Genomic DNA, 57295 nt, shown 5'->3' with positions numbered 1-57295 from the left:
AGCTGCCCTCATAGACGCTCCAGGCCCGGGCCGCCGGCATGTGGATGGCGGGATCCGGGTTCATCAGCCGCTTGTGGTAATTGCCGAGGAGGTCGTGCCGCTCGTTCTCGGGCAGGAAGCCGGCAAAGGCGCGCCAGGCCTCCGGCGCCAGCTCCTGCATGCCATAGAGGAACCACTGGATCTCGGACTGGCGGCAGAGGAAGATGCCGCGCAGTGCCAGGCCGCGCACCCGCTCGGGATGGAACTCGGCATAGGCCAGCGCCAGGGTCGAGCCCCAGGAGCCGCCGAAGACGAACCATTTCTCGATGCCGAGATGGCGCCGGAGGCGCTCGATATCCTCGATCAGCAGCGGGGTGGTGTTGCTGCGGATCTCGCCCAGGGGCGTCGAGCGGCCGGATCCGCGCTGGTCGAAGATGACGATGCGGTAATGGCGCGGATCGAAAAAGCGGCGGTGGCTGGCATTGGCACCGGCGCCCGGGCCGCCATGCAGGAAGACGACCGGCACGCCGACCGGATTGCCGCTCTCCTCGAAATACATCGTGTGGATGTCGTCGAGGGGCAGTTCTCCCACCCGGAAGGGCTCGATCTCGGGAAACAGGTCCTTGGCAGCCATGATGGCGGGCGAACTTTCTCGAAAGTGGCTTCTCGACGCTGGCGGAGAGCGGTTATAGCACGCGGAACCGTCCCGGATTCAACGGGTTCCGGGAGGATCACGCCAAGGCGGGAAAGTGGCCGGCGCCGGCCTTCACGCCTGCGTGAGGGTGAAAAAACTGGCCGCCGGCGCGTCCGTCCAAGGTAATATCGGCAGCAATTCGAGACCCAACGATTCCGGAGTGCCCGGCATGCGCGCCAAGCGACTTCTCCCAGCCCTCGCCCTCGCCACCATCGCCGCCCTGGTCACGGGCTGCATGCAGGCGCGCAGCCCCGCCACCGGGCGCACCTTCATGACGCCGGTCTCGGAATCGCAGGAAGCCGATATCGGCGCCAAGGAACACCCGAAGATCATCGCCGAGTTCGGCGGCGTCTATGACGAGCTGCCGGCCCTCAACCGCTATGTCGATTCGGTCGGCCAGTTCGTGGCGGCGACGTCCGAGCGGCCCGAGGTCAAATACACCTTCACCCTGCTGAACTCCCACGAGATCAACGCCTTCGCCCTGCCCGGCGGCTATATCTACATCACCCGCGGCCTGCTGGCGCTGGCTGTCAACGAGGCCGAGATGGCCGGCGTCCTCGGCCATGAAGTGGGCCACGTCACCGGGCGCCACACCGCCGAGCGCATCGGCGCGGCGCAGCAGGCGCAGGCCGGGCTGATGATCGGCACGCTGCTGGGGGCCATCCTGGGTGGCGAGCAGGGCGCGCAGATGGCGGGGTCGCTCGGCAGCGAGCTGGCCGGCGGCTATCTCGGCCAGTACAGCCAGTCCCAGGAATTCGAGGCGGATTCGCTGGGTGTGCGCTATCTGAAGCGCGCCACCTACGACCCCCAGGCGATGGCGAGCTTCCTCGCCGCGCTCAATGCCCATACCCGCCTGCAGGCGCGCCTTGCCGGCAACGAGGCGGCGGCCGATGCCTATAACTGGAAGCAGAGCCACCCGCGCACACCCGAGCGCGTGCAACAGGCGATCGCCCAGGCCGGGCCGGCCGACCCCAATGCCATGCTGGCGCGTAACGAATATCTGAGGCAGATCGACGGCATGCTCTATGGCGACGATCCGAAGCAGGGCATCGTCCGCGGCCGCGACTTCCTGCATCCTGACCTCCGTTTCGCCTTCACCGTGCCGCAGGGCTGGCGCATCAAGAACCAGCCCGATGCCGTCATCGCCCAGGGCCAGAACGGCGCCATGATCTTCGACCTGGCGCCGGGCAATGTCGGCGACCTCGCCACCTATGTGCAGAGCCAGTGGAATGCCAAGGCCAAGGTGGAGAACGTACAGCGCATCAATGTGAACGGCATGGAGGGGGCGACCGGCACGACCCGGGGCAGCATCAACAACCAGCGGGCGATCTTCCGCCTGCTGGCGGTGCGCTTCGTCGACAACAAGGTCTATCGCTTCCTGTTTGCGGCACCCGAGAGCGCCTTCAATGCGCAGGAGGGCAATTTCTCGGCGACGGCCAATTCCTTCCGCCAGATCTCGGCCGGCGAGACGGCCGGCATTCGGCCGCTGCGCATCCGCCTCGTCACGGTGAAGGCGGGCGATACGGTCGAGGGGCTTGCCAGCCGCATGGCGGTCGAGGAGGCGAAGGTCGAGTGGTTCCGGGTGCTCAATCGGCTTGACGACGGCCAGCCCCTGCAGGCCGGCCAGATCGTCAAGATCGTCGGCTACTGATCCGGCCCCGTCCCGATCGCGTCATGGCCCCTTTCATCCGCCTGCCCATCTGGCTGGTCCTGGCGCTGACCTTCGGCGGTCTCGCCACCCTGGCGATCGCCGCCGTCACCTGGGGCATCAGCGTGATCGCCGCCGACAATACCGAGGAACTGCTCAACGCCATCGCCGGCCGCGAGTTGCGCACGCTGGAGCAGTCGTTGCAGGCGGAGCTTGACCCGGCCCTGCAGCAGGTCGCCTTCCTCGCCAGCTATGTCGCCGAGGGAAAGGTCTCTGCCCTCGACGACCAGCGCCTGACTGATTTGCTCATGGGTTCGCTCTCCGCCTCGCCGCAGATCAACGGCGTCAGCTTCATCCGCCCGGACCTGCAGACCCTGGTGGCCGGCCGGCAGGTCAATGACGAGCCCTTCTTCAGCCGCCTGATCGACGGCCGTGGCGATGCCGAGATCGAGCGTGCCCTGGCCGATGGCCAGCGGGCGCGCAAGCCGGAATGGGGCCGGCCCACCTTCATCACGGCCCTGCGCGAGCCGCTGATGACGGCGCGGGCGCCGGTCCATATCGACGGCGCGTTCGTCGGCGTCTTCACCGCCGTCGTCTCGCTGCCGACCATATCGCGCCGTCTGGTGGACGCGGCGGTCAACCCCACCGCCATACCCTTCGTGCTGATCGATGACGGCATCGTCTTCGCACATCCCAATCTTTTTCTGGGCGATCTCGTCTTTACCGCCGAGCAGCCGCTGCCGCGCTTCGATCAGGTGGGCGATGCGGTGCTGTCCCACTTCGATGCGCGCCAGGCGCGCGTGACCGAGGTCGCCGCCGGCCGGACCGCACCCGTGCAGGAGCAGAGTGTCGGGGTCGGCGAGGGCCAGCACCTCATCATCTTCAAATACGCGCCGGCACTCCTCGGCATGCCAATGATCATCGGCGTGCATCTGCCCTATGCCGAGGTGGCGGAGGTCTTTGCCGCACTGGAGACGGCGCTGTTCGGCGCGCTGGTCGTGATCCTGATCGCAATCGTGCTGGCTCTGGTGCTGGGTCTCCTGATCGGACGGCCGATGCGGGCGCTGGCGGAGGCCACCAGCCACCTGGCGGCCCTATCCTTCAACGAGGCGCCGACGCTGCGCCACAGCCGCTTTGCCGAGATCGACGTGGCGGCGGACGCCTATAACCGCATGCGCTCCGGCCTCGGCTGGTTCTCGACCTATGTGCCGCACTCGCTGGTGCCCCTCCTGATGCAGCCCGACAGCGAGGAGAAGCTGGCCTCGCGCGAGGTCGAGGTGACAGTGCTCTTTACCGATATCGTCGGCTTTTCCGGGATCGCGCAGCGCCTGAGCGCACAGCGCCTTGCCGCCTTCCTCAACCGGCATTTCTCGCTGCTCGGGCGCCATATCGAGGCGCAGGGCGGCAGCATCGACAAATATATCGGCGATTCCATCATGGCCTTCTGGGGCGCGCCGGAGGCACAGCCGGACCATGCGACGCGCGCGGCGCGCGCGGCGCTTGCCATCGCCCAGCATCTTGCTGCCGACAATGCGCGGCGGGCGCGCAAGGGTCTGACCCCGGTGCGCGTGCGCATCGGGATTCATACCGGCCGGGCCATCGCCGGCAATATCGGTGCGCCGGGTCGGATCAACTACACCCTGGTCGGCGACACGGTGAACATCGCGCAGCGCCTCGAACAATTCGGCAAGCAGGTCGACGACGGCCTGCGCTCGGCGGTCATCTCGCTTTCGGCCGATACCGTGCATCGGTTGCCGCCCGATCTGCCGGTCACCTCGCTGGGGCGCGAGGTGCTGCCCGGCCGTGCCGAGGCGACGGAGATCTACCGCCTCGGCAACGGCGCCTAGCCAGGCGGCCGCTGCGGGTCGGAGATCGGCGCAGACCACCAGGGTGACCGGCGACGCTCGGAATAGATGTCGCTGAGATCCTCAAGATAGAAGTAGTGGTAATCCGGGCTGGTGGCCTGGAAAGGAAACACGCCAAAGGCGATGAACAGCCGGGTGCCTGATGGCGTCGGCCAGGTGTACTCGCCCATTTCCGGCTGGCCGCTTTGCGCGATCCGCCGATAGAGCGTATCGAAGAAGCGCGCGGCGGGCTCGGTCTCGCCCTGGAAGAATTCGTCGAGATAGCGGCCGGTCAGGTTCGACCCGGCGAGGGAATCCGATCGCGTGCCGACCAGGCGATAACGCAGCCGGTTCGTCTCCGCCTCCATCTCCACGATGTGCAGGCTGGGGACCAGCTTTGGCACCGCGGTCGGATCGAACTGGTCGCGGTGCGGTATGGCGCCGTCGGCGAGGGCGCGCCAGTACAGATAGAATTCCCACACCAGTGGGCTATCCACTTGTCGGTCGTTGCCAGTCAATTCCTTAACCCGATCGACAAAGAAGTGGCCCGTCGGTCTATGCTTCCACCAGGTCGAGGACCTCGCCGCGTGGATCGAGCAGGGCTGCCAGGGCCTTGCCACCGTAGCCGCAACCGCCGTCCAAGGTCAAAGTGAAGGTGCCCGCCGCCGGCCCGCCATGCTGCCGGTCGAAGCCGCGCACCACCTTCAGGAAATCGCCATAGGGATGGTTTGAGAGGCTGCCAAAACCGGCGCTGCCCCACCACAGTGAATCGCCCTGCGCGGAAAGCGGGCGGTCCGGATCGAGCCCGGCATGGACGAAGAGCAAGCCCATATCGGCGGTATAGGCGGCGCGGCGGATGCTGGTCATCAGCGCGGCATGGCCGGGCCTTGCCTGTTGCGCCGCGCGCAGCGAATTGGTCCAGCGGGTGATGGCGACGGCGCCTTCGCGGCAATGGATGATGCCCTCGGCCGGGTCGCCGCCATAGGCGCCGATCGTCGGGCCGACGCCCTGCTGCAGCATCCAGGGCAGGACCTCGCGTGGATTGGGGGCGAATTGCAGTTGCAGCAGCTTCGACCACATCTCCTCCTGCTGGCCGCGCAGATAGGCGATGTCCTCGGGGAACATGCAGGGGCGAGCCAGGATGTCGCGGCGAAACCGGATGATCTCGTCCAGAGTTCCGGCAACGTCGGGACCGTGGCCCATGAAACCGCCCAGGTAGACAAGCCGGTCGGTCGCCGGCTCGAACTGATCGCCGATATAGTGATGCAGGGCGGCCAGCCGGGCGCTTTCGCCATGGACCGGCGAAATCGTCCAGATGCGGCCGGCCTTCTTCAGAATGGCGAATTTTTCTCTTTCGGGCATGCAGCAGCCGTGCCTGGCGAATCGGGCGATAGCGCACAGCATAGCATGCCCGCGCACCCGATAAGATCGGTGCGCCTCGCCAAGCTGGTGAAGGAGGAGATACTCCCCGCGAGGGGCGAAGGGACGCGCGCGCAAACGGGCGGGCAGCGATCAGGTGGCTGGAAAAATCCCCCGACGGATGGGCCGGAAGGGGATCCGGTGTCCATCCGTCGTCAGCGGTCGCGCCGCTCGGGGAGCCTCTCTGAGGAGAGAGCCGGTAAATTGCGTCCGGTCGGCGTCCGTCAGGCCGCCTTCATGACCTGATGCAGGCGTTCAGTCGCCGCTTCCTCGTCCATGCCTTCGATGGCTGCGAGTTCACGGACCAAGCGGTCAAGCGCCGCCTGATAGATCTGCCGTTCGCTGTAGGACTGGTCCGGTTGGTCGGCATTGCGATGCAGGTCGCGCACGACCTCGGCAATCGACACCGGATCGCCGGAATTGATCTTGGCCTCGTATTCCTGGGCGCGGCGCGACCACATGGCGCGCTTCACGCGGGAACGGCCCTTGAGGGTCTGCAGAGCGGTCTCCATGACCTTCTTGCTGCTGAGCTTGCGCAGGCCGGAATTCTTGGCTTTCGCCACGGGGACGCGCAGGGTCATGCGGTCCTTGTCGAACAGGATGATGATGACCTGAAGCGCGTGGCCAGAGATTTCCTGGCTTTCGATGCCCATCACCTTGCCAACGCCATGGGTCGGGTAGACGACAAAATCGCCCTTGCGGAAACCGCTATCCTTGTCCTTGGCCGCGCTGGCCTTTTCCTTGACCGCGCCGGCTGCCTTCTTCGCTACTTTCTCGACCACGTCTGGCTCCATCTCATCCGATCACAGAACACCCAGCCTCAAATGCCGGCACCCGCAGTCCGGGCATCAAGGCGATCAATTCCGGTCCACAGCCTTTTCGGGCCAATATTGGGTCCGGTCTCTACCAGCGGCCTCAACCTTGCCGCCGTCCGCCGGCTGCCGACCCTGGAACATATAGGGTCCGCGCCGGTTCCTTGAACGGTTGCCCCCGCAGCCCAGCGGCGCCTAGGACGCATGGCTGCCGGTCCCGTCCGGGACGGCATTGCTTGTTGCCGCGATCCGTCACTGGCTTGGGCCACGGCAAAAAGAACCGTTCTCGGTTTCACCCTGGATTCCGAGTCTGGCTCTCACTCACTTGTAGGCTTGGACGGCGCGAAAAGATTAATCTTTCCAACAGATTCCGCCCCAACGACCTAGGTGTATTTTATAGCAAAAACCGGCCCCGAATTCAAGGAAAGGCAGGCATGCGCCGCGCGCAGTAGGCAGTCCTACCGGCGATAGCGTGAGCGGGCTGTGCGCCACCCAAATCTGGATTCACTATGGCTTAATTGCCGCGGCAAAGCGGCGCATTGGGACGGAAATCTTAGGCTTGCCCGCCGGCTGCGACAGACGGGCCCTCCGGGCCTACGCCTTGCCGGGATTGGGGTCGAAGAATTTCTCGAACTTGCCGGCGACACCCTTCCACTCGTCGGCATCGGCGGGGGATTCGCCCTTGCGGGTGATGTTCGGCCATGTCTGGGCATATTGCCGGTTCAAATCCAGCCATTTGGCCGCCTCCGGCTCCGAATCGGGCAGGATGGCATCAGCCGGGCATTCCGGTTCGCAGACGCCGCAATCGATGCATTCGTCGGGATGGATCACCAGGGTATTGGCGCCGACATAAAAGCAATCGACCGGGCAGACTTCGACGCAATCCATGTACTTGCACTTGATGCAAGCCTCGGTCACCACATAGGCCATGAACGCCACTCCTGAAATCCGGCCGACCCGCACCGGCTCGGTCCTGCCGACGGGTACGGACCGGGTTGCTCTGGTGCTGGACGGGTTCTTTGGCGCTAGCTAGCACAGGGTCCGGGACCATGCAACCACACCGCCAGTGGCGATATGTGCATTGCGACGATTTGCCAAGGCGGCGCTGTTGAATCTGCAGATCACTCCTCTCCAGGTCGGTCGCGATCCAGCAGGTGATCGAGGGCGCGGCGCTCGCGTTTGGTCGGGCGGCCACTGCCTGGATCGCGGCGCGGCGGCTGGCCTGTCATATCTGTTTTCTCATGACGCACGATCCGTTCCGGCGGCGGCTCCAGATCGTCGTAGAGCTGGCGCGCCTCTGGCGCCGGCCCGCGGCGTGTCCCCGGCGCCAGCACCTTGATGACGCGGATATGCGGTCCCAGAGGAAAGGTCAGCACGTCCCCTGCCTTCACCGCGTAATGTGCCTTGGCCATGGGCTGGCCGTTGACGCGCAGGCGACCGCTGCCGACCAGCGCCGTCGCCAGGCTGCGCGATTTGAGGAAGCGCGCGAACCACAGCCATTTGTCGATGCGGACCGGTTCGCTCATTTGCCGTCCGGGTCCCGCATCGGTGAAGCATCCAGCGGCTGCGGGCGCTTGCGCCGGCGCCTGCGGCGCGCGGGTGCCGGCCGGACCGGCACGGGTGGCGCCTCGAAGCGATCGCGCAATACGGCGAGGGCGGCAAAGGGCGAATTGGGGTCGATCCTGGCAGCCCGCGGCGCTTCCGGCCGCGGCTGATCCGGTCGCACGGAATCCGATCGGCGCCGCTGCAGCGCGGCCTTCTTGCGGGCCGCACGCGACGGCGCGCGTACGCCGCCCGGCAGGGTGGCGCGGAGGCCAAGGGCCCGCATCACCTGGCCCAGCATCTCCGGCGTCATGGAGAGTTTCGCCGCATTGGCCTCGTCCGCCGACAATGTCTTCGCCGCGGCCGCATCGCGCAGGCTCTGGGCGAGGCGTTCCAACTCGCCGAAGGCGAAGGCGCGGCCGGCGATGACGCGCTGGCCGCTTGCCATCTGCCAGGCTTCGAGTGCTGCGGCATCCAGCGTCGCCGGGTCGGGCTTGCCCGCCGCGTCGAGGGCGAGGCGGTGCCACAAGGCCGCCAGCAGGCGCAGCAGGCGGCGCTGACGCTTGTCGTCCAGCCGCGCCAGCCAGATGGTGACGGCACCCAATCGGACACCCAGCATGGCCAGCGCCTTGCGGTCCTCGGCCGTCAGGCTGGCCAGCTGCGCCCGCACGGTATCGCGCCTGAGGGCGCCCAATCCCTCGCCCAGTTGATAGACCAGGCCGCGCGCGCCGGCTTCCAGCTTCGCCGCCTGCGTCGCGAAAAGCGGCTGCAGGCGATGTTTCAGCAGTCGCTCCAGCCAATGCCTGAGGCGCTGCTGCATGGCCTGGCGCTGACGCCCGTCGACGAGGTCGATGGCGCGCGCTTCGATGCCGGGCCGCCAGGGCTGGTCGCCGCGCACCAGACGTGCCACGGCATGGCCGCGCCAGGTCACGCTGCCATCGGCGCCCAGGCGGAAATCGGCATCCGGGCTCGCCACCATCTCGGTCACCTGGATGCGGATGGCGGGTCCCAGCACGCGCCTGGCAGCGGCCAGCAGCGGCCGGGCTTCCTCGGTGCCGGCATCGACCTCGGGATGGAAGTCGAAGCCCTTGAACTGGCCCACCTCATGTCCCGCGACGATGACACGGCCATCGCCCTCGACGCGCCCGTCCAGCGTCCCGCCTTCGCTCAGATGACGATGCAGGGCGGCATGGCGCCGGTCGACGAAACGCTGGGTCAGCGCGTCATGCAGCGCGTCGGACAGGCGATCCTCGATCGCCTGCGCGCGGCCCTGCCAATGCGGGGAATCCCGGATCCAGTCGCCGCGATGGGCGATATAGGACCAGGTGCGGATATGGGCGATGCGCTGGGTCAGATGCTCGATATCGCCGTCGATGCGGTCGAGGCGCTGCATCTGGTCGGCGATCCAGTCGGTCGGCAGCCTGCCGATGGCGAGGCCGCCATTGCCGACCAGATGGCGGAAGATCTGGCCGAGCAGGCGAAGATGCGCATCGGTCATCAGCTTGCGGAAATCCGGCACCTGGCACACGTCCCAGAGCAGTGCCACACGCACCCTGGAATTGGCGAGCGCCTGGATCTCCGGATCGCGCCCCAGCGCCGCGAGGCATTGGTGGTCGAGTGCCTCCTGCTGGCGAACGAGATTGGGAAAGGGTGGGCGGGCATCGAGGCTTCTGAGCAGCGTTTCGATCGAGCGGAAATCGAGCTCGGCATTGCGCCACATCAGGTGCCGGATGGGCTCGACGCGGTGCTGTTCCACCGCCTCGATCAGTTCCGGGTCCATCGGCCCCACCTCGGCGGTGGTGCCAAAGGTGCCGTCGCTCATGTGACGTCCGGCGCGGCCGGCGATCTGGCTCACCTCGGCGCGGGTGAGGGGGCGCGGCTGGCGACCGTCGAATTTGCGCAAACTCGCAAAGCAGACGTGATTCACATTCATGTTGAGGCCCATGCCGATGGCGTCCGTCGCCACCAGGTAATCGACCTCGCCGGCCTGATAGAGCTCGACCTGGGCATTGCGCGTGCGGGGACTGAGCGCCCCCATCACGATGGCGGTGCCGCCGCGCTGGCGACGGATAAGATCGGCAATCTCGTAGACGTCGCTGGCCGAGAAGGCGACGATGGCCGAGCGCGGGGGCAGGCGCGTGATCTTCCGGGCGCCGGCGTAGCTGAGCGTGGAAAAGCGCGGCCGGTTGATGATTTCGATTCCGGGGACAAGCAGCTTGACCCAGGGTGTCGCCGCATCCGAACCCATGAACATGGTCTCGTCCAGTCCGCGCGCGCGCATCAGCCGGTCGGTGAAGATATGGCCGCGTTCGCTATCCGCCGCCAGCTGGATCTCGTCCACCGCAACAAAGGCGACCGGTCGGTCCAGCGGCATGGATTCGACGGTGCAGAAAAAATAGCGGGCCCCGCGCGGGATGATCTTTTCTTCCCCGGTCACCAGGGCGCAGGCCTCGCCCCCCACCGCCTTCACCGCGCGGTCATAATTCTCGCGTGCCAGCAGGCGCAGCGGAAAGCCGATCATGCCGGAACGGTGGCCCAGCAGCCTTTCCATGGCCATATAGGTCTTGCCGGTATTGGTCGGTCCCAGGACCGCCGTCAGGCGTGGCGCCAGCGCGTTCATGATGACCCCAGAATTGGCCCCGGCGCGGGCCAATTGCAAGGGCGCTGCCGCGCAGTCTCCCCCACAAGGGTCGAGGGGGGGGCAGCAGCAGGCGGATTTGACCCTAGCTGCGTTCCACACTAGAACGCCCCACATGACCCAGCGTTATTCGACCCAGCGCGACATGACCGGCCGGCCCATTCCGCTCCATGATGCCGAAGGGTTCGCCGGCATGCGCAAGGCCGGCCATCTTGCCGCCCTCACCCTCGATTTCATCGGCGATCACGTGCGGCCGGGCATCAGCACGGGCGAACTTGACCGGCTTTGCGACAGCTTCATGCGCGATCACGGCGCCATCGCCGCCACCATCGGCTACAAGGGCTACAACCACGCCTCCTGCATTTCGGTCAATCATGTCGTGACGCACGGCATCCCGTCCGATGCCAAGGTGCTGCGCGATGGCGACATCCTCAATATTGATGTGACGCCTCTGGTCGATGGCTGGCATGGCGATTCCTCGCGCATGTTCATCGCGGGCGCGCCCGGCGTGAAGGCGCGGCGCCTTTGCGACGTCACCTACCAGGCGCTGATGGCGGGTATTGCCCAGGTGAAGCCCGGCAACACGCTGGGCGATGTCGGCCATGCGATTGAGACATTGGCGCACAAGAACCGCTTCTCGGTGGTCGAGGATTTCTGCGGCCATGGCGTCGGGCGCGTCTTCCACGACGCGCCGCAGGTGCTGCATTACGGCAAGCCCGGCACCGGCGTGGTTCTGGAACCCGGCATGATCTTTACCATCGAGCCGATGCTGAATGCCGGCAAGGCGGATGTGAAGATCCTGGGCGACGGCTGGACCACAGTGACACGCGATCAATCCCTCTCCGCGCAGTTCGAGCATTCGGTCGGCGTCACCGAGACCGGCGTCGAGATATTCACGCTGTCACCCAAGGACATCTATTGGAAGCTGGCAGCCTGAACCCGCCATCATCGACGGTTTTATTCAACAGTGTCCGTCCTGACGAAGGAAGGTGATCGTGCTTCTTGCCTTCTTCTCTGCTTCCGCCAATTGCCACGGGCCTAACGCAGCCTTCATCCGCGCCAACAACTGCTGCCCGCGCGCAATCTCTTCAGGATCGGATAGGTGCTCGAGCGCAACTCGCGCCCAGACATACGCGTCATAAGGGGCGCTCGGATCGCCGTGGCCGAGTTCGGCCAGTTCCGCGTAGCGCAATTGTGCGCTTGCTATGCCTTCGTCCGCCGCCAGGAAGTAGTACCCAGCCGCCTCGACAAGGTTCTGAGGGACGTAGCGTCCCTTGTCGTAAAGGTCACCGAGAAAAAAGTAAGCAGACGGGTATTGGTATTCACCACCTGCAAGTTCATAGAGTTCAATCGCCTGCTCGATATCCTGTGGCTCGACTTTTCCCTCGAGCAGGAAATAGGCCATGCGGCAGGTTGCTTCGGCATGATGCCATTTCATGGCACGGCGATGCATTGACGCAGCTGTCCCGAAATCACCTTGTTCTTCATAGGTCAGGCCAAGGTAATAGAGCCCGTCGGGATCCTCACTATCAGCTGATCTGCGGAACCATGCCCTGGCGGCCTCGAAATCTGGTGGACCGAATGTTCCGCGCCAATAAGCGCTGCCAAGTGCATTCATCGCTTCGCCATAGCCGAGTTCAGCTGACTTCAGCAGAAGCGCATGGCCCTTGTCCTTGTCTTCAAGAACGCCGTGGCCGCGCACATACATCAAGCCAAGCTCGTAAAGGGCGCGAGGGTGATTTTGTGCCGCAGCCTGCCTGAGCCATCGCGCCGCCTCCTCGAAATCCGGCGATGCCATCACGCCGTGATAGAAGCACATGCCCAGATGATATTGGGCGTCGGCGTCGCCGCGTTCGGCGTTAGCCAGAGTATCATCTCGCATGGCGCATCAGAATATTTTTATTAAACTCAAAAGTAGCATATCATAAAGTAGTTCTATCGAAAAGCGTGAAACACTGCTGACTTCAAATTCGCCGATAGATGAAGTAATGCGGCTTGCGCCCCTGTTTGATGGCCTTCTGCTCGTAGCGCGAGGCGGGCCAGTCGGCGGGGCGATTGAGCCAGTCGCCCGACCGCTCGGCGGTCCAAGCGAAATCCTTCCGCCGGCTCATATGCATCATCACCCAGCCGACATAGGTGGGGTCGTCGCTGCCGATGCGGAACTCGGCGCCGGGCTTCAAGAGTTCGGCGACGCGGTCGAGGTTCTTCTGGTTGACGAAGCGCCGCCCGGCATGGCGTGCCTTCGGCCAGGGGTCGGGGAACAGCAGGAAGAGCCGGTCGAGCGAGGCGGGCGCCAGCACATCCAGCAGGTCGCGCACGTCCTCAGGATAGATGCGCAGATTGGCAAGTTTCCCGGCATCGACATGCGCCAGCGCCGAGGCGATGCCATTGAGGAAGATCTCGCAGCCGAGGTAACCGATTTCCGGATGCGCGGCCGCCTGGGCGGCCATGTGCTCGCCGCCGCCGAAGCCGATCTCCATCCAGACGCCGGTCTTGCCGGGAAACAGCGTCGCCGGATCGAGTGCCACGCCGTCGAGTCTGACCGCGAGACGCGGCAGCAATTCCTCCACCAGCCGCTTGCGGTTTTCGCGCAAGGGGCGCCCCTGGCGGCGGCCATAAAAATTTCGCCGCGGCGCCGTGTTCTCCGGCGCCGCGGCGTGGTCGTTCTTCATCACGGCGCCGTTTAGCCGAGGGCCGCCTGCAGCCCGGCAACGAGGTCGAGCTTCTCCCAGGAAAAGCCGCCATCGGCTTCCGGCTCGCGACCGAAATGGCCATAGGAGGAAGTGCGGGCGTAAATCGGCTTGTTGAGGCCGAGATGCTTGCGGATGCCGCGGGGGCTGAGATCCATCAGCTCGCCCAGCGCCTTCACGATCCGCTCCTCGTCCACCGTGCCGGTGCCCTGCGTGTTGACATAGAGCGAGAGCGGCTTGGAGACGCCGATCGCATAGGCAACCTGGATCACGCATTTCTCGGCAAAGCCGGCGGCGACCACGTTCTTCGCCAGATAGCGCGCGGCATAGGCAGCCGAGCGGTCGACCTTGGTGGGGTCCTTGCCGGAAAAGGCGCCGCCGCCATGGGGCGCTGCACCGCCATAGGTGTCGACAATGATCTTGCGACCGGTGAGGCCGGCATCGCCGTCCGGGCCACCGATCACGAACTTGCCGGTCGGGTTGACGTAGAACTCGTCCTCGCTCGGGAACCAGCCCTTGGGCAGGACCTTTTCGACATAGGGGCGGACCAGTTCGCGGACCTGTTTCTGCTCGAGACCGGCATCATGCTGGGTCGAGACGACGACCGAGGTTGCCTTCACCGGCTTGCCGTTCTCGTAGAGCAGCGTCACCTGGCTCTTGGCGTCGGGGCCGAAACCCTTGACCTTGCCGCTGTGGCGGTCTTCGGCCATCAGCTTCAGGATCTGGTGAGAATACTGCAGCGGCGCCGGCATCAGGCTCGGCGTCTCCTTGCAGGCATAGCCGAACATGATGCCCTGGTCGCCCGCACCTTCGTCCTTGTTGCCGGCGGCATCGACGCCCTGGGCAATGTCGGCCGATTGGGAATGCACGTAGCAATCGATGCTGGCGGTCTTCCAGTGGAAGCCTTCCTGCTCGTAGCCGATTTCCTTGATGGCGCGGCGCGCCGTCTCGACCAGCTTCTCATGGGTGATCGAGGCGGGGCCGCGCACCTCGCCGGCCAGGACAACCTTGTTGGTGGTGGCCAGCGTCTCGCAGGCGACGCGCGCCTCGGGTTCGGCGGCCAGATAGAGGTCGACGATCGAATCCGAGATCCGGTCGCAGACCTTGTCCGGATGACCTTCGGACACGCTTTCGCTGGTGAAAAGATAGGAGGATTTGGACACGAGGCAGGTTCCCGCAATAAAGGTTCGACAAGTTCACGCGGCCTAGCAAGGCAGGCCTGAGTGGGTTGGCTCAAGCGGGGCTATGGCTTGCCGGGATAGCGGTCCTGTTAGGGCTCTCCCCGGCGCCGAATCCATGAAAAATCCCGGCCGCAGCGCGGCCGGGATCATGGTTGAGCGGGAATCCGCGGTCAAGCGCGTTTTGGGCGCGGGCAGGCTGCCCAGAATCCCCTGATGAATCCCCGAAAAACGGGCCTCAATCCTCGTCGCCGCCGCTGCTCTTGGCGAGGGTCTTGGTAAGCTCGAATATGCGCTTGCGGACCGAGGCCTGGGGAATCTTGTAATAGGCGCGCACCAGTTCCAGGGTCTCGCGCTTGGCCATGGGGTCGGGCTCGTAATCCACGGCCGGCGGCGTCGAGACACCCATCAGCTTGGACGGGCTCTTCTCCTGCACGCTGTTGGGCATGTCCTCGAAGAAATAGGAAATCGGCACGTCGAGCACGCGGCCGAGGTCGAACAGACGGCTCGACCCGACGCGATTGGCGCCACGTTCGTATTTCTGCACCTGCTGGAAGGTGAGGCCGATCGCCTCGCCGAGCTTTTCCTGGCTCATGCCCAGCAATGTGCGGCGCAACCGGATGCGCTGGCCGACATGCACGTCGATCGGGTTGGGGAATCCCTTGCTCGCCATGCGGCCGGAAGACTTGCGCCCCTTGCCGGCGCCCTGCTTGGTACCCTTTGCCATTTTGTTTCTTGTCTCCTCGCGGTCCAACCTGAAACAGGTCGACAGATTTTTTTTCTGCTAATGCGCCCGGCGCCAATTCTGGCTTTCGCACGGCGTCGAGCCGCTCCTGCAATCCCAGCCCCTCCGACTGCAGGTTATCCCTTGACGACTTGGTCTTGTCACAAGGCAGATGGGCGGTCAATCGCTTCGTCGGCGGCTGCATGGCAGGGCTGCTGCGGCCGCCCAAGATGGCAACAACCTAACCGCGAGAAAGTTCCAGACGCTACCTTGGCAGCCGCTGGAGCAGCAGGGGAATGATACCAATAGTTACAAGCAAGATCACGGGCCAAAGGCCCCAGCGCGCGAAAACCGTCGCCGGCAGGGCCACCGGCAAGGCGCCGTCAAGAACGGCTTCGGTTCCCAGTTCGCTGATCGCTTCGATCCGGCCATAGGAATCTATTATGCCTGAAATGCCGGTATTCGCGGCGCGGACCATTGGCAGGCCTTCCTCGACCGAACGGAAGCGCGCCGCGACAAAATGCTGATAAGGGCCCGGGCTGATGCCGAACCAGCCATCATTAGTAATGTTCACCAGCCATTGCGGCCGCACCGGATTTGTCACGGCACCCGGGAAAATCACCTCGTAGCAGATCAGCGGGCCGGCATCGGGTGCGCCTGGCACGGCAATGGTCTGCGGCCCGGCTGCGGCCGAGAAATCCATCGAGCCCGGCGTCAACTTGTTGATGAAAGGAAACAAGTCCCGCAAGGGGACGTATTCGCCAAGCGGCACCAGATGCGCCTTGTCGGCTGTCGCCAGCAGATTGCCGCTGCCGTCGAGCACCGTCAGCGAGTTCCAGATTTCGGAAATCTTGCCGGTCTCGGGCCAACCGCGAATTGTACCGGTCAGCAGCGTACCGCCCGGCGGTACAGCCGTTGCGATAAACTGTCGCAGATCCGGCTTGCGCTCGAGAAAGAAGTCGGCGCCGGATTCGGGCCAGACCACGACATTGGACTCGCCGAAGCCGGGCGTCATGCGGGTGAGGGCGACATGCTTCTCGAGGTGCCGCAAACCGGGATCGGTCAGCATGCGCTCGGCCTGCGAAATATTGGCCTGCACGATGCGCAGCCTGACATCCGGCACATGGGCCGACGCCGCGGCATCGAGGCGCAGCGACCCGCCGAGCCATAGCCCGGCCAGCAGGGCAAGACCGCCGCCGAGGAATAGAAGCTGACGCCGGCCGGTTGCAGCACCCAACATCGCCGGCAGCGTGAAGACCAGCACCGTCACGAAACCGAGGCCCCAGGCACCCCACAGCGCGACCGATTGCATCATCGCGACGCTGGCATCCCAGACATAGGCGGTGAGGTTCCAGGGATAGCCGGTCAGCACATGGCCGCGCAGCCATTCGCCGATGGTGAAGAGCGCGGCGAAGGCGAGGATGCGGCCGGGCGACAGATCGTCGCGCCGCCACAGGGCGGCCCCGACCAGACCGGGATAGAGCGCGAGAAAGGCGGCAAGGCCGCCGATCACCGGCGGCATCATCCAGCCGAAGCGCGCCGCATCAATGAGGAAGGAGTTGGCAATCCAGAAATTGCCGGCGGCGAAATGGCCGAAGCCCCAGAACCATGCCACGTTGAAGGCGCGCCGCCGCGTGGGCGCGCTCTGGATCAGCCAGAACAGGCCGACGAGGGCGACCGCCATGGCCGGGATTGCATTGACCGGCGCGAAGGCAAGCGCCCCCAGCGCACCCAGCAACACGGCGAGGCTGCGCCGCGCCCAGGGGGAGAGAGACCCGAGACGGGCGTAGCATTGCGCAAGCCGGTGCAAGATGGGGCTAGTCCTTGTCCTTGTTCTTTTCCCCGGACGCCTGCGGCGGGATGTTGCGCACCCGCAGGCGCTTGATGCGCCGCGGGTCGGCGTCCAGCACTTCGAAGACGATACCGGAGGAGTGTGTCACCAATTCGCCGCGAATGGGCACGCGGTCGGTCAGCGACATGACAAGGCCGCCCAGCGTGTCGATATCGGCCTCGCGCTCGTCATCGGTCAAGACCGAACCCACCTTCTCCTCGAAATCCTCGATCGGCGTCCTGGCATCGGCCAGCAGCGTGCCGTCCGGCCGGCTGACCAGATGCGGGCCCTTCACCACGTCATGCTCGTCCTCGATCTCGCCGATGATCTCCTCGACCAGATCCTCGATGGTGACGAGGCCGTCGATGCCGCCGAATTCGTCGACGACGAGGGCCATGTGGGCGCGGTTCTGGCGCATCTGCAGGAGGAGATCGAGGACGCGGATCGAGGGCGAGATGAACATCGGCTCGCGCAGGATCTTCTTCAACTGGAAGGAATCGGGATCGGTGAAGGCGGTCAGCACGTCCTTCACATGGACGATGCCGATGATGTCGTCGAGATCCTCGGCATAGATGGGGAGGCGCGAATGGCCGAATTCGCGCACCGTCTGAAGCAGGCCCTTGAGATCGACCGTCTCGGGCAGGGCGCGGATATCGGCGCGCGGCACCATCACGTCATAGGCGGTGAGATCGCCGAGCTTGAGGACATTGAGCAGCAGCGAGGATTCGTTGGAATCGAGTGGCGTCTCGCCATCGTCGCCAGCCTCGGATTCCTCGATCAATTCCTCGATCGCATCCCTGAGCGCGCTTTCGCTGCTGGTCCGCCGGCGGAACATTTTCAGGAGGTTCTTGAAACCCAGGCGCGGTCTGCCGTTCTCCTCAGCCGCGCCGCTTCTAGTCGGTATGTCGCTCATCTTCTTTCCAGTTACACCAACAAATAGGGATCCGGCCAGCCGAGACCGGCCAGCACCTCCCGCTCCAGCGCCTCCATCCTGAGCGCATCTCGCGCGCGCATGTGATCGAAGCCCAGCAAATGTAGCACACCATGCACCACCAGATGCACATAGTGCTGTTTCAGGGACTTGTGTTGTTCCCGCGCCTCGCGTTTCAGGGTCCCCAGCGCCAGGATCACGTCCCCCAGATGGATTGGCGCATCGGTCGGGAAATGGTGGGCGAGGCCTTTGGAATCAAGGGGAAGGCCGTCCAGCGCAGCGAAAGAGAGGACGTTGGTCGGCTGGTCCTTGCCACGATAGTCGCGGTTGAGAACACGCACCGGCGCGTCGTCGCTGAGGATCAGCGCACATTGCAGGGACGGGCGGCCGGCAAGGCTGGCCGGGCGGGGCTGCCCGCTGGCGAGGCCCGCCTTGAGCGCCCGTCGCGCCGCCTGGCGGCCGAGTTTTGCCGCATCGGGGAGCGACCGTGTCCAGCCCTGGCGCGCAACCTCGATGGCGATACGCAGGCTCGGAATGTGCGCGCCGGACGTCACACCCCGCTGCGCGGCGTGGTTTCCCGGCCTCCGGATTCCCTGGTGGATTCCCGGGCCGCATCCTTGGCGGCCTTGGCCTGCTTGCGGTCGCGGGAATCATAGGCGCCGACGATCCGGGCCACCAGCGGATGGCGCACGACATCCACCTCGTTGAAGCGGGCGATGCCGATTTCGGGGATATGCTCGACCGCCTCCAGCGCATCCTTCAGCCCGGATTTGGTGCCGCTCGGCAGGTCGATCTGCGACAGGTCGCCGGTCACCGCCATGCGCGAGCCTTCGCCGAGGCGGGTCAGGAACATCTTCATCTGCATCGGCGTGGTGTTCTGCGCCTCGTCCAGGATGACGAAGGAATGCGCCAGGGTGCGGCCGCGCATGAAGGCCAGCGGCGCCACCTCGATCTCGCCCGAGGTCATGCGCTTCACCACCTGGTCGGCGGGCAGCATGTCGTTGAGCGCATCGTAAAGCGGGCGCAGATAGGGGTCGACCTTCTCGCGCATGTCGCCGGGCAGGAAACCCAAACGCTCGCCGGCCTCGACCGCGGGGCGCGACAGGATGATGCGGTCGACCGCCCCCTTGGTGAGCATGGCCACGGCGACGGCGACGGCAAGATAGGTCTTGCCGGTGCCGGCGGGGCCCAGGCCGAAGACCAGTTCCTTCTCGTGCAGCATGCGCATGTATTTGGCCTGCATGGCCGAGCGCGGCGTGATGTGGCGCCGCGCCGTGCGGATCGCAGTGCCGTCCTTGGCGCCATCGAACAGATTGGGTTCCATGCCCTCGTCGGCGCGGGCGAGGCGCAGTGCCGCGTCGACCTCGTTGCGGTCAACCTCGAGGCCGCGCTTCAGCCGCTGATAGAGGCTGGTCATGATCTGCTTGGCGGTGGCGACCGCTTCCGGTTCGCCCGAGATTGCCAGCTGGTTGCCGCGCGAGACCATGGAAACGCCAAGCTGCTGCTCGATCCGCGCCAGGTTCTGGTCATGCTGGCCGAAGAGCTGCGGCAATAATCGGTTGTCTTCGAATTGCAGGTGCAAGGGCGGGGCGATCGGGGCGAGGGGGGTGGCACTCACGCGATGGCTCTCTCCGGTTGTGGCTCCGCGGCGAAGCCCGCCGCCGGCTGAAGGCCAGTGGGCTGGCCGCCCAGGCTGTAATGCTTGAGCTCGGTGATTTCGATTTCGACCTCGCGGCCGATGGTTCCGGCCGGCAGCAGCGCATGCACCGGCTGCAGCCAGGGCGACTTGCCGATCATCTGTCCCGGATGGCGACCCGGCTTCTCGATGAGGACCGGCACGCGCCGGCCGATCGTGGCGCGGTTGAATTCGGTCAGTTGCCGCTCCAGCAGCGCCTGGATCTCCTGCAGGCGCCCGTCCATCACGGATTCGGGCACCTGGCGTTCCAGCACGGCAGCCGGCGTGCCGGGGCGGGCCGAATATTTGAAACTGAAGCTCTGCGCAAAACCGATCTCCTCGATCAGCTTCACGGTCGCCCGGTGGTCGGCATCGGTTTCGCCGGGGAAACCGATGATGAAATCCGAGGAAAGCGCGATATCGGGACGCGCCTTGCGCAGGCGCTCGATGATCCGGCGAAAATGATCGGCATCGTGCTGCCGGTTCATCTCGGCAAGGATGCGGTCCGAGCCCGATTGCACGGGCAGGTGCAGGAAGGGCATCAGCTGCGGCAACTCGCCATGGGCGCGGATGAGGTCGTCATCCATGTCGCGGGGATGCGATGTAGTGTAGCGGATGCGCCGGAGATCGGGCAGCGCGTCGGCAAGATGGCGGACAAGCCGCGCCAGGTTCCAGCTGCCACCCGCCGGCCCCTCGCCGTGAAAGGCATTCACGTTCTGGCCGAGAAGCGTGATCTCGCGGGCGCCCTGGTCGACCAGTCGCCGCGCTTCCGCCGTGATCTGCTGGACGGGACGCGAGAACTCGGCGCCGCGGGTATAGGGCACGACGCAGAAGGTACAGAATTTGTCGCACCCTTCCTGGATGGCGAGGAAGGCGGTGACGCCCTGCGGGGCAGCCGCCTCCGGCAGGTGGTCGAATTTCGATTCTGCCGGGAATTCGGTGTCGAGCAGATTGGCGCCGCGGAACGGCTTGCCGCTCCGCCCCAGTTTCTCTTCCCGGGCGCGGGTGGCGCGGGCCACCATCTCGGGCAGTCGGTGATAGGTCTGCGGCCCCAGCACGATATCGATGTCGGGAATGCGGCGCATGATCTCGGCGCCCTCGGCCTGGGCAACACAGCCGGCCACCGCGATGATGGTGTCGCGTCCCGATTGCTGGCGCTCATGGCGCTGGGCGCGCAGGCGACCCAATTCGCTGAAGGTCTTTTCCGACGCCTTCTCGCGGATATGGCAGGTGTTGAGGATGACCATGTCGGCATCCGCCTGGTCTTCCGTGATGCCATAGCCGAGCGGCGTCAGCAGATCCGCCATGCGGGCGGAATCATAGACGTTCATCTGGCAGCCATAGGTCTTGATGAAGAGCTTCTTGCCCAAGGTCGGTGCGGGTCCTCTAACCTTCGGCGGCATAGGCAATCGGGCGGAGTCGCTTCATGCCGGCAAAGATACCATGCCGCCAAAGGCGGGTGTAGCCCATTCACGGGCTGCCCGCAATGCAGGCTATCCTGCTGAAACATTGCTGAAATATCCGCGAGGCGAGGCCTGTGCCCAGGGCGAATTGCGTGGTTTCCGGCCGCTCGCTACTCTCCCGGCCATCATGACGGACAACATTCCCTTCCTGCCTGCCCGGAAAGTCGACGCGCTGCTCGACTATAAGGGCCTCGTCGCCGCACTGCGCGCGGCCTTTGCCGGCAACTGGACCGTGCCGATCCGCCACCATCACGGCATCGAGATGCCGGATGGCGAGGCGGACCAGACGCTGCTGCTGATGCCGGCCTGGGAGGCGGGGAAATCCATCGGCATCAAGATCGTCACCATCACGCCAGGGAATGGTGCCCGCAACCTGCCCGCCGTACAGGGCCTCTATCTGCTGCTCGACGGCCTTACCGGCGAGCCCCGGGCCCTCATCGATGGCAAGGCGCTGACGGTCCGGCGCACGGCGGCGGCCTCGGCCCTCGCCGCCGATTATTGCGCGAGGCCCGATGCGGCAACGCATTTGATGGTGGGTGCCGGCGCCCTCTCCCGGCCGTTGATCGAGGCGCACCGGGCGGTGCGGCCGATAACCCGCTCGCTGCTCTGGGCGCGCGATCCCAAGAAGGCCGCGGCCAAGGCCGAGGAACTCAAGGCCGCCGGAATCGCGGTCGAGGTGGCGCCGGATCTCGAAGCCGCGGTGCGCGCCGCCGACATCATCAGCACCGGCACGCTCTCCCACGAGCCGCTGGTGAAGGGTGCCTGGCTCCGGCCCGGCCAGCATCTCGACCTGGTCGGTGCGTTCCTCCCGGAGATGCGCGAGAGCGATGACGAGGCCGTGCGCCGCGCCAGGGTCTATGTCGATACGATGGCGGGTGCCCTCAAGGAAGCGGGCGATATCGTGCTCGCCATCAAATCGGGCGCCCTGACGCCCGAGGACATCGTCGCCGATCTTCACGGCCTCGCGCGCGGTACGGCCAAGGGCCGCCAATCGCCCGACGAGATCACGCTCTTCAAATCCGTCGGCACCGCGCTCGAGGATCTGGCGGCGGCAAGATTGTTGATGGAACGGGCGGGGTAGGGCTGGATCTTCGCGGCCTCACCCCGCGCTCAACTCAAGCCATTTCTCTTCGGCCTCAGCCAGCTTCTTCTTCACCTCGGCGTGCTTGGTCTGCCAGGTGGCGAGCTCCGCCGTACCGCCATTGTTGTAGAGGGCGGGGTCGGCCAGCTTGCCTTCGATGAGGTCGAGGGCCTGGGTCAGCTTGGCGATGGCGGTCTCGGCCCCGGCCAGCGCCTTCTTCTTCTCCGGCGAGATGGCGGGCTTCTTTGGCGGCTGTGCTGCCGCCTTCGGTTTCGGCGCCGGCGCCGCGCCATGGGCTGCGGCGCTCTTCGGGGCGGCCGCCTTTTCGGGCAGGGCGCCCTTGCGCTGGGTCACCTGGCGCTCGCTGCGCTGGCGCTCACGCCGCTCGCTGATGATGAGGCGCCGATAATCCTCCATGTCGCCGTCGAAGGGTTTGACCGCGCCATCCTTGACCAGCCACAGGCGGTCGGCGCTGAGCTCGATCAGGTTGGGATCGTGGCTGATGACGATGACGGCACCCTCGAATTCGTTGATCGCCTCGACCAGCGCCTGGCGGCTTTCGATGTCGAGATGGTTCGAAGGCTCGTCCAGCAGCAGGATGTTGGGCGATTGCCGGCTCATCAGGGCGAGAAGCAGCCGCGCCTTCTCGCCACCGGAAAGCTCGCGCACCCGGGTCAGCGCCTGGTCCTGGCCGATTCCGAAACGTCCCAGATGCGCCCGGCGCTTGTCCGGCAGCAATTCGGGCGCCGCGCGACCCATGATCTCTACCGGTGTCGCCTCGAGGTCCAGTTCGTCGGTCTGGTGCTGCGCGAAATAGCCGACGCGGATCTTCGAGGATTTCCGCACCTCGCCGCTCATGGCGGCAAGGCGCCCGGCCAGCAGTTTCACGAAGGTCGACTTGCCGTTGCCGTTGGCGCCCAGCAGCGCGATGCGGTCATCGGGATCGAGGCGGAGATCGAGATTCCTGAGGATCGGCTTGCCCGGCTCGTAGCCGACCGAAACGCGGTCGAGGGTGATGAGCGGCGGCGGCAAGGCTTCCGGCTGGGGGAAGGAGATGTTGACGCCTTTCTCCTCGGCGATCACGGAAATGGGCTGCAGCTTGGCAATCATCTTGAGGCGCGACTGCGCCTGGCGTGCTTTCGAGGCCTTGTAGCGGAAGCGGTCGACGAAGGCCATCATGTGCTTGCGCTGGGCGTCGATCTTCGCCGCCATCGCCATGTCCTGCTCCATGCGCAGGCGGCGCATATTCTCGAAATCGTCATAGCCGCCGGTATAGAGGGTCATGCTGCCGCGGTTGAGATGGATGATGCGGTTGACCACCTTGTTGAGGAGGTCGCGGTCGTGGCTCACCAGCAGGATCGTGCCGGGATAGGTCTTGAGGTAACTCTCGAGCCACAGCGTTGCCTCGAGGTCGAGATGGTTGGTGGGCTCGTCCAGCAGCATCAGGTCGGGGGCGGAGAAAAGCTGTGCGGCCAGCGCCACACGCATCTGCCAGCCGCCGGAAAAATCGCTCAAAGGTCGTTGCTGTGCCGCCGCATCGAAGCCGAGCCCGGCCAGGATCTCGGCCGCGCGCGCTTCGGCACTGTGCGCCTGGATATCGGCCAGGCGCGCATGAATCTCGGCAATGCGATGTGGATCGCTTGCATGCTCTGCCTCGGCCATGAGCGAGGTACGCTCGCTATCGGCGGCGAGGACACAGGAAAGCAGCGAGCGGCCCTGGTCCTTCATTTCCTGTTCCAGGCGCCCGATGCGCCAGTGCTTCGGCACGTCGATGGTGCCGGAATCGGCCTGCAGGTCGCCGGAGATGATCTTGAGGAGGGTCGATTTGCCCGCTCCGTTGCGCCCGACCAGGCCGGCATGATGACCCGCCGCGACACTGACGCTGGCACTGGTCAGGATCTCGCGCCCGGCGATGCGATAGGTAAGGTTGGATATCGTTAACATATTGTTCCAGAATGCTTATTTTACCGGAGAGCGGGGTGTCGCCGGCTGTCATCCCCGCTCGGTTGTCTCATGGGGTGGAGTTGTATATAAGCCAGCCCGACTTACGCCAAGGGGCGCGGCAGATGACCGGCGCCCTTCCCTGCCAGAAAACCCAGGAGACGAGGACTATCATGGCCATCGAACGCACCTTCTCGATCATCAAGCCGGACGCCACCCGCCGCAACCTCACGGGCAAGATCAACGCCAAGTTCGAGGAAGCCGGCTTGCGCATCGTCGCCCAGCGCCGCATCCAGATGAGCGAAGCCCAGGCCAAGAAGTTCTACGAGGTGCATGCCGCCCGCCCGTTCTATGCCGACCTGGTGAAGTTCATGACCTCCGGCCCGGTGGTCGTGCAGGTGCTGGAAGGCGAGAATGCCGTCGCCAAGAACCGCGAGATCATGGGCGCCACCAATCCGGCCAACGCTGCTCCCGGCACCATCCGCAAGGAATTCGCGGAATCGATCGAAGCCAATTCGGTGCACGGTTCCGACAGCCCGGAGAACGCCGCGATCGAGATTTCCTATTTCTTCGCCGGCGCCGATATCGTCGGTTGATTCCGGCTCGCGTCAAAAGAACAACGGCGCCGCGCGTGAGCGCGGCGCCGTTTTCCATTCAGATCGGGGAAAGGGCTATTTCCGGCTGACCATCGCCACCACGACGATGAAGCCGACGATGATGCCGAGCGCCGAGAAGATGGCAAGGCCGATCGACGGGCCGTTGACCGTATGCAGGACCGTGATCAGCGTCAGCAGCAGGGCATAGACCGTGCCCCAGAACAGCAGGCGGCCGATCCCGTCCCAGGTCTTCTGGCGATTGGCGAGGATCTGGTCGTTGAGCGAGCCGTCGGTCGTGGCCATGAAAAATATCCCTTTGTATGTCGCGCGGATGGCGACGTTTTACCGCAGGCGGGCACCCCGACTCAAGACCCGCCGTCTCAACAAGAACCGCCAAGAACCCGGCGCGCCAGCGGCACGGTAATGGCCCGCCCCTCGGCGAGTGCCGCCCGGTCCAGGCGGGCGGCGAGTTCGGCGGCGGCGGCGAAACTCCGCTCCATCTGGCGGAGGAGATAGTCGATCACCTCGGGTGCCACGGCGATCTGCCGGTCGGCGAAATGCTTGGCCAGGACGGCGCCCAGCAGCGCATCGTCCGGTGGCGCCACTTCGACTGCCGGAATCGCCTTGAGGCGCGAGGCGAGATCGGGCAGATGCACCGGCCAGCGCGCGGGCGCCTCGCGCGACAGCAGCAACAGGTCGCCGCCCTCGCCGCGCAGGCGATTGAGAAGATGGAAAAAATCCACCTCGTCGAGCCGGGGCTCGTCGAGGATCACGACCGGCCGGGCGGGAAGATCCGGCGGAGCGGGCGGTGCCTCGAGATAGAGCACCACCCGGCCGGCGGCGGCGGCGCGCTCCTGGAAGATATGGCCGAGATGGGTCTTGCCGCAGCCGCTGGGGCCATGGATGGCGAGGGTCCGGCCGTGATCCGGCCAATCCGGCCAGGCCAGGACCAGGGCCAATGCCGCCGCGTTGCTGGGCGCCTCCACGAAGTCGCTGCCACCCATGGCCGATCGTGGCGGCAGGTCGAAGGGCAATTGGCTGCGGCTCATTTTGGCGTCGTCGTCGGCTGCGTGGATGGGGCCGGCGGCGCTTGGTGGTGGCCGAGATAAAGCGGACTTTGCAGATAGTGGCCGATGCCGAACCGCACCAGCACGCCGATTGCCGCCGCCACGGGTACCGCCAGCAGCAGCCCGACGAAGCCGAAGAGGGCGCCACCCGCCAGCAGCGCAAAAATGATCCAGACCGGGTGCAGGCCGACCCGGTCGCCGACCAGCTTGGGCGTCAGGAAATTGCCCTCCATCACCTGGCCGCTGACGAAGATGGCGGCGACGATGGCGGGGCCGTGCCAGCCATCGAAACTGGCCAGCGCCACTGCCATCGAGATGACGAAGCCGCTGAGCGAACCGACATAGGGAATGAAGGTAAGGATGCCCGCCATCATGCCGATGAACAGGCCGAAGGGCAGGCCGACCAGCATCAATCCGGTCGCATAGAAGGCCCCCAGCACCAGGCAGACGCTGGCTTGGCCGCGCAGGAAGCCCGCCATGGTCGTGTCGATGGCGCGCATCTGCTGGCGGATGGTCTCGGCGTGGTCCAGCGGCAGCAGCGCGTTGATGCGCGCGATCAGGAGGTCCCAGTCGCGCAGCAGGTAGAAGGTGACGACCGGGGTAATGAAGAGGAGCGACAGCAGATTGGCCAGTGCCGCACCGCCCGAAACGACGCCCTGCAGGGCATTGCCGACGAAACCCAGCGCGCCGCCGAGGCGCTCCCGCAGCATGGCGCCGAGATCATCGAGTGCCGGCAGATCGAAGCGCAACTGCAGGTCGCCATAGAGCGGCATCAGCCTTTGATGCGCCCGCTCCACCATGCCCGGCAGGTCGCGGATGAAATTGCTGAACTGCTCGATCAGGATCGGCACGATGACGAGGAATGCCAGGACGACGATGAGGGCGAAGACGGCCGTCACGATGCTGGTGGCGAGAACCCGCGAACAGCCCCATTTCTCCAGCCGGTCGCAGACCGGGTCGAGGAAATAGGCGACCCCCATGCCGGCCACGAAGGGCAGCAGCACGGTGCGCAGCAGGTAGACCAGGATCAGGAAGACGATGAGCGCGGCGAGATAGCTCGGCCAGCGCCGCATCCTTGGTGGCAGGCCGTTGCCGTCCGGCGCTTCGCTGGCGTCGGTCATTGGGCCCTCGGGCATTGGCCCCGTTCGCCACTTGGCCCGTTCACGGATTGGCTCCGGCACCACCCATGGTCAGGGTCGACATGCCCTCGCCGCTGGAAACCAGAAAAAGGTCGGCAACGGCGAGCGCGCGGATGAACTGCGCCTCGTCGCCGGCATAGCCGATCTCGAGTTCGGCGCCGCTGCGGGCAAGCTGCTTCAGGTCGACCGTCTTCACCAGATTGACCTGGGCGAGGCGCTGCTTGATCGCCACCCATTGCTGCAGGCTGGTAAGCGGCACGTGGACCGCGATCCTGGTGCGCTTGTTGGGGTCCACCAGATTGGCGACTTTCCAGGCGCCCTCCAGCATCTGCTGCACCGTGGCCACGCCCTGCGCCAGCAATCCGTCGGGGTCGCCGCCAGCCCCTGTCAGGGTGTCCTGATAGCGCTGGATGCCGTCCTGGCCATAGCGCGTGACGTCGAGGGCGAGGCTGCGATTGCCGTCGGCGCCGGGCGCGCTCATCTGCGCCTCGGCCACCACCACATCGCCCGCCTGATAGCGTTCCGCCATGAATTGCAGCTTGGCCTGGGCACCGGCCAGGGCATCGGTCGCGGTCAGGATGTTCTGGTCGTCGAGATCGCCGCGCGGTGTCACCACCGGAACCAGGGCGGAATTGAGGTTCTGTGGCTGCGCCCAGCTGCGCGCCCAGGCATTGGTCGGCCCCCAGAGGCCGGTGGTGCCGGCCTCGTCGGTATAGACGGGCAGCATTAGCATCTGGCGGGCACGGGTCTCGGCGAAGGCGATGCCCTCGCGGCTGAGGAATTCCTGCACCGGGGCAGCGGCGAAGCGGATCGTGTAGCGGCCGATATAGCGGGTGGCGGCGATCTTCTCCTCGTCGATCGCCAGATCGGTAACCCAGGAGCCGATCTCGTCGTCGCTGGGCAGCAGCAGGCCCTCGACCTGGTCCGCCGGGGCGATTTCCTTCAGCACCTGGCGCAGGCCGTCGCGCTGCGCCTTGATCACGGCCTGGTCGCGCAGGGTTGCGGCATCGCCCGTGACCTCGACCGGAATGCCGGAGGCGACATAGACGCTCTGTCCGGTGCCTTGCGCCCTCGCCGGTGCGGCGACGGCGCCAACCAGGATCGCAAGGGCGAGAATTCCCATCGCGGCGGCCCAAGAAAGCCTGGCCGTCAAGATCGTGGAAAAGGCCGAAACTGCGCCCGCTGGGGCCATTGCAAACCACCCTGAAATGCGTATTGTCCGGACCGAAGCTTATAGCAAAACCCGCTCCGGGGAAGCCAGCAACAGCCTTGCCCGGCTTACCTTTTTCGGAGCCTGGAAAATTCAAGAATCGAGTCTCTTCATGGGCAATGGCCTTACCTACCGCGATGCCGGGGTTGATATCGATGCCGGCAATGCCCTTGTCGAAGCCATCAAGCCGCTGGCCAAGGCGACCGCCCGCGCGGGTGCCGATGCGGGGCTGGGCGGATTCGGCGCCTTCTTCGATCCCAAGCGGGCGGGCTTCCGCGACCCGATTCTGGTCGCGACCACCGACGGCGTCGGCACCAAGCTGAAGATCGCCATTGATGCCGATTGCCACGACACGATCGGCATCGACCTCGTTGCCATGTGCGTCAACGACCTCGTCGTGCAGGGGGCGGAGCCGCTCTTCTTCCTCGACTACTTTGCGACCGGAAAGCTCGACGTCGAGACGGGGCGCAAGATCATCGCCGGCATCGCCGATGGCTGCCGCCAGGCGGGTTGCGCCCTCATCGGCGGCGAGACCGCCGAGATGCCGGGCATGTATGCCAAGGGCGACTACGATCTTGCCGGTTTCTCGGTTGGCGCGGTCGAGCGCGAGCAGGCCATTACCGGCGCCAAGGTGGCGGAAGGCGACATCGTGCTGGGCCTCGCCTCGTCGGGGGTGCATTCCAACGGCTATTCCCTGGTGCGAAAGGTGGTCGAAAAATCCGGCCTCACCTATGAGGCGGAGGCACCCTTTGCGACCGGCGAGAAGCTCGGCCGCGCGCTGCTGACGCCCACCCGCATCTATGTGAAATCCTGCCTTGCCGCGATCCGCGCCGAGTGCTCGCCCCTGGGCGGCGTCAAGGCGCTGGCCCATATCACCGGCGGCGGGCTCCTCGAGAACATCCCCCGCGTGTTGCCGGCCGGCCTTGCCTGCGAGATCGACGCCGGCACCTGGGCACTGCCGCCGGTCTTCGCCTGGCTGCGCAGTGTTGCCGGGATCGATGCCCAGGAAATGGCCCGCACCTTCAATTGCGGCATCGGCATGGTCGTGGTGGCGGCGGCGGATGATGCCGCCCAGATCGCCAAGACCCTGCGCGCGCATGGCGAAACGGTGAGCGAGATCGGCCGCATCGTCGCGCGCGGCGCGGGTGCGGGCTGCATCGTCCGCAATACCGGCCACTGGTGAACGGACAATTGTCGCGCATGTCGGGACGGAAGCTGAAGGTCGCCGTTCTCATCTCCGGGCGCGGCAGCAATCTGCAATCGCTGATCGACCATTTCGGCCCGGTCATCACCGGCAGCCCGATCGAGATCGTGCTGGTGCTCTCCAACCGGCCCGACGCCTTCGGGCTGGAGCGCGCGCGGAGGGCGGGGATACCCGCGGTCGTGGTGGATCACAAGGGCTTTGCCGAGCGGGCGCAGTTCGATGCCGCGATGGACGCCAGGATCCGCGAAAGCGGCGCGGAACTTGTTGTGCTGGCCGGTTTCCTGCGCCTGCTGACCGATGGATTCATCGCCCTTTGGCAGGACCGCCTGGTCAACATCCATCCGGCCCTGCTGCCGGCCTTCAAGGGCCTCAACACCCATGCCCGCGCGCTGCAAGCCGGCGTGCGCTTTCATGGCTGCACGGTGCATTTCGTGCGACCGGAGATGGATACCGGACCGATCATCGCCCAGGCCGCGGTGCCGGTGCGCGCCGATGATACCGAGGAAACATTGGGGCGGCGCGTGCTCGCGGCCGAGCATCGCCTGTTTCCGCTGAGCCTGCGCCTCATTGCCGAGGGCAAGGTGCGGGTCGAGGGCGAACGCGCGATTATCGACGACGCCGCCTTCGCTGGCGGCGTGCTGTTCAACCCGATGGGCGGTTGAGGCGTGCGCGCGGTTCTCGCGTGCCTCCTGCTTCTTCTCGGCGTTCCTTCGGCGGGCGCCCAGACCCTGGAATACTACATCCTGGAAATGGGCTGGCTGCCGGGCCAGTGCCTAGTCGACCCCGACCTCGCCGCTTGTGACGGACTTTCGCTGCGCGACCTCAAGGGGCGCAATTTGACGCTGATCGGGTTGAAGCCGCAGGCGCGGCCCGGTTCCGCGCCACTGCAGGATTGCGACCCGCTGGCGCGCGCCTTCACCCCGCCCCCGATCGGTCCTGGCGAGAGGGCGACGCATTGCTCGTTGCCGCCCTTGCGCCTCGGCGCCGAATTGGCACAAGCGCTCGCCGACATCATGCCGGGGGTGGCGACCTGCGCCGACCGTGCCTATTGGTCGCGCCACGGCGCCTGCTCGATGCTCTCTCCGCAGCGCTATTTTGACCGGGCGGTCGCCCGCGCCAGGGACATGCAGCGTACATTGCTCAACGCTGCCATCGCCGGGTCGGTTGGCCAGCACATCGCGCGCGAGGCATTGGCCGATGCCTTCCGGCAGCAATTCGGGCCGGATTCCGAAGTCTCGCTGCAACTGGTCTGCGCCCGCTCGAAGCAATACAAGCAACCGGTCCTGACCGGCATCCGCGTCAGCCTCAATCAATTGGGCACGATGAAGGCGCTGGCGCCCGCCAGCCTCTGGTCTCCGGCCGGATCCGCCGCCCAGCCGGCGCATCGCTGTCCGGAGGGATTTCTTGTGGCGGCGCCGGGCGGGGCGGAGCCGCCCCTGCCGGCGGAACCCGCTGGGCCGGGCGAGATCATCGTCCCGCCCTTTGAACCGGCGCCAGTGGCGCCGCCGGTGCTCGAAGCGCCAGTCCTCGAACCACCCGCCTTGCCAAAGCCCTGACCTATGCCTCGGCGCGGTATTGCTGGGCGAATTCGGCCGCCGGCGGGATCACCTTGATGACGTCGATCAGGATGCCATTGGGGTCGCGGGTGATGAAATGCCGCTGCCCGAAGGCCTCGTCACGCAAGCTCAGCAGGATCGGCAAACCGGCCTGCTGCGCGCGCTCATAGGCGGCATCGACATCATCGGTCTCAAAATTGATGAGCAAACCCTGCGCCGGTTTCCGGTAGCCCTCCGGGATCGTTTCGTGGCGACAATCCAGGAGCGCAAGGTTGATATCGGGCTGTTTCCCGTGCTGCAGATGAATGTACCAGTCGGCCTCGAAAACAACCTTGAAATCAAAGTGTTGCTGGTAGAACGCGCTGGCGGCGGCAAGCGCCTTGACGGCCAGGACCGGGTAATACTGGGCGATTTGCATGGGGCGTGCCTCCTCTATAACATACAGTCTGTATGCATTGATAACATACAGGGTGTATGTATGCAAGAGAGGCAAGGCAGCAAGGCCGCCCGCGCCGCCGCGACACGGGAGACGTTGCTGGCGGTCGCCCGGCAGCATTTCGGTGCGGCGGGTTATGCCGCGACGGGCACCGAGGCGATTGTGGCCGAGGCCGGGGTCACTCGCGGCGCCCTCTATTTCCACTTCAAGGACAAGCGAGACCTGTTCCGCGCCCTGGTGGAGACAGTGTCGGCCGAGATCGCCCAGGCCATCCTGGCGCGCGCCACCGGGCGGCCGTGGGAGGCACTGCGTGCCGGCTGCGCCGCCTATCTCGAGACCTGCGCCAATCCGTCGATCAGACAGATCTATCTGCTCGACGCGCCTGCGGTCCTTGGCTGGCGCGAGTGGCGCGAGATCGATGGCCGGCACAACATGGTGCTGCTGCGCGAAGGGCTGGTCGCGGCACTCGGCCATGTCGAAGCGCCGGCCGCCATCGAGGCGCTCACCCTGCTTCTGTCCGGCGCCATGAACGAGGCGGCTCTGGCGATCGCGGACGCGCCTGATGCCGTTGCCGTGCGCGGGCAGGTGCTGGCGGGGTTGCAGAAACTGCTGGACGGACTGCGCCGGATCACGCCCTGAAGGCCGGGTCCCGCGCGACCTCGGCGGTGAGCCAGTCGCGGAAATGCTGGATGCGCGGCTCTGCGGCGCGTTCCTCGAGACAGGCGAGATACCAGCTGGCGCCGTGGCGCACCTCGATCTCCGGAAAGGGCTTCACCAGTCGACCCAGCTTCAGATCGGTCGACACCATGAATTCCGGCACAACGGCGACACCCTGGCCCTCCACTGCCGCCTCGATGGCGAGAAGATAGGAATCGAATTTTGGCGCGGCGCGGCCCTTGAGGGTCGGCAGGCCGGCCGCTTCCAGCCAGTCATGCCAATCCTCGGCGGCGGTATAGACCTGCAGCATGGCATGATTGACGAGGTCGGCCGGCTGGCGCAGGCCGGGCCCCCCCTGCAGCACCACCGGGGCGCAGACGGCCACCAGCCTGGCGTCGAAGAGATGCGTGTAATGGAGGCCGGGCCGGTTGGCGGCGCGCGTGCAGATAAGGCCGAGATCGCCGGTGGTTGGGTCAAATTCCCAGTCGAGCTGGCTGGTGGAGAGGCGCACCAGGATGTCGGGATGCCCGGCCTGGAACTGATGCAGGCGTGGCAGCAGCCAGCGGACGGCGACGGTCACATAGACCTGCACCACGAGATCGCCGGAAATGCGCACCCGGTCGACCAGGCCGACACCCTGCGCCAGGCGGTCGAAGCCGTCGCGCAGGTAAGGATAGAGCTGGGCACCGGCCTCGGTCAGTTCGACCCGGCGCGCGGCGCGGCGGAACAGGTCGGTGCCAAGCCGCTCCTCCAGCGCTGCCACCTGGTGGCTGATGGCCGATTGGGTGAGGCTCAGTTCCTCGGCGGCGACGCGGAATGACAGATGCCGTGCCGCAGCCTCGAAAGCCTGCAGGGATTTCAAGGATGGGAGATTTCTCTTTGCCATAATGCCCCTGTTTATCGCATTTTCCGGGGATATGTCATGAAATAAGTTCATGTATAGCTGAAGAACGGTCGCTTGCCGGGATACCCGCCCCGGGCTGATTATCCGGCCATAAAACAAGCCCTTGCGAGGAATCTCCCGATGAGCAGCATTCCGATGGAAAGCAGCCAGAAAGACATGACGGTCCGCCGTGGCGGCCGCGAGGCCAGGCGAGCCATGCGCGCCGCCCCCTTGGCCGAGAATGAAAGGCCGGTGCGGCCCGGCCTCGAGGGCGGCCGCTACAAGCCGCTCTCGGATGCCGAGGTGCTGAAGATCCATAACGCCGCCCTCGATGTGCTCGAGCAGATCGGCATGGCCGATGCGATCCCCAGCGGCATCGAGGTGATGACCCGGGCTGGCGCCAAGCTTAACGACAACGGCCGCCTCACCTTCCCGCGCGCCCTCGTCGAGGACACGATCGCCAAGGCGGCACGGCACTTCCCGCTCTATGGCCAGGACCCGCGCCACGACATGGAGCCCTGGGGCAAGCGGGTCTATTTCGGCACCGCGGGCGCCGCCGTGCACATGGTCGATCCGGTCACTGGCGAGTACCGCGATTCCGAGACCAAGGATCTCTACGACATCGCCCGCGTGGTCGACACGCTCGACCATGTGCATTTCTTCCAGCGCTCGGTAGTGTGCCGCGATCTCGCCGATCCGTTCGAGATGGATTTCAACACCTGCTATGCCTCGGTGGCCGGCACCTCGAAACATGTGGGCGCCAGCTGGGTCGATCCCAAACATCTCGAGGCCAGCCTCGAGATGCTGCACATGATCGCGGGCTCCGAGAAGAAGTGGCGCGAGCGTCCCTTCGTCAGCCAGTCGAACTGCTTCGTGGTGCCGCCCCTGAAATTCGCCCAGGACGCCTGCCGCTGCCTCGAGGTCGCGGTGCGCGGCGGCATGCCGGTGCTGCTGCTGTCGGCCGGCCAGGCCGGCGCCACGGCACCGGCAGCACTCGCCGGCGCCATCGTGCAGGAGGTGGCCGAATGCCTGGCCGGCCTCGTCTATGTGAATGCCATCCAGCCGGGAGCGCCGGCGATCTTTGGCACCTGGTGCTTCGTCTCCGATCTCCGGACCGGCGCCATGTCCGGTGGCTCCTCGGAACAGGCCCTGCTCTCGGCCGCCTCGGCGCAGCTCGCGCAATATTATGATCTTACCGGTGGTACCGCGTCGGGCATGACGGATTCGAAGCTGCCGGATGCGCAGTCGGGCGCCGAGAAGGCCTATAACCATGCCCTGGTCGGCAATGCCGGCGCCAATCTGATCTATGAATCGGCCGGCATGCAGGCGAGCCTACTGGGTTTCTGCCTGGAGAGCCTCCTCATCGACAACGACATCATCGGCGCCACCCAGCGTACCATCAAGGGCATCGACACGTCGGATGAGAGCCTCTCGATCGAGACCATCCGCAAGACCTGCCTGGAAGGCCCCGGCCATTATCTCGGCTCCGAGCAGACGCTGCAGCGCATGCAGACCGAATACATCTATCCGGGTGTCGGCGACCGCATGAACCCGAAGGAATGGGTCGAGCAGGGCAGGCCGGATGCGATCGCCAAGGCGCAGAAGAAGCTGAAGCCGATCATGGCCAATCATTTCCCGGGCCATATCTCGCGCGAGGTGGACGACGCCATCCGCGCGAAATTCCCGGTGCGCCTCGATCGGGCACATATGGGCAAGGCATAGTTTGAAGACGGAAGGTCGTCATCCCCGGGCTTGACCCGGGGATCCAGTGCCGTGGATAGACTGGATGCCCGGATCAAGTCCGGGCATGACGCTGTTAGAGGCGATGATTTTAGAGACGATGATTTCCGGGGAAGCAAGATGACGCAGCATGCGCGGGTGGTGGTAATCGGTGGCGGCGTGGTGGGGACGAGTGCGCTCTACCACCTGGCGAAGCTCGGCTGGAAGGATTGCATCCTGATCGAGCGCGACGAATTGGCCTCGGGTTCAACCTGGCACGCCGCCGGCAACGTGCCGACATTCTCGGGGTCCTGGAACATCATGAAGATGCAGGCCTATTCGGCCAGGCTCTACAAGACGCTGGGCGAGGAAGTCGACTACCCGATGAACTATCACATCACCGGGTCGATCCGCCTTGCGCATTCGAAAGCGCGCATGGAGGAATTCGCCCATGCCTGCGCCATGGCGAAGGCGCAGGGGCTGGATTACGACATGCTCACGCCGGCCGAGATCAAGGCCAAATACCCGGTGATGGAGATGGACGGCATCGTCGGCGGGCTGTGGGACGCCCATGACGGCGATATCGACCCCTCGCAGCTGACTCAGGCGCTGGCCAAGGGTGCCAAGGACATGGGCGCCAAGGTATTGCGCTTCAATGGCGTCACCTCGATCAAGCAACTGCCGTCCGGCGAATGGAAGATCACCACCAAGGACGGCGCCGAATTCGTCGCCGAGAAGGTCATCAACGCTGCCGGCTATCGCGCCGGCGAGGTGGCGGCGATGGTGGGGCAATACCTTCCCATCATCGCCATGCAGCACCAGTATCTCATCACCGAGATGATCCCGGAACTGGCGGCGCGGGACGAGAAGCTGCCGCTGGTGCGCGATCCCGACGTCTCCTATTACCTGCGCCAGGAGCGCGACGGCCTCATCCTCGGCCCCTATGAGTGGAACTGCAAATCCGACTGGCATGACGGCATCCCCGAGGAATTCGCCTTCCAGCTCTGGCCGGACGATCTCGACCGCCTGGAAAGTTATATCGAGCAGGCGGTGGCGCGCGTGCCGGTGCTGGGGACGGTCGGCGTTCAGAAGGTCATCAACGGGCCGATTCCCTATTCGCCCGACGGCAACCCCTATATCGGGCCGCAGCACGGCCTGACCAATTTCTACAACGCCAATTGCTTCAGCTTCGGCATCTGCCAGGGCGGCGGCGCCGGCAAGACGATTGCCGAATACATCGTCCATGGCGAGCCGGAATGGGATCTCTGGGGCCTCGACCATCGCCGCTACACGGTCTTCGCCGACCAGAAATACACCATCGAGAAGGCGGAAGAGCTCTACCAGAACGAATATGCGATCGGCTTCCCGAACGAGGAGCGCCCGGCCGGCCGGCCGCGCCTCAAGACGCCGCTCTACGAAAAGTTGTTGGCCAAGGGCGCCGTCATGGGCGCCCGCGGTGGCTGGGAACGCGCCGCCTACTTTCCGCGTAATCCCGAAGAGGCCAAGACGAAGCTCTCCTTCCATCGCGCCGAACAGGCCTGGTTCGAGCCGGTCCGCGAGGAATGCCAGGCGGTCGCCGAGAGGGTCGGCATCATGGATCTGGGCGGTTTCTCGAAATTCATCGTCGAGGGCCCGGGGGCCGAGAAATGGCTCGACCATCTCATCTGCGGCGCGCTGCCGAAATCGAACCGGGTGACACTGGCTTATACCCTGACGCCGAAGGGCTCGATCCTCTCCGAGTTCACCATGACGCGATTGGCGCCCGACAAATTCTATCTGATGTCGGCGGGCTCGGGCCTGTGGCACGACATGGACTGGCTGACCCAGCATCTGCCCGCCGACGGTTCGGTGAAGCTCACCGAGGTGAGCCAATCGGCTTCGTCCCTGGTCCTGGTCGGCCCGCGCTCGCGCGATGTGCTGAAGAAGATCTCGGCAGCAGATTTCTCCAACAACGCCTTTCCCTGGCCCTCCTGCCAGCAGATCGAGGTGGCGGGCCGCAAGGTGACGGCGCTCCGCGTCAATTATGTCGGCGAGCTTGGCTGGGAATTGCATGTGCCGATGGAAGACCTGGTCCATGTCTATGACGCGGTCGTTGATGCCGGCCAGGAATTCGGCATCCGCGATTTCGGCATGTATGCGATGGAATGCCTGCGTCTTGAAAAGGGCTATCGCTCGTGGAAGCAGGACATCACCCATGAGTACACCCCCTTCGATGCCGGCCTCGAACGCTTCGTGAAACTGGGAAAGGGCGACTTCATCGGTCGCGATGCGCTCGTCAAGCGCCATGAGGCGGGCGAAAAGGAACGTTTCGTGCCCTTGATCGTCGAGGGCAACACGGCCGACGCGCCGACCTGCTCGATCGTCTTCAAGGATGGCGAGAAGGTGGGCATCGTCGGCTCCGGCGGCTGGGGTTTCCGCATCGGCAAATCGATCGCGCTTTCCTATGTGCGCCTCGATCTCGCCGCCGTCGGCACGAAGCTGGAGGTCGAGATCCTGGGGCAACGCTTCCCGGCCGTGGTGGCGGAGGAGCCGATCTTCGACCCGAAGAACGAGCGGTTGAAGGGCTAGGGTGGGGGGTGTCGCCGCAGTCTCTATACCACCCATCGAAACCGCCTATTTGCCGAGTCACCCGACCATCCGCATAATCCGCCGCCAACCCTAGAAGCGATAGAAGAACGCCCATGTCACTCCCGAAGGAAGCCCGTGTCGTCATCATCGGTGGCGGCATTCTTGGATGCTCGATCGCCTACCATCTCGGCAAGCTGGGCTGGGGCAAGGATACCGTGCTGCTGGAACGCAAGAAGTTGACCAGCGGCACCACCTGGCATGCGGCCGGTCTGGTGCGCGCCTCGCTCTACAGCGAGAGCCTGACCAAGCTCGCCAAGTACACCACCGATCTCTACACCACGCTGGAAAAGGAAACCGAGCAGGCGACCGGCTTCGTGCAGCCGGGCTCGCTCTCGGTCGCGACCTCGGAGGCGCGCTGGGAAGAGTTCCGCCGCGGCGCCGACATGCTGCAAAGCTTCGAGGTGGAATGCATCGAGCTCGACCGCGCCGGCGTGCAGGAGAAATGGCCGCTGCTCAATACCGATGATGTGATCGGCGGCATCTTTTACCCGAAGGACGGCAAGTGCAACCCCGCCGACACCACCATGGCTCTCGCCAAGGGTGCGCGGATGAAGGGTGCGAAAATCTTCGAGGACACCAAGGTCGAGGAAGTGCTGGTCGAAAACGGCCGCGCTGTCGGCGTACGCACACCCTCAGGGACGATCAAGGCCGAGTATGTAGTTTGCGCCGCCGGTATGTGGTCGCGCGAGATCGGCGAGAAGCTGGGCGTCAATATCCCGCTTCATGCCTGCGAGCATTTCTATATCGTGACCGAGCCGATGGAAGGCATGACCCCCGACCTTCCCGTCATGCGCGACATGGACCAATGCGCCTATTACAAGGAAGACGCGGGCAAGCTTTTGCTGGGCGCCTTCGAACCCAAGGCCAAGCCCTGGGGCATGAACGGTATTCGTGAGGATTTCTGCTTCGACGAACTGCCAGAGGATTTTGATCATTTCGCGCCGATCCTCGAAGGTGCCATGCACCGCGTGCCGTCCTTGCAGAAGGTCGGCATCCGCAAGTTCTTCAACGGACCGGAAAGCTTCACCGCCGACCAGCGCTATATCCTGGGACCGGCGCCGGAACTGAAGAATTTCTTCGTGGCGGCCGGCTTCAATTCGATCGGCATCCAGTCGGGTGGTGGTGCCGGCATGGCGCTGGCACACTGGATCGTCGATGGCGAGCCGCCCTATGACCTCTGGGAGGTCGACATCCGGCGCCTGCAGCCGCATATGAGCCGCAAGAGCTTCCTGGTGCCCCGCGTCTCCGAGGCGCTCGGCCTGCTCTATGCGATGCACTGGCCGTACCGCCAGTTCGAGAGCTCGCGCAATGTGCGCCAGACCGCCTTCTACGAGGATTGGAAGGCGATGGGCGCCTGCTTCGGCGAGGTGGCCGGCTGGGAACGCCCGAACTGGTACGCGCCCAAGGGGGTGAAACCGGAATACGAATACTCCTATGGCCGCCAGAACTGGTTCCCCTATGCCGCTGCCGACGTGAAGGCGACGCGCGAGGGTGTCGCCCTCTACGACCTCTCGACCTTCGCCAAATTTCTGGTGGTGGGCAAGCATGCCGAGACGCTGCTGCAGCGCCTCTCGACCGCCGACATCGCGCAACCGGGCCGCGCCGTCTACACGCAATGGCTCAATGAGAAGGGTGGCATCGAGGCAGATCTCACCGTCTTCCGCATTACCGACACCAAGTTCATGGTGGTGACGGCGGCGGCCACCGCGATCCGCGACTGGCATTACATGAAGGACCACATCCAGCCGGGCGAGGAGGTGGAACTGGTCGACATGACCACCTCTTACGCGACGCTGGGCGTCATGGGGCCGAAAAGCCGCGCGCTGCTCAGCCGCATCACCGATGCCGATCTCACCAATGCCGGCTTCCCCTTCGGCACCACGAAGCATATCGAGCTGGGTGACGCCAGGGTGCGCGCGACCCGCATCTCCTATGTGGGCGAACTGGGTTGGGAGCTCTATATCCCGGCGGAGTTCGCCCGCAATGTGCTGCGCAAGGTGCTGGAGGCCGGCGCCGATCTCGGCGTGCGCCCGGCCGGCATGCATGCCATGGATGCCTGCCGCATCGAGAAGGCCTTCCGCCATTGGGGCCACGATATCGGCATCAAGGACACGATCCTGGAAGCGGGCTTGGGCTTCACCTGCGCCTTCGACAAGAAAGTGCCCTTCATCGGCCGTGACGCGGTGCTCAGCCAGAAAGAAGAAGGCAGGCTTGGCCGCCGCATGGTGCAGTTCAAGCTGACGGACCCCGAGAAGCTGCTCTATCACAACGAGCCGATCTATCGGAACGGCCAGCTGGTCGGCCTGGTGACCTCGGCCAATTACGGCCACCATCTGGGTGGCGCCATCGGCATGGGCTATGTCCACAACAAGGCGGGCGTCGACGCCGCCTTCATCGCCGAGGGCAAGTTCGAGATCGGCGTCGCCCTGGAACGCTGCCAGGCGCAAGCCAGCCTCGCCCCGATGTACGATCCCAAATCGGCGCGGATGCGGGCCTGATTTCGACGCCTGTCTGGCGCCGTTCCAAACGCCCTCTCCCGCAGACCGGGGGTGGGCGTTAGAATTTGGGAGAAGTATGGGCCAGGTGGCGGAGGTTCACTGTGGAGCGGAACAAGGCGGCGGGCAATATCGAGGCGCTGCTCGAGGAGATCACGGCGCTTTCCCGGGAAGACCAGCAGCTGCTGAGGGATCTGCGCAAGGCCCGCGCCGACCGTGCCCCGGCAGATACTGGACCGGAAACTTTCGGCGAGCGCACGGCCGACCGGATTGCCGCCATCGTCGGCTCCTGGCGCTTCATCATCATCCAGTCGACCTTGCTGGTCGCCTGGCTGGTCCTGAACCTGACAGCCTGGATCCAGGCCTGGGATCCCTATCCCTTCATCCTCCTCAATCTGATGCTCTCCTTTCAGGCGGCCTATACCGCGCCGATCATCCTGATGAGCCAGAACCGGCAGGCGGCGATCGATCGCGAGAACCAGCGCGGCGACTATGAGGTCAACCTGAAGGCCGAGCTGGAAATCGAGTTGCTGCACCAGAAGATCGACCTCCTGCGGGCCCGCGAGATCGAGCGCCTGACCCGGATCATCGAAGAGCTGCGGCAGGACCTGCCGTCACGCCGTTAGCCGTGGCAACCAGCCGCTTCGGTTAACACCCGCAAGCGTTCCCCTCGCTGGAATCGACCGGAGTTCACATCCTTGGGTGCGAATGGCCGTCGTTTTCCTGCCTCAATCCGGCCCAACAAGCGCCCGGTTAACCGGTCATAAAGCGGCCCGGCGCAAAATGGACCCAACGGTGACGCTGGTCACTGCGCCGGAACGAAGGCGGGACTAGATAAAGCCCAAGTCGTTTCACCGCACACCAGAACCAAATGCCGGTTTCCGGCTCTGGTCGACGAGGTAACTGGATCATGCTTGATACACTGATGACCCTTGGCGCGCGCCTCACACTGGTCTCCTTCTTCGTGCTCTTGCTGGCACTCTCCGGCGTCGGCGCCTGATCGAACGGCTTAATCAGGCCGAACTGGCCTGACCAGGTCGGCCTGTTCGGGCCCTGCGCCGGCCGGCTTCCCTTTCCCATACGTCTGGACGCCTCCGCTTGCGCCTAGACGCTTGCGCCTGAGCGGTCGGTCCGGTCTAATCCCGGGCCGCTTCGACCACTCAGCCAGGAGCGCGCCATGTCAGCGCCGCCAGCCGATTCCCTCCGCCATTTCGGCCCACCCCCCAGCCTTGGCGAGATCGAGGAAATGGGCCGCCGCGCCTATGACGCGCTGCCGCCCGCCTTCATCGCCCGCTGCGGCCCGGTTGCCATCCGCGCCGAGGAATTCGCCGATCCCGAGACTCTCGAGGAAATGGGCATCGAAGACCCCTTTGAACTGGCCGGTCTCTATCGCGGCGTACCGCTGACCGAGCGCGGCCATGACGACCCCGTCGGCATTGACATGGTCTTTCTCTATCGCCGCCCCATCCTGGACTGGTGGGCCGAGGAGGAGATGGAATTCGAAGACCTGATCCGCCATCTGATCGTGCACGAGATCGGCCACCATTTCGGCTTCTCGGACGAGGAGATGGAAGCGATCGAGACGGCGGCGGACTGATTTCGGGGCGAACTGCTTCCGGGGCCTAGAGCAGGCGATAGACGCTGATCACCACGCGGCGAAATGCCGGATAATCGACCCTGCCGGTAAAGACATGGGCATTGAGCCAGGCGAAGGGCCCTTCAGGCGCCGTGAAGACCGGCGTGCAGCGGCAATAGAGCTCTTCCGGCCTTGGCTCCTCGCCGGCGGCGAGGCGCGCCCGGCCACGGGCATCGGGGACCCAGAGGCCGCGATTGTGGATCTCGACGATGCTGCCGTTGCTGCCGGCGAGGCGATAGCGGGCGTCGAGCACGCCGATACCGTCATCGCGCATCAGGAATTGGTCGGCCCCGCCCGCCAGCACCGTTCCCTCAAGTGCGTATCCTGCCGGGTCGAGGGCTGAGAAATGGCCGCCGCTGATGGGGTAGTCGATCCGCTGGCCGCCTTCGCCGCGGCCGAGATCCTGCTCCGGACCCAGTTCGACGTCGATCACCATCGCCGCTGCCAGACCGGGCATGACCGCAATTCCGGGCAGCTGCATCAAAGGCCGCGTCCGAGGGCGCGCAGCAGGCGGACCGTGTCGGCACCGGCGAGGGATTCCGCCGCCGGCAGCGAGGACTGCTTCACCACGACGACGCGGTTCCGGCTGTTCACATAGATGTACTGGCCGTGGATGCCGCAGGCCATGAATTCCGGCGCGCCATCGTTCCAGATGTACCACTGGCTGCGATAGGAAGCGCCGGGTGCCCATTCCGCGAATTCCGGCACCGCGGCGAAATAGGCAGGGTCACTGCCGCGGCCGATGGCGCGGATCACGGCAGCGGGCAGGATTTTCCGCCCGCCCAGACTGCCCTCGCCGAGGACCAGCTGGCCGATGCGTGCCATGTCGCGCAAACTGCCGCTGAAACCGCCGCCCACCACGGCACGACCCCAGGGATCGGCCAGGAAGGCGCCGTCCTGCTCCATGCCGAGGGGCCGCCAGAGCAATGTCTCCACCCAGTTCTCGGCACTGCGGCCGCTGGCCCGCTCAAGCACCCAGCCCAGCACCTCGGTGACGGCGGTGACGTAATGGAAGAGCGGGCCGTGCGCCCCCTTCTTCTGCAGCGAGGGCAGGTATTCGTAGAGCGAGGCGTAGCGGGCAAGTCCAGCGGGGGCCGGCAGGAAGCCGGACGCATAGCCGTAATGCGACGAGCCGGAATCGGGATCGTCATATTGCTCCACATAGTCGATGCCGACCGCCATATCGAGGAGGTGCCGGATGCTGGCATCGCCGAAGGCGCTGTCGGCAAGTTCCGGGACATGGCGCCCGGTGAGTTCGTCCTCGCGCAGGATGCCCTGGTGCAGCAGATACTCGCCGACCAGGCCGACCAGCGATTTGGTGCAGGAAAACATGATGTGGCGGTCTTGCGCTTGCTGGCCGTTGAAATAGCTTTCCAGCAGCACATGATCATCCTTCATCACCAGGAAGGCATCGGTATAGCTGGCGGCGAGATGCTCGTTCAGGGTGACCTTGCGGCCGGCGACGCTGTCGAAGCTGAAACCGGCGAGATCGCGCGGCGCTGCCACCAGGGGCGAAGTCGGGGCGTCGCCGCGCCACACCCGCAGGCTGGGGCGCAAGGCGGATAGATTGCGGAAGGCCCAGCGGTTGTAGGGGGGTGAGATCCAGTTCTCCCAGGTGACGCGCTGTGCCAGCGGCGCCGGGAAGCCCTGCATCAGGCCGAGATCCGCCGCAGTCGGCGGCGGGCTCGCCAGCAATTCGGCGTAATGGGCGGCGGTGTCGGCGGGCGGGAAATACTGGCTCATGGTTTCGGTGACCCGGCTGAGTTGGCGTGGAGAGCCCAGCGTCGCCTCCTGAAAAAATTAAGTCAATAAAATATTTAATTAAGTAATAGTTTCGTGTTAGGCTGAACTTATGAGCGGATTGCGGCAACGACAAAAGGAAGAGCGGCGCCGGGCCATCGCGTCGGCGGCCACCGACCTCTTCAGGGAACGGGGTTACGGCGGCACGACCCTTGAGGAAATTGCCGCCCGGGCCGGCGTCTCGATACCGACGATCTTCAAGTATTTCGCCGGCAAGCAGGCGATCCTTCTGGAGATGCTGGCTGCGGCCGACCGCCAGGCAATCATGGGCGCATGCCTTGCCCTGCCGGAATTCGCCGATCCCGTCGACGCGCTCTGCGATCTCGAAGCCCGGCTGATGGCGGAATCCTTCAAGGTCATGCCGCCAGCGCTTTGGCGCGAATTGCTGCCGCTGGTGCTGTCCGGCGGGGATGGCGAGTTGCCGTCGGCCTATTGCCGCATGAATGACGCGTTGAAGGCCGAGATCGCGGCCCTGCTGCGCGATTTGCAGCGCCGCGGCAAGCTCGGCGCGGATATCGATGTCGAGGGCATCGCCTTCCTGTTCAACGACTATTCGCATCTGCAGATGCTGCGCCTGGTGCAACAGGATGAACCCGACATGGCTGGACATGCGAAGGAAGTCCGGCGCATCACCGAGATCGTCTTTCGCGGCATGGCGCCGCAAAGTGGCGGGAGCGGCCGGTTGTGACCACCCCGCCACATGTGCTGATCGTGGGTGGCGGCATTGGCGGCCTTGTCACCGCGTTGATGTTGCAGGGGCGCGGCATCGCGGTCAGCGTATTTGAGGCCAGCCGCGAGATCCGTCCCTTGGGCGTCGGTATCAATCTGCTGCCGCATGCGGTGGCGGAACTTGCAGCCCTCGGCCTGCTGGATGCCCTTGGCGCCGAGGCGATCGAGACGGCGGAACTCGCCTATTTCAACAAATGGGGCCAGGAGATCTGGCGCGAGCCGCGCGGCCGCGCCGCCGGCTATGACGTGCCGCAATTCTCGATCCATCGCGGCGCCCTGCAGATGATCCTCTACGACGCCGCGCGCGCGGCGCTGGGTGACGAACATCTGCGCACCGGCATGGCATTGACCGGATTTTCGCAGAACGACCAGGGTGTCGTGGCGGTATTCGCGGACCGCAATGCGGGCGATGGCGAACTGCGCGTCCACGGCGACGCGCTGATCGGCGCCGATGGCATCCATTCGACGGTCCGGCGGTTTTTCTTTCCCGACGAAGGCCCGCCGCAATTTTCCGGCCGCATGCTGTGGCGGGCGGTGTCGCGCACCGTGCCTTTCCTTGGCGGCCGTACCATGATCATGGCCGGCCACCAGAGCCAGAAATTCGTCTGTTATCCGATCTCGCGCGCGGCCCTCGACGCCGGCCAGTCGCTCACCAACTGGATCGCCGAACTGGCGGTGCCGGGGACGACGCCGCCGCGTTCCGACTGGAACCGGGTCGTACCACCATCTGTCTTTGCGGCCCCATTTCAGAACTGGCGGTTTTCCTGGCTCGATATCCCCGCCATCATCGCCGGGGCCGAGGCGGTCTATGAATTTCCCATGGTTGACCGCGATCCGCTGCCGCGCTGGAGCCATGGCCGCGTGACGCTGCTGGGCGACGCTGCCCACCCCATGTATCCGATCGGCTCCAACGGCGCTTCGCAGGCCATCCTCGACGCCCGCCATCTGGCCGATTGCCTGGCGGCGGGTAGTCCCATTTCGGCGGCTCTTGCCGCCTACGAAGCTGTCCGCCTGCCGGCAACCGCCGGGATCGTGCGGCTCAATCGACAGAACGGCCCCGAGCAGGTGATGCAACTGGCCGAAGAGCGGGCGCCTAACGGTTTTGCCGCGATAGACGATGTGATCCCGCGTGACGAGATGGAAGAGATCGCGCGCCGCTACAAGCTCGCGGCCGGTTTCGCCGTCGATCAGGTGCGGCGCGGCTGAGATCCTTCAGCCGAGCAGGGCCGCAATCCGGCGGCGCAATTTCTCCGGCCGGGTGAAGGGGGCAAAGCGCGCGATGCATCGTCCGTCGCCGTCGATCAGGAATTTGGTGAAGTTCCACTTGATCCGGCGTGTGCCGAACACGCCCGGCCTTTCCGTCGTCAGCCAGTTGAACAGCGGATGCGCCCGAGGTCCGTTCACCTCGATCTTGGCAAAGAGCGGAAAGGTGATGTCGTAGTTCTTTTGGCAGAAGGCGGCGATTTCCTGCGCCTCGCCGGGTTCCTGCGCACCAAACTGATTGCAGGGGAAGGCGAGGACCGAAAAGCCCTGGCGGCCGAATTGCCGTTGCAGGGATTCCAGCCCGGCATATTGCGGGGTGAAGCCACATCTGCTGGCGGTGTTGACGATAAGCAGCGCCTGACCGGCGAATCTGGCGAGAGGCACTTCCTGCCCCTCGCCATCGCGCACCGTGAAGTTGCTGATCGTTGCCATGGCCTATTTCAGCAAGGCCGCGTGATGGCGGAGGTGATCCTCGATGAAGCTCTGGATGAAATAATAGCCGTGGTCATAGCCGGCATGGCGGCGCAGCGTCAGCTGCTGGCCGGAAATCTGCGCTGCCGCTTCGAGGGCATGCGGATGTAGTTCCCGTTCCAGGAACTGGTCGGCCTCGCCCTGATCGACCAGGATCGGGTTGGGATGGGCCTGCGCCTTCATCAATTCGCTGGCGTCATAGGCAGCCCAGGACGCCTTGTCCGCCCCCAGATAGCCGGTGAAGGCCTTCTGTCCCCAGGGGCAATTAACCGGGTTTGAAATTGGTGCAAAGGCGGAGACCGACCTGAACAAACCCGGGCTCTTCAGGGCGCAAATGAGGGCGCCGTGACCGCCCATGGAATGGCCGAAGATGCCGCGCTGCCCGGTATCGACCGGAAAATTCTCGGCGACCAGCGCCGGCAATTCCTTTGTCACATACGAATACATGCGCCAATGCGCCTGCCATGGTGCCTCGGTCGCATCTACATAAAAGCCGGCGCCGATACCGAAATCCCAGTTCTCCGCCTGGCCCGGAAAATCGGTGCCGCGCGGCGAAGTATCGGGGGCGATGAGAATGAGGCCAAGCTCGGCCGCCAAACGCTGGGCACCGGCCTTGATGAGGAAGGTCTCCTCCGTGCAGGTGAGGCCGGCAAGATAGGTAAGGGCCGGCACCTTGCCCTTCTCCGCCGCCGGCGGCAGGTAGATGCCGAGCTTCATCGGCAGGCCGATCTCGGCGCTGTCGTGTTGCAGGAAGACCTGCCAGCCGCCGAAGCAGCGATGGCGCGAAAGTTCCTGCAGCGCCATCAGTAGACCACCACGCCGCGGATCGAGGAACCGGACTTCATCAGATCGAAGCCCTTGTTGATGTCCTGCAACGGCATCGTATGCGTGATGAGGTCGTCGATATTGATCTTGCCGTCCATGTACCAGTCGACAATCTTCGGCACGTCGGTGCGACCGCGCGCACCGCCGAAGGCGGTCCCCTTCCAGACGCGGCCCGTCACCAGCTGGAACGGCCGGGTCGAGATTTCCTGCCCGGCGCCGGCGACGCCGATGATGACCGAGACGCCCCAGCCCTTGTGGCAGCATTCCAGCGCCTGGCGCATCACCGTCGTATTGCCGATGCATTCGAAGCTGTAATCGGCGCCGCCCTTGGTGAGGTTGACGAGGTAGGGGACGAGGTCGCCCTCGACCTCCTTCGGATTGACGAAATGAGTCATGCCGAATTTCTCGGCGATCGCCTTCCTGCCCGGATTGATGTCGACACCGATGATCATGTCGGCTCCGGCCAGGCGCGCACCCTGGATCACGTTGAGGCCGATGCCGCCCAGGCCGAAGACGACCACATTAGCGCCGGGCTCGACCCGGGCGGTGTTGATGACGGCACCGATGCCGGTGGTAACGCCACAGCCGATATAGCAGATCTTGTCGAAGGGTGCGTCCTCGCGCACCTTGGCCAGTGCGATCTCCGGCACCACGGTGAAATTGGCGAAGGTCGAGGTGCCCATATAGTGATGCACCTTCTTGCCGCCCATCGAGAAACGGCTGGAGCCATCCGGCATCAGGCCCTGGCCCTGGGTGACGCGGATCGCCTGGCAGAGATTGGTCTTCTGGCTGAGGCAATATTCGCACTGGCGGCATTCCGGCGTGTAGAGCGGAATGACATGGTCGCCTTTCTTGAGGCTGGTCACGTTGGGGCCGACATCGACCACCACGCCGGCACCCTCGTGGCCGAGGATGGCCGGGAACAGCCCCTCGGGATCGGCGCCGGAAAGGGTGAAATAGTCGGTATGGCAGATACCCGTCGCTTTCACCTCGACCAGGACTTCGCCCGCTTTCGGCCCCTCGAGTTGCACGGTGTCGATGACGAGGGGCTTGCCGGCCTCGACGGCGATGGCGGCGCGAACATCCATGGGAAATCCTCCGGAAATGACGAGTCATGAAACGGCGCCGATATTGCGGGAAAGGGTGGCCCGCTTCAATGCCCTAAGGCAGGTGTGGATGCTGGAAAGGGCAGCCGGGTCTGTAATTTTGTAACGTCCGGGCCCCATGCTAACTTGCCGCCATGAGCGAGATCAGCGCCGGACGGCACAAGAATCACGATTTTCGCGGTCGCCACCATGCGCGCAATGCCGGGCGGGTGAAGATCGTACTGGCCTTCTCGGCCGTCATGATGGTGGGCGAGATCGTGGCCGGCCATGTCTTCGGCTCGATGGCGCTGCTGGCCGATGGCTGGCACATGGCGACGCATCTGGCCGCCCTCGGCATCTCGCTCATCGCCTATGTCCTGGCCGAGCGCCAGGCCGATAACGACCATTTCTCCTTCGGCACGGGAAAATTCGGCGATCTCGGCGCCTATACCTCGGCCGTGGTGCTGGCCATGGTCGCCCTCGGTATCGCCTGGGAATCGATCGATCGGTTCTTCAATCCGCAAGTCATCGCCTATCGCGAAGCCATGGCCGTCGCCGTGCTGGGCCTTGTCGTCAATGCGGTGGCGGCGGTGCTGTTGATGGAGCATCACGGGCACGAGCATGGCCATCACCACGGTCACGGCCATGATCATGGCCACACGCACGACCCTGACCATAGGCATGACCATGCCCATGACCATGGGCACCATCACCAGGACCTCAATCTGAAATCGGCCTATGTGCACATGCTGGCAGATGCCGCCACCTCGGTCATGGCAATTGCGGCCATCGGCCTTGCCTGGGCCTTCGGCTGGATCGGGCTCGATCCCGTGATCGGCATCGTTGGCGCCCTTGTCATCCTGCGCTGGGCCTATCTGCTCATGCGTTCGTCCGGGGCGACACTCCTTGATGCGCAGCCCAGCGCCGAACTCACCAATGCAATTCGGGATGAAGTCGAGGCTCTGGGCGATCGCGTTACCGATCTCCATGTCTGGCGCGTGGGGCCGGGGCATCTCGCCGGTATCGTCAGCATCGTGACGGCGAAGGAGCGCAATGTCGAATTCTACCGCGCGGTCTTGACCGGCGTTGCCAAGCTCTCGCACCTTACCATCGAGGTCGAGGTGGCGAAGGAGGCGTGATGCCTCAATCTGTCACAGGGACAGCTTGAAGCCCTCGTGACTCGCCCGAAAGCCGAGCGCCTCGTAGAACTTGAAGGATTCGGTGCGGGTCTTGTCCATGGTCAGTTGTACCAGTTCGCAGCCGCGCTGGCGGCATTCGGCGATTGCCCAGTCGAACATCTGCCGACCAAGGCCCTCGCCGCGCCGGGTGCGGGTGATGCGCACCGCCTCGATCTGGCCGCGCCACATGCCGAGGCGCGAAACCGAGGGGATGAAGGTGATCTGCAGCGAACCGATGATGCGTCCCCCATCCTCCACCACGGCGAGATACTGGTTGGGGTCGCGGTCGACCGCCTCGAAGCCGGCGATATAGCGCGGGTTCAGGGGCCGCGAGCCGTCCTCGCGGGCAGCGCCCAAGGGGTCATCCAGCAGCAGGTCGACGATCGCCTCGAGATCGGCCCGCGTCGCGCGGCGGAAGGTGAGGCCGGTCATGCTTTCCCCATTGTCATCCTCCGGCTTGGCCGGGGGATCCAAGAATTTCTTCCCTCAATTGCCTGCAAACTCGTGGATGGCCCGGCCAAGTCGGGCCATGACAAGAATGCCAGCAGCTTGCTGATCAAACGACCTTGGCCAGCGCCGCGTTGAGGCGCTTCACGAAGGCGGCGGGGTCGGCTGGCAATTCGCCATCCTGGATGCGCGCCTCGTCGAGCAGCAGCCAGGCGGTCTCGGCCAGTTCCGGCCAGTCGCCGTCCTTCGTTGCCTGCTTCGCCATGGCGGCTACCAGGGGATGGCTGCCATTCACCTCAAGGACGCGCGGCAGGCTTGCTTCGAGGCGCTTGTGCTGGCGCAGCAGGCGCTCCAGATGCATGTCCATGTCGCCGGAATCGGCCACCAGGCAGCACGCACTGTCGGTCAGGCGCTCGGAGACGCGGACGTCCTTCACCGCATCCTTGTAGGTCACCTTGAGGAAGGAGATGAGCGCGTCGAGATTTTCGGCGACCGGCTTCTTCGAGTCATCCGTCTTCTGCTCCGACTTCACCTCGGAGAGGTCGGCCCCGGCGCGCGTCACCGAGCGGAACTCCGCTTCGCCGAATTTCTCGACCGCCGGAATCCAGAACTCGTCGATCGGGTCGGTCAGCAGCAGGACCTCGATGCCCTTGGCCTTGAAGCCCTCGATCTGGGCGGAGCGGGCCAGCGCATCCAGCTGGTCGCCGGCGATGTAATAGATCGCCTTCTGCCCTTCCTTCATCCGGGCGGCGTAATCGGCGAGGCTGACCCAGCCATCCGAGCCGGTCGAGCGGAAGCGGGCCAATTTCAGGATCTCGTCGCGGCTGGCGGGATCCTCGTAGAGGCCCTCCTTGAGCACGGCGCCGAAATGGCCCCAGAAGCTCTCGTAGGACGTCTTGTCCTCGTCATTGGCGCGTTTGCCGAGTTCGGAGAGCACGCGTTTCACCAGGGCGGCGCGGATCTTGGCGAGAAGCGGGCTCGCCTGCAGCATTTCACGGCTGATATTGAGCTGCAGATCCTCGGAATCGACCAGGCCCCGCACGAAGCGCAGCCAGCCGGGCAGGATCTCGTCCGACTGGTCGGTGATGAAGACGCGCTTGGCGTAGAGCTTCAGCGACTGCTTGCGGTCCGGGTTGAACAGATCCATCGGCCGCTGGCTGGGGATGAAGAGCAGCGCCGTGTAATCGATCTTGCCTTCCGCCTTGTAATGGATGGTGGCCCAGGGTTCGTCCCAGGCATGGGCGATATGGCGATAGAAATCGCGGTACTGTTCTTCCGTGATTTCCGATTTCGACTTGGTCCAGAGGGCGGCCTTCTGGTTGACGTGCTTTTCTTCAGCTCCGTCCTTCAAATGGATGGGGAGCGCCACATGCTCGGAGTGCTTGGCAATGATGTGCTCGAGGCGCGCCGCCTCCAGCCATTCCTCCTCGCCTTTCTTCAGGTGCAGCGTGATCTCGGTGCCGCGCTGGGGTTTCTCTGCGGTCTCGATGGTGAACTCGCCGGTCCCGTCGGAAATCCAGCGCCAGCCCTGGGTTTCGCCGGCCTTGCGCGAGAGGACCGTGACCTTGTCCGCCACCATGAAGGCGGAATAGAAGCCGACGCCGAACTGGCCGATCAGCGACACCTTGGCCTCGGCCGATTTGGCACTCTCCAGCTCCTCGACGAATTTGGCCGAGCCCGAGCGGGCGATGGTGCCGAGATGGCTGATGAGGTCGTCCTTGTTCATGCCGATGCCGTTATCGGCAATGGTAAGGGTCTTCCCCCCCTTGTCGACACTCAGGGTGACCGCCAGCTCCCCGCCGCCTTCCAGCAATTCCGGCTGGGTCAATGCCAGATAGCGCAGCTTGTCGCAGGCATCGGAGGCATTGGAAATCAGCTCGCGCAGGAAGACCGATTTGTCGCTGTAGAGCGAATGCGCGACGATCTGCAGGAGGCGCGACACCTCGGCCTGAAAGCCGTGACGTTCCAAGGACATGGGATCTTCTCCAGACTGGTGGAGGGGTCGAATTCGGCCCTCATATGCGTCGGCGCAGCGCGGGAATCAAGGGGGCGCAAGCGAAGGTTCTTGCCGCCTACTTCCGCAACTCCCCGCCGGTCGCCTTGTTGACGGCCGAGACGATCTTCGCACCGATGGCTTCGATCTCGGCATCGGTCAGCGTCTTTTCGCGCGGCTGCAGGGTAACCGAGAGGGCGAGCGACTTCTTGCCTTCGGGCATTGAACCGCCCTGGAAGAGATCGAACAGCTTCACCTCGGTGACGAGGGCCTTGTCGGCACCTTTCGCGGCCTTGACCAGTTTCTCCGCCGGGACGTTCGCATCGACGATGAAGGCAAAGTCGCGCTCCAACGGCTGCAGGGACGCGGCGTTGAGCAGCGGCCGCGCGGTACCCCTGGCGCGGGGTGCCGGCAGGCGTTCCAGGAAAACCTCGAAACCAATTGCCGGCCCCTTGACGTCGAGCGCCTCAGTCACCTTCGGGTGGATGGCGCCGAACTGGGCCAAAATGGTGGGGCCGAGGCGCAGGGTGGCCGACTGGCCCGGATGGTAATAGCCGGGGGCCGACGCCTCGATCTGCAGGTTGTCGATCGGCACGCCGAAGGCCGCCAGCACCGCCACCGCATCGGCCTTGGCATCATAGGCATCGAGCGGGCGGCTCTTCACCTGCCAGTGGCGCGGCGTGGCACCTGTGCGCAATCCCGTGGCGGCGAGAACCTGGTCCTTCGGCGTCTGCCCCAGATAGGTCGGACCGACCTCGAACAGCGCCACATCGGCATAACCCCGGGCCGCATTGCGCGCCGCCGCCATCAGCAGATTGCCGAGGATCGAGGGGCGCATGACGTCGAGATCCGCGCTGATCGGGTTGGCCAGCGGCACCAGGGCATGTGTACCGGCGAACATCGCCGCCACATCGCTCGGCATGAAGCTGAAGGTGACGGTCTCGTTGAGGCCTCGCACGGCGAGCAGGCGCTTGGTCTGCTGCACGCGCTTCTGCGTGAGGCTGACGGCAACCGGCGGCATGGTGCCTGCGCGCGGCATGGAGAGGGCCGGGATATGGTCGAAACCATGAACCCGCATTACTTCCTCGACCACATCGGCCTCGCCTTCCACATCCGCGCGGAAGCTCGGTACCGTCACCGACCAGGAATCGAAATCCCGCTCATCGACCTTGAAGCCGAGATCGGTCAGGATCTGCTTCTGCCGTCCGGTCGCCACCTCGACGCCGCCCAGGGAGCGCACCCGCGACGGGCGGAAGGCGATCTCGCGCAAGGCGGTCGGTAATGTGCCGGCGCTGGTGATCTCCGATGCCTCGCCGCCGCAGATTTCCAGGATCAACCGCGTCGCCACGTCGACGCCCCAGATTTCCGATTGCGGGTCGAGGCCGCGCTCGTTGCGATAGCGGGCGTCGGAAATGATGCCGAGCTTGCGCCCGGTCTTGGCGATGCTCACAGGGTCGAACAGGGCCGCTTCCAGAAAAACATTGGTGGTCGTCTCGGTGCAGCCGGAGATTTCGCCGCCCATGACGCCGCCGATGGCTTCGGGCCCGTTCTCGTCGGCGATGACGATCATGCCGGGCTCGAGGCTGTAGGTCTTGCCGTCAAGGGCGAGGATACTTTCCCCGGCCTTCGCGGCGCGCATGGTGACATTGCCCTTCACCTTGTCGGCATCGAACACATGGAGCGGCCGGCAGAGATCGAAGGTGACGAAATTGGTAATGTCGACCAGCGCCGAAATGGGACGGAGGCCGATCGAGGTCAGGCGGTCCTGCAGCCATTGCGGCGAGGGGCCGTTCTTGACACCCCTGAAATAGCGGCCGGCGACATAGGGAACGCCCGTCCTGGCGCTCTCGTCGATCTGCCACTGGATCGGGCTCTTGAAGGTGCCGGGGTGGTGCTTCTCGTCGAGCGGCTTCAGTTTGCCGAGGCCGGCCGAGGCGAGGTCGCGGGCGATGCCGAAGACACCGAGGCAATCGGCGCGGTCGGGCGTGATCTTGATCTCGATGACGGGGTCACCCAGGCCGCGATACTCCGTGAAGCGCTGGCCAACCGGCGCGTCCTCGGGCAGTTCGATGATGCCGTCATGATCCTGGCCGAGGCCCAGTTCCCGGGCCGAGCAGAGCATGCCATTGGATTCCTCGCCGCGGATCTTGCCGGCCTTGAGGTCGAGGCCGGTGCCCGGCACATGGGTACCCACGGGGGCGAAGACGCCCTTCATCCCGGTCCGTGCATTGGGCGCGCCGCAGACCACCTGGACGATGCCGCTGCCGGTATCGACCTTGCAGACGCGCAGGCGGTCCGCGTTCGGGTGCTGCTTGGCCTCGATCACGTAACCCACCAGGAAGGGCTTCAGGCTTTCGCCCTTGTCCTCGATGCCTTCGACCTCGAGGCCGAGGTCGGTGAGCTTCTTGCTGATGGTGGCGAGATCCGCATCGGTCTCGAGATGCGTCTTCAGCCAGGAGAGCGTGAATTTCATCGGGTCAATCCTCCCACCGCGGTGGGGATGTCGAGGGGCACGAAGCCGTAATGGCGCAGCCAGCGCAGATCGGATTCGTAGAAGGTGCGAAGGTCGGGAATGCCATATTTCAGCATGGCGATGCGCTCGATCCCCATGCCGAAGGCAAAGCCCTGGTACTTGCTGGGATCGATGCCGCAATTCTTCAGCACGTTGGGATGCACCATGCCAGAGCCGAGGATCTCAAGCCAATCCTTGCCTTTACCCAGCTTCAACTCGCCGCCCGAGCGGTCGCAGCCGATATCGACCTCGGCCGAGGGCTCGGTGAAGGGGAAATAGGAGGGCCGGAAACGCACCGGCAGGTCGTCGATACCGAAAAAGGCGCGCACGAAATCCTGCAGGCAGCCTTTCAGATGGCTCATATTCGTCTCGGTGTCGATGACAAGGCCCTCGACCTGATGGAACATCGGCGAATGGGTCATGTCGGAATCGACCCGGTAGGTGCGGCCCGGGCAGATGACGCGGATCGGCAGGTCGCCCTTCAGCATGGTGCGGATCTGTACCGGCGAGGTATGCGTGCGCAGCACCATCTGGCTGCCATCCTCTTTCGGCGGCAGATAGAAGGTGTCCTGCATCTGCCGCGCCGGATGGTCGGCCGGGATGTTGAGGGCGGTGAAGTTGTGGAAGTCGTCCTCGATATCCGGTCCTTCCGCGACCGAGAAGCCCATCTCGCCGAAGATGGCGATGATCTCGTCGATGGTCTGGCTGATCGGGTGGATGCGGCCTTCATATTCGGGCCGCGCCGGCAGGGTGAGGTCCAGCGTCTCTCGGGCGAGCCTGGCATCGAGGGCGGCATCGGCCAGGCCGGCCTTCTTCGCCTCGATGGCGCCGGTGACCGCGTCCTTCACCACATTGATGCGGGCGCCGAATTCCTTGCGCGCCTCCGGCGCCATGGCCCCCAGCGTCTTCATCAGGCCGGAAATCTCGCCCTTTTTCCCCAGCGCCTCGACGCGCACCTGTTCCAGCGCGTCGATGCTGGCGGCGGCGCCGACGGCGTCCAGCCATTTCTGCTGAAGGTTCCCGAGGTCCTGCGGCGCATCGTTCGGCATGAATAGCCCCATGAATGAAAAAGGAGGCGCGGGGGTGACCCGGCCTCCGTGATCTTGCCCCTTGGATCGGGGCGCCGGGACCGCCGCGGCGGTCCCGGCAACTCGGATATCAAGCCTGGATCAAGCCTTCTTCAGCGCGTCCTGCGCCTGCTTCACCAGGGCCGCAAAAGCCGCCGGCTCATGAATGGCGAGATCGGAGAGGACCTTGCGGTCAACCTCGATGCCGGCCTTCTTCACGCCGTTGATGAACTGGGAATAGGTCAGGCCGTGCTCGCGCACGCCGGCATTGATGCGCTGGATCCACAGACCGCGGAAGTCGCGCTTCTTGGCGCGGCGGTCGCGATAGGCGTATTGCAGGCCCTTTTCGACCTTCTCGATGGCAATACGGTAATTGGTCGAAGCGCGGCCGACATAGCCCTTGGCCATGTCGACGATCTTCTTGTGGCGGGCGTGGGAGGTAACGCCGCGTTTGGTACGAGCCATGGTTCAAATCCTTCCTGAGCGTGGCGTCGGTTCTTAAAGCCCGTTGGGCAGGAAGAACTTGATGACTTTCTTGGCGTCGGCGTCGGCCATGACTTCGTTGCGGCGCGACTGCCGCTTCATGTCCGTGGGACGCTTCGACATACCGTGACGCTTGTTGGCCGGCTTGAATTTGACCTTACCCGTGGCCGTGAGCGAGAAGCGCTTCTTGGCGCCGCTCTTCGTCTTCATCTTGGGCATTTTTCTATCCTATTGATAAGATTAAGCATTCGGCTGCGGTTGGGCATGCCCTCTGGTTCGCCATGGCCGCATTCCATGCCGTGCGCGGCGGGTTATAGCGGGGGAAACCAGGGAAAACAAGCCGATTTCCGGTCTTTCCAGGCGCACATCAAGGCGAGCGGGGCCCCGACAATTGCATGAGAGATTGGGCGAAAGCGCGGGCGGCCGGACCAAGGGGCGCGTCGATCCGATGGGCCAGATAGGATTCCGAGACCAGCAGGCCGCTGCGGCCAAGCGCGTGGCTGGCAAGGCGGACAAGCTGCTTCTCTGCCAAATGGCGCTCGACTTCCCACAGCGGCAGGCGGCCCCAGCCGAGCCCGGCCCGGATCAGGGCCAGTTTGGTTTCCTGGGTGTTGACCCGGCAGGTCTGGGGCGAGATGACCCCGAAATCGCGTCCCTCCGACAGCGGTGTCGGATCCGTGAGCACGATCTGGAGATGATCGGCCAGGTCGGAGATCGCAAGCGTCCTGCCCTCTGCCTGGCGAGCCAGCGGGTGGCCGGCTGCCACCACCGTGACGACCGGCACGGCAGAAAGCGCCCGCAGTTCCAGGCGCGGGTCGCGGAAATCCTCGCCGACAGTGACCGCCAGCTGGCAGCGCTGTTCGAGCAGACCCGCGACGGGCCCGCCCAGAGGCTCGATGCTCAGGCGTATGGCGACAGAGGGGTATTCGGCGCGCATTTCAGTCAATGCCGCCCCCACCTGCTCCAGCGGGAACAGCGTGTCGATCACCAGGGAGAGCTCCGGCTCGACGCCCTCGCCGAGCCCACGCGCCCGCGCCCGCATGGCGTCGACCCGCAACAGGATATCGCGCGCATTGGCGAGCAGGGCGCGCCCTTCGGGGGTCAGAACCGGGCGATGCCCGCTGCGGTCGAACAGGGCGATGCCCAGCTCCGCCTCGAGATTGGCGATGGCGTGGCTGACCGCGGATTGCACGCGCGCCACCTTGCCGGCGCCGGCGCGGAAGCTTCCGCTATTCGCCACCGCCACGAAAACCCGCATCTGATCGAGCGTCAGGCCATCAAGCATAATCTATTAAATAGATCAAATTCATGAAAATGATATCACTTTCATCGATCATTTATACGCACCACCTTTCTCCCGACACACAGACAGGAGGTGGGAATGACCAAGGTCCTCGTACTTTACTACTCGAGCTATGGCCATATCGAAACGATGGCCGGGGCGGTGGCCGACGGTGTGGCCACGGCCGGCGCGATGCCGGTGGTCAAACGAGTTCCTGAAACCGTGCCGCCCGAGATCGCCGGCAAATCCGGCTACAAGATCGATCAGGCGGCGCCAGTCGCCAGCGTTGCCGAATTGCCGGAATACGATGCGATCATCGTCGGCACGCCGACCCGATTCGGGAACATGGCCGGACAGATGAAGAATTTCTTCGACCAGACCGGCGGTCTGTGGATGCGGGATGCATTGGTGGGCCGCATCGGCAGTGTCTTCACCTCGACCGGCAGTCAGCATGGCGGCCAGGAATCAACCATCATCGCGACACAGATCGTGCTGATGCATCTCGGCATGGTGGTCGTCGGTCTGCCCTATAGTTTCAAGGGGCAGCTGCGCATGGACGAGATCACGGGCGGTTCGCCCTATGGTGCTGCCACCCTTGCCGATGACGGTGCCGGCGGCGACCGTCAGCCCAGTGCCAATGAGCTGGCCGGCGCGCGCTACCAGGGTCGGCATGTCGCCGAGCTGGCCACCTTGTTGGCGAAGCGCCCAAAATCGATGCCCGGCATGGCGCTCGCGGGTGACCAGTGAAACCCGGACATGAGAATCCCGGACATGTGAATCCTGGACATGTGAATCCTGGACCGGCTGTTCCCAGCTCGCCCTGGGGTCCGGTCCTCATGGTGAC

Annotated in this window: 54 protein-coding genes (2 of these 54 running past the window's edge); 19 read left to right on the top strand and 35 right to left on the bottom strand. The window is 64.9% G+C overall.

What is annotated here, in order from left to right:
- Positions 1-613: the 5' portion of a prolyl aminopeptidase gene (pip, locus tag A8950_RS18135; RefSeq protein WP_133615088.1), read on the bottom strand. It extends 338 nt beyond the left edge of the window; 613 of the gene's 951 nt are visible here — the first part of the coding sequence; its start codon is at positions 611-613; the stop codon falls past the left edge of the window.
- A gap of 229 nt (positions 614-842) precedes the next feature.
- On the opposite strand from pip, the gene A8950_RS18130 reads away from it, so the two are divergent.
- Positions 843-2324, top strand: coding sequence for a M48 family metalloprotease (locus A8950_RS18130; RefSeq protein ID WP_133615087.1), 1482 nt, complete (start codon positions 843-845; stop codon positions 2322-2324).
- Positions 2325-2347: 23 nt separating this feature from the next.
- Positions 2348-4168 carry an adenylate/guanylate cyclase domain-containing protein gene (locus A8950_RS18125; protein WP_133615086.1) on the top strand — a complete coding sequence of 607 codons (1821 nt, stop codon included), beginning with the start codon at positions 2348-2350 and terminating at the stop codon, positions 4166-4168.
- Here the strand turns inward: A8950_RS18125 and A8950_RS18120 are convergent.
- The 6 genes from A8950_RS18120 to A8950_RS18095 all read right to left on the bottom strand — a co-directional run bounded on the left by A8950_RS18120 (position 4165) and on the right by A8950_RS18095 (position 10558).
- The gene (locus tag A8950_RS18120) at positions 4165-4647 is read right to left on the bottom strand and encodes a PAS domain-containing protein (RefSeq protein ID WP_166645266.1); all 483 of its coding nucleotides are present in this window, start codon (positions 4645-4647) and stop codon (positions 4165-4167) included. The genes A8950_RS18125 and A8950_RS18120 overlap by 4 nt on opposite strands.
- Positions 4648-4720: 73 nt before the next feature.
- The gene (locus tag A8950_RS18115; protein ID WP_133615084.1) at positions 4721-5527 is read right to left on the bottom strand and encodes a hypothetical protein; all 807 of its coding nucleotides are present in this window, start codon (positions 5525-5527) and stop codon (positions 4721-4723) included.
- A 281-nt stretch (positions 5528-5808) separates the two neighbouring features.
- Entirely contained in the window at positions 5809-6366 is a 558-nt protein-coding gene (locus tag A8950_RS18110; RefSeq protein ID WP_279513066.1) for a CarD family transcriptional regulator, read from the bottom strand.
- Positions 6367-6990: 624 nt separating this feature from the next.
- On the bottom strand, positions 6991-7326 hold the full coding sequence (gene fdxA / locus A8950_RS18105; RefSeq protein WP_133615082.1) for a ferredoxin FdxA: 336 nt from the start codon (positions 7324-7326) through the stop codon (positions 6991-6993).
- Positions 7327-7517: 191 nt separating this feature from the next.
- Positions 7518-7922 carry an RNA-binding S4 domain-containing protein gene (locus A8950_RS18100; protein ID WP_133615081.1) on the bottom strand — a complete coding sequence of 135 codons (405 nt, stop codon included), beginning with the start codon at positions 7920-7922 and terminating at the stop codon, positions 7518-7520.
- Complete coding sequence (locus A8950_RS18095; RefSeq protein ID WP_133615080.1) at positions 7919-10558, bottom strand: helicase-related protein; 2640 nt, start codon at positions 10556-10558, stop codon at positions 7919-7921. Before A8950_RS18095 ends, A8950_RS18100 begins: the two co-directional genes overlap by 4 nt.
- 133 nt (positions 10559-10691) lie before the next feature.
- Here A8950_RS18095 and map point away from each other — a divergent pair, with 133 nt between their 5' ends.
- Positions 10692-11513 (top strand): type I methionyl aminopeptidase, encoded by an 822-nt coding sequence (map, locus tag A8950_RS18090; RefSeq protein ID WP_133615079.1) that lies wholly within the window; start codon positions 10692-10694, stop codon positions 11511-11513.
- 24 nt (positions 11514-11537) lie between these two features.
- Here the strand turns inward: map and A8950_RS18085 are convergent, their stop codons facing one another.
- The 9 genes from A8950_RS18085 to miaB all read right to left on the bottom strand — a co-directional run bounded on the left by A8950_RS18085 (position 11538) and on the right by miaB (position 20975).
- Positions 11538-12458 (bottom strand): tetratricopeptide repeat protein, encoded by a 921-nt coding sequence (locus A8950_RS18085; RefSeq protein WP_133615078.1) that lies wholly within the window; start codon positions 12456-12458, stop codon positions 11538-11540.
- A gap of 82 nt (positions 12459-12540) precedes the next feature.
- A complete protein-coding gene (gene trmB, locus A8950_RS18080) occupies positions 12541-13248 on the bottom strand; it encodes a tRNA (guanosine(46)-N7)-methyltransferase TrmB (protein ID WP_133615077.1) in 708 nt (235 codons plus the stop codon).
- An 11-nt stretch (positions 13249-13259) separates the two neighbouring features.
- Positions 13260-14429 carry a methionine adenosyltransferase gene (metK, locus tag A8950_RS18075; RefSeq protein WP_133615076.1) on the bottom strand — a complete coding sequence of 390 codons (1170 nt, stop codon included), beginning with the start codon at positions 14427-14429 and terminating at the stop codon, positions 13260-13262.
- A gap of 253 nt (positions 14430-14682) precedes the next feature.
- Complete coding sequence (locus A8950_RS18070; protein ID WP_456073076.1) at positions 14683-15117, bottom strand: helix-turn-helix domain-containing protein; 435 nt, start codon at positions 15115-15117, stop codon at positions 14683-14685.
- A gap of 316 nt (positions 15118-15433) precedes the next feature.
- On the bottom strand, positions 15434-16978 hold the full coding sequence (lnt, locus tag A8950_RS18065; RefSeq protein WP_133615074.1) for an apolipoprotein N-acyltransferase: 1545 nt from the start codon (positions 16976-16978) through the stop codon (positions 15434-15436).
- 7 nt (positions 16979-16985) lie between these two features.
- Positions 16986-17912, bottom strand: a complete 927-nt coding sequence (locus A8950_RS18060; protein WP_133615073.1) for a hemolysin family protein — start codon at positions 17910-17912, stop codon at positions 16986-16988.
- 11 nt (positions 17913-17923) lie between these two features.
- A complete protein-coding gene (gene ybeY, locus A8950_RS18055) occupies positions 17924-18484 on the bottom strand; it encodes an rRNA maturation RNase YbeY (protein WP_243735697.1) in 561 nt (186 codons plus the stop codon).
- Entirely contained in the window at positions 18481-19548 is a 1068-nt protein-coding gene (locus A8950_RS18050; RefSeq protein ID WP_133615072.1) for a PhoH family protein, read from the bottom strand. The genes ybeY and A8950_RS18050 overlap by 4 nt, the downstream gene beginning before the upstream one ends.
- Complete coding sequence (gene miaB / locus A8950_RS18045; RefSeq protein ID WP_407644242.1) at positions 19545-20975, bottom strand: tRNA (N6-isopentenyl adenosine(37)-C2)-methylthiotransferase MiaB; 1431 nt, start codon at positions 20973-20975, stop codon at positions 19545-19547. Before miaB ends, A8950_RS18050 begins: the two co-directional genes overlap by 4 nt.
- Positions 20976-21048: 73 nt before the next feature.
- Between miaB and lhpI the strand changes: the two genes are divergently transcribed.
- Positions 21049-22149 (top strand): bifunctional Delta(1)-pyrroline-2-carboxylate/Delta(1)-piperideine-2-carboxylate reductase, encoded by a 1101-nt coding sequence (gene lhpI, locus A8950_RS18040; RefSeq protein WP_243735696.1) that lies wholly within the window; start codon positions 21049-21051, stop codon positions 22147-22149.
- 18 nt (positions 22150-22167) lie between these two features.
- On the opposite strand, the gene A8950_RS18035 is transcribed toward lhpI, so the two are convergent.
- Positions 22168-24093, bottom strand: a complete 1926-nt coding sequence (locus tag A8950_RS18035) for an ABC-F family ATP-binding cassette domain-containing protein (RefSeq protein WP_133615070.1) — start codon at positions 24091-24093, stop codon at positions 22168-22170.
- Between the two features lie 170 nt (positions 24094-24263).
- Here A8950_RS18035 and ndk point away from each other — a divergent pair, with 170 nt between their 5' ends.
- Positions 24264-24686, top strand: a complete 423-nt coding sequence (gene ndk, locus A8950_RS18030) for a nucleoside-diphosphate kinase (protein WP_133615069.1) — start codon at positions 24264-24266, stop codon at positions 24684-24686.
- A gap of 75 nt (positions 24687-24761) precedes the next feature.
- On the opposite strand, the gene A8950_RS18025 is transcribed toward ndk, so the two are convergent.
- The 4 genes from A8950_RS18025 to A8950_RS18010 all read right to left on the bottom strand — a co-directional run bounded on the left by A8950_RS18025 (position 24762) and on the right by A8950_RS18010 (position 28015).
- Entirely contained in the window at positions 24762-24989 is a 228-nt protein-coding gene (locus tag A8950_RS18025; RefSeq protein WP_133615068.1) for a hypothetical protein, read from the bottom strand.
- 77 nt (positions 24990-25066) lie between these two features.
- The gene (locus tag A8950_RS18020; protein WP_133615067.1) at positions 25067-25735 is read right to left on the bottom strand and encodes an HdaA/DnaA family protein; all 669 of its coding nucleotides are present in this window, start codon (positions 25733-25735) and stop codon (positions 25067-25069) included.
- Positions 25732-26874, bottom strand: coding sequence for an AI-2E family transporter (locus A8950_RS18015; protein ID WP_243735695.1), 1143 nt, complete (start codon positions 26872-26874; stop codon positions 25732-25734). The genes A8950_RS18020 and A8950_RS18015 overlap by 4 nt, the downstream gene beginning before the upstream one ends.
- A gap of 40 nt (positions 26875-26914) precedes the next feature.
- Positions 26915-28015, bottom strand: coding sequence for a DUF2066 domain-containing protein (locus A8950_RS18010; RefSeq protein ID WP_166645265.1), 1101 nt, complete (start codon positions 28013-28015; stop codon positions 26915-26917).
- A 199-nt stretch (positions 28016-28214) separates the two neighbouring features.
- Here A8950_RS18010 and purM point away from each other — a divergent pair, with 199 nt between their 5' ends.
- From purM to A8950_RS17995, 3 genes are read left to right on the top strand one after another with little or no spacing between them, the layout of a single operon-like run.
- Positions 28215-29285, top strand: coding sequence for a phosphoribosylformylglycinamidine cyclo-ligase (gene purM, locus A8950_RS18005; protein WP_133615065.1), 1071 nt, complete (start codon positions 28215-28217; stop codon positions 29283-29285).
- Positions 29286-29302: 17 nt separating this feature from the next.
- The gene (gene purN, locus A8950_RS18000) at positions 29303-29968 is read left to right on the top strand and encodes a phosphoribosylglycinamide formyltransferase (protein WP_133615064.1); all 666 of its coding nucleotides are present in this window, start codon (positions 29303-29305) and stop codon (positions 29966-29968) included.
- A gap of 3 nt (positions 29969-29971) precedes the next feature.
- The gene (locus A8950_RS17995) at positions 29972-30862 is read left to right on the top strand and encodes a ribonuclease T2 family protein (protein ID WP_133615063.1); all 891 of its coding nucleotides are present in this window, start codon (positions 29972-29974) and stop codon (positions 30860-30862) included.
- Between the two features lies 1 nt (position 30863).
- Here the strand turns inward: A8950_RS17995 and A8950_RS17990 are convergent, their stop codons facing one another.
- Positions 30864-31280, bottom strand: coding sequence for a VOC family protein (locus A8950_RS17990; RefSeq protein WP_133615062.1), 417 nt, complete (start codon positions 31278-31280; stop codon positions 30864-30866).
- A 60-nt stretch (positions 31281-31340) separates the two neighbouring features.
- On the opposite strand from A8950_RS17990, the gene A8950_RS17985 reads away from it, so the two are divergent.
- Positions 31341-31937 (top strand): TetR/AcrR family transcriptional regulator, encoded by a 597-nt coding sequence (locus tag A8950_RS17985; RefSeq protein ID WP_166645264.1) that lies wholly within the window; start codon positions 31341-31343, stop codon positions 31935-31937.
- On the opposite strand, the gene A8950_RS17980 is transcribed toward A8950_RS17985, so the two are convergent.
- Positions 31927-32817 (bottom strand): LysR substrate-binding domain-containing protein, encoded by an 891-nt coding sequence (locus A8950_RS17980; protein ID WP_166645263.1) that lies wholly within the window; start codon positions 32815-32817, stop codon positions 31927-31929. The genes A8950_RS17985 and A8950_RS17980 overlap by 11 nt on opposite strands.
- Positions 32818-32979: 162 nt before the next feature.
- On the opposite strand from A8950_RS17980, the gene A8950_RS17975 reads away from it, so the two are divergent.
- The 5 genes from A8950_RS17975 (at position 32980) to A8950_RS17955 (ending at position 41277) form a co-directional block, all read left to right on the top strand.
- The gene (locus A8950_RS17975; protein WP_133615059.1) at positions 32980-34560 is read left to right on the top strand and encodes a trimethylamine methyltransferase family protein; all 1581 of its coding nucleotides are present in this window, start codon (positions 32980-32982) and stop codon (positions 34558-34560) included.
- Positions 34561-34698: 138 nt separating this feature from the next.
- Positions 34699-37125: a GcvT family protein gene (locus A8950_RS17970; RefSeq protein WP_133615058.1), complete on the top strand. Its 2427-nt coding sequence runs from the start codon at positions 34699-34701 to the stop codon at positions 37123-37125.
- Positions 37126-37238: 113 nt separating this feature from the next.
- Entirely contained in the window at positions 37239-39683 is a 2445-nt protein-coding gene (locus A8950_RS17965; protein ID WP_133615057.1) for a GcvT family protein, read from the top strand.
- A gap of 101 nt (positions 39684-39784) precedes the next feature.
- Positions 39785-40306 (top strand): DUF1003 domain-containing protein, encoded by a 522-nt coding sequence (locus tag A8950_RS17960; RefSeq protein WP_208109925.1) that lies wholly within the window; start codon positions 39785-39787, stop codon positions 40304-40306.
- A gap of 551 nt (positions 40307-40857) precedes the next feature.
- The gene (locus tag A8950_RS17955; protein ID WP_133615056.1) at positions 40858-41277 is read left to right on the top strand and encodes a metallopeptidase family protein; all 420 of its coding nucleotides are present in this window, start codon (positions 40858-40860) and stop codon (positions 41275-41277) included.
- A gap of 25 nt (positions 41278-41302) precedes the next feature.
- On the opposite strand, the gene A8950_RS17950 is transcribed toward A8950_RS17955, so the two are convergent.
- Entirely contained in the window at positions 41303-41773 is a 471-nt protein-coding gene (locus A8950_RS17950) for a DUF3237 domain-containing protein (protein ID WP_166645262.1), read from the bottom strand.
- Between the two features lie 23 nt (positions 41774-41796).
- Positions 41797-43059, bottom strand: a complete 1263-nt coding sequence (locus A8950_RS17945) for a serine hydrolase domain-containing protein (RefSeq protein WP_133615054.1) — start codon at positions 43057-43059, stop codon at positions 41797-41799.
- Between the two features lie 109 nt (positions 43060-43168).
- Between A8950_RS17945 and A8950_RS17940 the strand changes: the two genes are divergently transcribed.
- Together A8950_RS17940 and A8950_RS17935 are read left to right on the top strand one after the other, a co-directional pair.
- Positions 43169-43804, top strand: a complete 636-nt coding sequence (locus A8950_RS17940) for a TetR/AcrR family transcriptional regulator (protein WP_133615053.1) — start codon at positions 43169-43171, stop codon at positions 43802-43804.
- The gene (locus A8950_RS17935) at positions 43801-45051 is read left to right on the top strand and encodes a flavin-dependent oxidoreductase (protein WP_243735694.1); all 1251 of its coding nucleotides are present in this window, start codon (positions 43801-43803) and stop codon (positions 45049-45051) included. The genes A8950_RS17940 and A8950_RS17935 overlap by 4 nt, the downstream gene beginning before the upstream one ends.
- Before the next feature lie 6 nt (positions 45052-45057).
- On the opposite strand, the gene A8950_RS17930 is transcribed toward A8950_RS17935, so the two are convergent.
- Genes A8950_RS17930 through A8950_RS17920 form a run of 3 tightly spaced genes read right to left on the bottom strand, consistent with a single transcriptional unit; the run spans position 45058 to position 47492 of the window.
- A complete protein-coding gene (locus A8950_RS17930) occupies positions 45058-45540 on the bottom strand; it encodes a glutathione peroxidase (protein ID WP_133615052.1) in 483 nt (160 codons plus the stop codon).
- Between the two features lie 3 nt (positions 45541-45543).
- On the bottom strand, positions 45544-46383 hold the full coding sequence (fghA, locus tag A8950_RS17925; RefSeq protein WP_133615051.1) for an S-formylglutathione hydrolase: 840 nt from the start codon (positions 46381-46383) through the stop codon (positions 45544-45546).
- Positions 46383-47492, bottom strand: coding sequence for an S-(hydroxymethyl)glutathione dehydrogenase/class III alcohol dehydrogenase (locus A8950_RS17920; RefSeq protein WP_133615050.1), 1110 nt, complete (start codon positions 47490-47492; stop codon positions 46383-46385). The genes fghA and A8950_RS17920 overlap by 1 nt, the downstream gene beginning before the upstream one ends.
- 152 nt (positions 47493-47644) lie before the next feature.
- Here A8950_RS17920 and dmeF point away from each other — a divergent pair, with 152 nt between their 5' ends.
- Entirely contained in the window at positions 47645-48628 is a 984-nt protein-coding gene (gene dmeF / locus A8950_RS17915; RefSeq protein ID WP_133615049.1) for a CDF family Co(II)/Ni(II) efflux transporter DmeF, read from the top strand.
- A gap of 12 nt (positions 48629-48640) precedes the next feature.
- On the opposite strand, the gene A8950_RS17910 is transcribed toward dmeF, so the two are convergent.
- The 7 genes from A8950_RS17910 to A8950_RS17880 form a co-directional block, all read right to left on the bottom strand.
- Entirely contained in the window at positions 48641-49141 is a 501-nt protein-coding gene (locus tag A8950_RS17910) for a GNAT family N-acetyltransferase (protein ID WP_243735693.1), read from the bottom strand.
- An 82-nt stretch (positions 49142-49223) separates the two neighbouring features.
- Positions 49224-51089, bottom strand: coding sequence for a molecular chaperone HtpG (htpG, locus tag A8950_RS17905; protein WP_133615048.1), 1866 nt, complete (start codon positions 51087-51089; stop codon positions 49224-49226).
- 97 nt (positions 51090-51186) lie between these two features.
- Positions 51187-53580: a phenylalanine--tRNA ligase subunit beta gene (gene pheT / locus A8950_RS17900; protein ID WP_133615047.1), complete on the bottom strand. Its 2394-nt coding sequence runs from the start codon at positions 53578-53580 to the stop codon at positions 51187-51189.
- Complete coding sequence (gene pheS / locus A8950_RS17895) at positions 53577-54668, bottom strand: phenylalanine--tRNA ligase subunit alpha (RefSeq protein ID WP_133615046.1); 1092 nt, start codon at positions 54666-54668, stop codon at positions 53577-53579. Before pheS ends, pheT begins: the two co-directional genes overlap by 4 nt.
- Positions 54669-54788: 120 nt before the next feature.
- Entirely contained in the window at positions 54789-55151 is a 363-nt protein-coding gene (gene rplT / locus A8950_RS17890) for a 50S ribosomal protein L20 (protein ID WP_133615045.1), read from the bottom strand.
- A 33-nt stretch (positions 55152-55184) separates the two neighbouring features.
- Positions 55185-55388 (bottom strand): 50S ribosomal protein L35, encoded by a 204-nt coding sequence (gene rpmI, locus A8950_RS17885; RefSeq protein WP_133615044.1) that lies wholly within the window; start codon positions 55386-55388, stop codon positions 55185-55187.
- Between the two features lie 148 nt (positions 55389-55536).
- Positions 55537-56427: a LysR family transcriptional regulator gene (locus A8950_RS17880; RefSeq protein WP_407644241.1), complete on the bottom strand. Its 891-nt coding sequence runs from the start codon at positions 56425-56427 to the stop codon at positions 55537-55539.
- Between the two features lie 123 nt (positions 56428-56550).
- Here A8950_RS17880 and wrbA point away from each other — a divergent pair, with 123 nt between their 5' ends.
- Together wrbA and A8950_RS17870 are read left to right on the top strand one after the other, a co-directional pair.
- Positions 56551-57198, top strand: coding sequence for an NAD(P)H:quinone oxidoreductase (gene wrbA, locus A8950_RS17875; RefSeq protein WP_133615042.1), 648 nt, complete (start codon positions 56551-56553; stop codon positions 57196-57198).
- An 89-nt stretch (positions 57199-57287) separates the two neighbouring features.
- Positions 57288-57295: the start of an MFS transporter gene (locus A8950_RS17870; protein ID WP_133615041.1), read on the top strand. The gene runs 1138 nt beyond the window's last position; the window shows 8 of its 1146 coding nt (coding positions 1-8); the start codon lies at positions 57288-57290; the stop codon falls past the right edge of the window.

It is taken from the genome of Dongia mobilis, from assembly GCF_004363235.1.
GTDB classification, from domain to species: Bacteria; Pseudomonadota; Alphaproteobacteria; order Dongiales; family Dongiaceae; genus Dongia; species Dongia mobilis.
The sequence above is the reverse complement of the archived record's forward strand: the minus strand, read 5'-3'. Positions and strand labels throughout refer to the sequence as shown.

Coding starts and splice junctions, on each gene's coding strand:
- A8950_RS18115 (WP_133615084.1), bottom strand. CDS start 5,527: ATGCCCGAAAGAGAAAAATTCGCCATTCTGAAGAAGGCCGGCCGCATC.
- A8950_RS18130 (WP_133615087.1), top strand. CDS start 843: ATGCGCGCCAAGCGACTTCTCCCAGCCCTCGCCCTCGCCACCATCGCC.
- A8950_RS17950 (WP_166645262.1), bottom strand. CDS start 41,773: ATGCCCGGTCTGGCAGCGGCGATGGTGATCGACGTCGAACTGGGTCCG.
- A8950_RS17955 (WP_133615056.1), top strand. CDS start 40,858: ATGTCAGCGCCGCCAGCCGATTCCCTCCGCCATTTCGGCCCACCCCCC.
- A8950_RS18060 (WP_133615073.1), bottom strand. CDS start 17,912: ATGAGCGACATACCGACTAGAAGCGGCGCGGCTGAGGAGAACGGCAGA.
- A8950_RS18070 (WP_456073076.1), bottom strand. CDS start 15,117: ATGGCGAGCAAGGGATTCCCCAACCCGATCGACGTGCATGTCGGCCAG.
- A8950_RS18020 (WP_133615067.1), bottom strand. CDS start 25,735: ATGAGCCGCAGCCAATTGCCCTTCGACCTGCCGCCACGATCGGCCATG.
- htpG (WP_133615048.1), bottom strand. CDS start 51,089: ATGTCCTTGGAACGTCACGGCTTTCAGGCCGAGGTGTCGCGCCTCCTG.
- A8950_RS18100 (WP_133615081.1), bottom strand. CDS start 7,922: ATGAGCGAACCGGTCCGCATCGACAAATGGCTGTGGTTCGCGCGCTTC.
- fghA (WP_133615051.1), bottom strand. CDS start 46,383: ATGGCGCTGCAGGAACTTTCGCGCCATCGCTGCTTCGGCGGCTGGCAG.
- A8950_RS17965 (WP_133615057.1), top strand. CDS start 37,239: ATGTCACTCCCGAAGGAAGCCCGTGTCGTCATCATCGGTGGCGGCATT.
- A8950_RS17975 (WP_133615059.1), top strand. CDS start 32,980: ATGAGCAGCATTCCGATGGAAAGCAGCCAGAAAGACATGACGGTCCGC.
- rpmI (WP_133615044.1), bottom strand. CDS start 55,388: ATGCCCAAGATGAAGACGAAGAGCGGCGCCAAGAAGCGCTTCTCGCTC.
- purM (WP_133615065.1), top strand. CDS start 28,215: ATGGGCAATGGCCTTACCTACCGCGATGCCGGGGTTGATATCGATGCC.
- wrbA (WP_133615042.1), top strand. CDS start 56,551: ATGACCAAGGTCCTCGTACTTTACTACTCGAGCTATGGCCATATCGAA.
- A8950_RS17970 (WP_133615058.1), top strand. CDS start 34,699: ATGACGCAGCATGCGCGGGTGGTGGTAATCGGTGGCGGCGTGGTGGGG.
- A8950_RS18125 (WP_133615086.1), top strand. CDS start 2,348: ATGGCCCCTTTCATCCGCCTGCCCATCTGGCTGGTCCTGGCGCTGACC.
- A8950_RS17920 (WP_133615050.1), bottom strand. CDS start 47,492: ATGGATGTTCGCGCCGCCATCGCCGTCGAGGCCGGCAAGCCCCTCGTC.
- fdxA (WP_133615082.1), bottom strand. CDS start 7,326: ATGGCCTATGTGGTGACCGAGGCTTGCATCAAGTGCAAGTACATGGAT.
- dmeF (WP_133615049.1), top strand. CDS start 47,645: ATGAGCGAGATCAGCGCCGGACGGCACAAGAATCACGATTTTCGCGGT.
- rplT (WP_133615045.1), bottom strand. CDS start 55,151: ATGGCTCGTACCAAACGCGGCGTTACCTCCCACGCCCGCCACAAGAAG.
- trmB (WP_133615077.1), bottom strand. CDS start 13,248: ATGAAGAACGACCACGCCGCGGCGCCGGAGAACACGGCGCCGCGGCGA.
- A8950_RS17945 (WP_133615054.1), bottom strand. CDS start 43,059: ATGAGCCAGTATTTCCCGCCCGCCGACACCGCCGCCCATTACGCCGAA.
- A8950_RS17880 (WP_407644241.1), bottom strand. CDS start 56,427: ATGCGGGTTTTCGTGGCGGTGGCGAATAGCGGAAGCTTCCGCGCCGGC.
- pheS (WP_133615046.1), bottom strand. CDS start 54,668: ATGCCGAACGATGCGCCGCAGGACCTCGGGAACCTTCAGCAGAAATGG.
- A8950_RS18085 (WP_133615078.1), bottom strand. CDS start 12,458: ATGCGAGATGATACTCTGGCTAACGCCGAACGCGGCGACGCCGACGCC.
- lhpI (WP_243735696.1), top strand. CDS start 21,049: ATGCCGCCAAAGGCGGGTGTAGCCCATTCACGGGCTGCCCGCAATGCA.
- A8950_RS18025 (WP_133615068.1), bottom strand. CDS start 24,989: ATGGCCACGACCGACGGCTCGCTCAACGACCAGATCCTCGCCAATCGC.
- A8950_RS17985 (WP_166645264.1), top strand. CDS start 31,341: ATGCAAGAGAGGCAAGGCAGCAAGGCCGCCCGCGCCGCCGCGACACGG.
- ndk (WP_133615069.1), top strand. CDS start 24,264: ATGGCCATCGAACGCACCTTCTCGATCATCAAGCCGGACGCCACCCGC.
- purN (WP_133615064.1), top strand. CDS start 29,303: ATGTCGGGACGGAAGCTGAAGGTCGCCGTTCTCATCTCCGGGCGCGGC.
- pheT (WP_133615047.1), bottom strand. CDS start 53,580: ATGAAATTCACGCTCTCCTGGCTGAAGACGCATCTCGAGACCGATGCG.
- A8950_RS17940 (WP_133615053.1), top strand. CDS start 43,169: ATGAGCGGATTGCGGCAACGACAAAAGGAAGAGCGGCGCCGGGCCATC.
- A8950_RS17930 (WP_133615052.1), bottom strand. CDS start 45,540: ATGGCAACGATCAGCAACTTCACGGTGCGCGATGGCGAGGGGCAGGAA.
- A8950_RS18095 (WP_133615080.1), bottom strand. CDS start 10,558: ATGAACGCGCTGGCGCCACGCCTGACGGCGGTCCTGGGACCGACCAAT.
- A8950_RS18010 (WP_166645265.1), bottom strand. CDS start 28,015: ATGGGAATTCTCGCCCTTGCGATCCTGGTTGGCGCCGTCGCCGCACCG.
- map (WP_133615079.1), top strand. CDS start 10,692: ATGACCCAGCGTTATTCGACCCAGCGCGACATGACCGGCCGGCCCATT.
- A8950_RS17990 (WP_133615062.1), bottom strand. CDS start 31,280: ATGCAAATCGCCCAGTATTACCCGGTCCTGGCCGTCAAGGCGCTTGCC.
- A8950_RS18015 (WP_243735695.1), bottom strand. CDS start 26,874: ATGACCGACGCCAGCGAAGCGCCGGACGGCAACGGCCTGCCACCAAGG.
- A8950_RS18035 (WP_133615070.1), bottom strand. CDS start 24,093: ATGTTAACGATATCCAACCTTACCTATCGCATCGCCGGGCGCGAGATC.